This is a genomic window from Roseovarius sp. A-2 (assembly GCF_002072155.1).
GTDB lineage: Bacteria > Pseudomonadota > Alphaproteobacteria > Rhodobacterales > Rhodobacteraceae > Roseovarius.
In genome coordinates, this window is sequence record NZ_BDIY01000002.1 from 57,040 (window position 1) to 112,993 (window position 55,954).

The window sequence follows — 55,954 nt, forward strand, 5'->3', positions numbered from 1 at the left end:
CGCTGATCGATCCGCGCTTGAGATGGCAGTAGAGCGTCTGCCAGCCGTCGCCGTGATCGACGCGCACGGCGTTGCCGCATTCGCGGCCCCGGATTGCATCGCGTGTCGCGGCCGTGACGGGGGTATCTGCCATGCCGTCGCGGGTGGCGGCAACGGTGCCGGGGGCGGCGGCGATAACATTGACGCCGGTGTGCATTGCCTCGAAAGACGGGAGCATGAAATCAGTGCCGCGATGGTCGTCGCGGCTCTTGAGGCCGCACATGTAATCACGCTGACCGGGGCCGGGATCGGTATCGACGTAATCCTCGATATAGCAGTCCTCTCCCAGGGTGCAGTCGATCGGCAGGGCGAGGCGAGGCGCATCGGCGGCGGCCATTTGGGCCGCCGCCAGTGTCAGTATCGCGAAAAGGGCATAAGCCCGACGCATCATTCCGCCGTGAGTAACGGCGGCTTCTTCTTACCCGTCAGGCGACGCGCGGCAGGGCCTTCGATCTCGATATCGATCTTGCCGTCCTTGACGCCGACCTTGACGACGCCGCCCTTGGACAGGCGCCCGAAGAGCAATTCCTCTGCCAGCGGCTTCTTGATATGCTCTTGAATGACGCGACCCAACGGGCGCGCGCCCATCTTGTCGTCATAGCCCTTGTCGGCGAGCCATTCGGCAGCCGGTTCGGTCAGTTCAATCGTCACGTCACGATCCATCAGTTGCGCCTCAAGCTGTAGCACGAACTTCTCGACCACCTTGAGGATCACCGACTTTGGCAGCGGTCCGAAGGAGATCACCGCATCCAGACGGTTGCGGAACTCGGGCGTAAAGGTCCGCTCAATGGCGGCAGTATCCTCGCCCTCGCGCCGGTCGCGTCCAAAGCCGATGGCGGATTTCGCCAGTTCCGTGGCCCCCGCGTTCGACGTCATGATCAGCACCACGTTGCGGAAATCCACGCTGCGCCCATTATGGTCGGTCAGTGTGCCGTGATCCATCACCTGCAACAGGATGTTGAACACGTCCGGATGTGCTTTTTCGATCTCGTCGAGCAGCAGCACGCAATGCGGATGCTGATCCACGCCATCGGTCAAGAGCCCGCCCTGATCGAAACCGACATAGCCCGGAGGCGCGCCGATCAGGCGCGAGACCGCGTGTTTCTCCATGTATTCCGACATATCAAAGCGCAGCAATTCCACGCCAAGGGAGTCGGCCAACTGCTTGGCCACCTCGGTCTTGCCCACGCCCGTGGGCCCGGCGAAGAGGTAATTGCCGATCGGCTTTTCCGGCTCGCGCAGGCCAGCACGCGCCAACTTGATCGCGGAACTGAGTGCGACGATGGCGTCGTCCTGACCGAACACGGTCCGCTTGAGTGCGCCTTCGAGATCCTTGAGCACCTCGGCGTCGTTCTTGGAGACGTTCTTGGGCGGGATGCGGGCGATTTTTGCCACTACATCCTCAATCTCCTTGACACCGATCGACTTGCGCCTCTTGGAGGCTGCGACCAGATGCTGTGCGGCACCCGCCTCGTCGATCACGTCGATGGCCTTGTCGGGCAGCTTACGGTCGTTGATGTAGCGCGCCGAGAGGTCAACGGCGGTGCGGATCGCGTCATTGGTGTATTTAACGCTGTGGTGATCCTCGAAATAGGGCTTAAGACCCTTGAGGATCTTGACCGCATCCTCGACCGTCGGTTCCGCCACGTCGATTTTCTGGAACCTGCGTGACAGCGCGCGGTCCTTTTCGAAATGCTGGCGATATTCCTTGTAGGTGGTCGAGCCCATGCAACGCAGCTTGCCGCCCTGAAGCGCGGGTTTGAGCAGGTTAGAGGCATCCATTGCCCCGCCCGAGGTGGCCCCTGCGCCGATCACGGTGTGAATTTCATCGATGAAGAGGACTGCATCGGGGTGTTTCTCAAGCTCGGTCACCACCGCCTTGAGCCGCTCCTCGAAATCGCCGCGATAGCGGGTGCCCGCGAGCAGCGCGCCCATGTCGAGCGAATAGATCGTGGTGCCCGAGAGAACCTTGGGCGTCCAGCCGTTGACGATCTTGTGCGCGAGTCCCTCGGCGATAGCGGTCTTGCCGACGCCGGGATCGCCGACGAGGATCGGGTTGTTCTTGCGGCGGCGGCACAGCACCTGAATGCAACGCTCCACCTCTGAATCGCGCCCGATTAGCGGATCGACATCGCCGGTGCGCGCCTTCTCATTGAGATCGACGCAATATTTCGCAAGCGCTGAATCGCCCGCCTCGACCGCGTCGCTTTCGGCCTGTTTGGCGGTGCCGTCATCGTCGAGATCGGTCGCACCGGTCACCGGGCGCGATTCGCCGTAAGCAGGGTCCTTTGCCACGCCATGGGCGATGAAGTTCACCGCATCATAGCGCGTCATATCCTGTTCCTGCAGGAAATAAGCCGCGTTCGATTCGCGTTCGGCAAAGATCGCGACAAGCACGTTGGCCCCGGTCACCTCGGTCCGACCGGAGGATTGCACATGAATCGCGGCGCGTTGGATCACCCGCTGGAAGGCGGCGGTCGGCACCGCCTCGGATCCGTCGATATCGGTGACCAGATTGGCGAGATCATCGTCGATGAATTCCACCAGGGTGGTGCGGAGTTCTTCGGTATCGACGCTGCAGGCCTTCATCACGCGCGCGGCGTCGGGCTCGTCCACGAGGGCGAGCAGCAGATGTTCGAGCGTGGCGAATTCGTGTCGCCGCGCATTGGCCAGCGCCAAGGCCGCATGGATTGCCTGTTCGAGTGTGTTCGAGAATGAAGGCACGGTCGTGCTCCTTCTGATCTTGGCCGGGGCGGGACGCCCACAACCTTGGCCTCATAGTCTTAAAGTTTGGTCGTTACCGGCCATGCTTCAAGGATTTTTTCATAATACCGGGTCATTTTTCGTGATACCGGTCGCAATTTCGATCACATCCGCCTCAGAATCGGTCCTTTCTCGCGCGGATTTCTGCAAAGACCGCGCTCGGTTCGGCCCCCGTCATTCCCAGATGCGCCTGAATGCCCGGATCGGACGCACGCAGGAAGGGGTTGGTTGCCAGTTCTTCCTTCAGCGTCGAGGGAACCGTGGGTTTGCCCGCTGCGCGTGCCACGTCGATCTCCTTGATCCTTGATTTAAGTCTTGGATTGTCCGGATCAACGGTCATTGCGAATTTTGCGTTGGTCTGCGTGTATTCATGCCCTGAGTATATCATGGTTTCGGGCGGAAGTGCGGCAAGTTTCGCGAGACTCTCGTGCATTTGAGGCATTGTTCCCTCAAACACCCGGCCGCAGCCCAGGGCCATCAGGCTGTCGGCGGTAAAGGCCGCGCGGCTTGCGGGGAAGTGAAAGGCGATATGTCCCACGGTGTGGCCCGAGACGTCGATCACGCGGCCATCTTCCGCGCCAATGCGCACGGTATCGCCTTCGTTCAGCGCCAGATCGAGCGGTGGCAAGCGATGGGCGTCGGCTGCGGCACCGATCACGCGCGCGGGCGCGGCCTCAAGAAGCTCGCCCAAGCCTTGCACATGATCCGCATGATGATGCGTCAGCAGCACATCCGACAGCGTCCAGCCCTTTGCCTGCAACACGGCGATAATCGGCGCTGCTTCGGGCACGTCCACGGCCGCCGTGGCCCCCGTCTTGGGATCATGCGCGAGATAGGCGTAATTGTCCGACAGGCAGGGAATGGTAACGATTTGCAAAGTCATGGTATTTTCCCGGTAGCCAGTTGGTGCTACGCTTCAGCTTGACCGATAACGGGATGCTCTGCAATGCATCTGGACGTACAGGACCTGCGAAATTTCTATTACCGCAGCCCATTGGGGCGTGCGGTGCAAAAGACGTTGCGCGCGCAGATCGCCACGTTCTGGCCCGAGGCGCATGGGCAGACCGTGGCGGGCTTCGGCTTTGCTGTGCCGTTTCTGCGTCCGTATCTCGCGGATGCGCGGCGCGTGGTCGGCCTGATGCCTGCGCCGCAAGGGGTGATCGGCTGGCCGCAGGGCATGCCCAATATCTCGGTGCTGTGCGAAGAGACGATGTGGCCGATGGAAACCGGCCATGTCGACAAGCTCTTGGTCGTGCACGGGCTCGAAACTTCCGAACAGCCCGGCGCATTGCTTGAGGAATGCTGGCGTGTGCTGGGGCCGGGGGGATCGGCGCTTTTCCTGGTGCCGAACCGGGCCGGGCTCTGGTCGCGGTCGGATCGCACGCCGTTCGGCTTCGGGCGACCCTATAGCCAGACGCAGCTTGAAAACCAGTTGAAGCTGCACGAATTCCTGCCCGAGCGTCATGCCACGACGCTCTATCAGCCGCCCTCGGACAAGCCGTTCTGGCGCAAGACGGCGGGAATGTGGGAGAAGATGGGCATGCGGTTGTCGATGGTTGCGGCGGGCGGCGTGCTGATGGTGGAGGCGACCAAACGCGTTCAGGCCCCGAGCGGGCCGGGGCTGCGCGACAAGGTGCGCAAGCCGCTTGGCGTCTTGTCCCCGCAGCCTAAGGCCAAGCCGGTCTGACGGGGCTCAGCCCTTGCGGTGGATACCGATCTTGCGCCCGATGCCCTCGGGGCGGGGCAGGGCGGCATGCGCCTCTGCCATCGCCTTGACGCGGGCGTGGACATCCTCGGGCATCGGGGCCACGCGCGGCCCGTCAAGATCAATGTGCAGCGTCAGCCCCTCGCCGGTGGCCGCGAGCCAGCCATCCTCGTGATAGAGCTGCTGGAAGGAATGGAACCGTTTTTCGTCATGGTCGATCAGGTGAAAGCTGCTGCGCACACGGTCGCCCAGCTTGACCTCGCGCAGGTAGCGGATGTGGAATTCGGCGCTGAAAGTGGTGAGGTTGCGCGTCGCGACGTAGGTGGGCCCGAATCCCAACTTGGCAAAGGCCTCGTCGGCGCAGCGGTCGAAGAGCACCGTGTAATAGCCCATGTTCAGATGCCCGTTGAAGTCGATCCAGCCTTCTTCGATCGCGTGAAAGCTGGAGAGAAAGGGCCTGGCGTCGGGCATTGGAGAAACCTCTGAAAGCGATTACGCGGGCGTTTTTGCGGCATTCATGCCAGAATGGCAATGGCGGCGATGACGCGCACCACGCGGTTTCGTGATTTGGATTTTCGCCATCCGGCCCTAAATCAACCTGGAACACATGTCAGGAGTTGAGCATGGTTAACATTACACGGCGACGCGGTGTTATCGCGGTAGCTGTTCTCGGCCTGGGGGCGCTGGCCGCCCTCGGAGTGCCGCACCTTGACGGCGGTTTCGAGGAACTGGCCGCCGCCCCGGTCTATGCGCCTGAGGGCGTGGCGATCCGGGGCACCGATCCTGTGGCCTATTTCACCGACGGCCGCGCGGTGCCCGGCACGCAGGCGCACAGCTTTGAGTGGAACGGGGCCACATGGCAATTCGCAAACGCAGAGAATCGCGCGGCCTTTGCCGAAGATCCCGCACGCTTTGCCCCGCAATATGGCGGGTTCTGTGCCTGGGCCGTGGCCGAAAAGGGCAAGCTTTATTCCACCCAACCCGGCAACTGGAAAATCGTCGATGGCAAGCTCTACCTGAATTACAACGACGACATTCAGAGCCTTTGGCAAGAGGATATCCCCGGCTTCATCGCGCGCGGCGATGAACGCTGGCCGGAAATCCTGCGCGACGGTGCGTGACCAAAGCAATTTTAGAGAAAGCTGAGAGGCGTCCTCGACTCGAAATCGCGCAAGATCAATACACTCGATATTTTCGGTGCTCCAACGACCTTGCGCAAAATCTCTAAACCATCATTTCCTTGGTCGCGGTCAGGGTAATATCGGGGTAATCCCTCTCTACCCGGTCGATGTCCCATTGCATCCGCGTGAGGTAGACCACGTCACCGTCATTGTCATGCGCGATATGCTGCTTGTTGGCGGCGGTGAACTTTTCAACCGCCTGCTTGTCGCCCTGCACCCAGCGGGCAGAGGTGAACTGGCTACCCTCGAAGCGGACGGGCAACCCGTATTCCAGCTCGATCCGGCTGCCCAGAACCTCGAATTGCAGCGCGCCCACGACGCCCACGATAAAGCCCGACCCAAAAGCGGGCTTGAACACCTTGGCAGCACCCTCTTCCGCGAATTGCATAAGGGCTTTTTCAAGGTGCTTGGCCTTCATCGGGTCGCCCGCACGCGCCTGTTGCAGCAGTTCCGGCGCGAAGGACGGGATGCCCGTGACCTTCAGCGCTTCGCCCTCGGTCAGCGTATCACCGATGCGCAATTGCCCGTGGTTAGGGATGCCGATGATGTCACCGGCCCAGGCCTCTTCGGCAAGTTCGCGGTCGGAGGCGAGAAAGAGCACGGGGGCCGAGACCGTCATCGGTTTCTTGGAGCGCACATGGGTGAGCTTCATACCGCGCTTGAAATGGCCCGAGGCGAGGCGGACAAAGGCCACCCGGTCGCGGTGCTTGGGGTCCATGTTGGCCTGAACCTTAAAGACAAAGCCGGTGACCTGAGTCTCTTCCGGCGCGATTTCACGGGGGGTGGCCTTTTGCACCTGCGGTTCGGGGCCATAGGTGCCGATGCCGTCCATCAGTTCCTTGACCCCGAAGGAATTGATCGCGGAGCCGAACCAGATCGGTGTCATATGTCCTTCGAGCACCGATTGCGGGTTGAGTTCGGGCAGCAGTTCGCGCGCCATTTCGACCTCTTCACGCAGCTTGGCCACCAGATCGGCGGGCACGTGTTCGTCGAGTTTTGGGTCGTCCAAGCCGTTGATCTTGACGGATTCCGCCAGTTTGTTGCGGTCCGCGCGGTCCATCAGTTCGAGGCGGTTGTTGAGCATGTCATAGCAGCCGACGAAATCGCGGCCCTGGCCGATGGGCCAACTGGCAGGCGTCACGTCGATGGCAAGGTTTTCCTGAATTTCATCAATGATATCAAACGTATCCCGGCTCTCGCGGTCCATCTTGTTGCAGAAGGTCAGAATCGGCAGATCGCGCAGGCGGCAGACCTCGAAGAGCTTGCGGGTCTGGCTCTCGACGCCCTTGGCGCCGTCGATCACCATCACGGCGGCATCGACCGCCGTCAGCGTCCGGTACGTGTCCTCGGAGAAATCCGAGTGCCCGGGTGTATCCACCAGATTGAACCGGAAGGTCTGGAAATCAAAGGACATTGCCGAGGCTGAGACGGAAATGCCCCGGTCCTTTTCCATCTGCATGAAATCCGAGCGCGTGCGCCGCGCCTCGCCCTTGGCGCGGACCTGTCCGGCCATCTGGATCGCGCCGCCATAGAGCAGAAATTTCTCGGTCAGCGTGGTCTTGCCCGCGTCGGGGTGGGAGATGATGGCAAAGGTCCGCCGCCGGGCAATCTCGGCGGGCAGATCGGGGCGGTTTGTGCGGATATCCAACATGGCTCGCCGTATAGAGGGGGGAGGTGAAGGGCGCAAGCGAGGGCTGGATGAAGGCCGTCTGTATCGCGTCGGTATTCTGTCGGTATTGCGTCGGTGGCTTATCCGCGATCCCGAACAGGCCGATTGCGCCCGTCCGCCCCGCTCATTCGAGACGGCGCGCCTCGTCGATCAGCATCACCGGAATGCCGTTGCGGATCGGAAAGGCCAGACCGGCGGAGCGGCTGATCAGCTCCTGCCGCCCGCCATCATAGTCAAGCGTGCTATGCGTCTGCGGGCAGATCAGCCCGTCAAGCATGCGCCGGTCAAAAGCGGGTGCCGCCGGTTCGTCGGTCATTGCATGATCCCCTCGTCATCGCCGCCGCGCAGCGTGTATTCGATCAGCGTTACCAGCGTCTCACGCCGGGTGCTCAGTGACGGCGCCTCGAGCAGCGCCTGCTTGTCCTCGGGCTCGAACCCAAGCAGCATCGACAGCGAGTTGATCAGCAATTCGTCCTCCGCCTCCTTGAGCGACTCCCAATCTATCTGCAACTCCCGCGCCTGGAAATAGCGTGACAGCAGGTTCATGAACCCATCCCGGTCAAAGCCCACATCGCTGTCGGCCGGTCCCATGTCGCGTTCGAAGCCCGACCACGACACCTTGGCCCGCCGGTAGGGTGTGAAGCCCTCGACCTCCTCGATCACCCGGTAGCGCGAGAGCCCGGTGAGCGTGATCATGTAGCGCCCGTCTTCGGTCTCGGAAAATTGCGTCACGCGGCCCACGCAGCCGATGGTGTGCAGCCCGGTGCCGCCATCGCGGCCCGGCACCTTGTTGGGCTGGACCATCCCGATCAGCCGTCCGGGCGTCTTGAGCGTATCCTCGAACATCGCCAGATAGCGCGGCTCGAACAAATGCAACGGCAAGCGCGAGCGCGGCAGAAGCAGCGCGCCGGGCAGCGGGAAAACCGGAATGATCTCAGGCAGATCGATGTTATGTGTCATGCCGCTAACCTAGCCCGGCGCGGGGTTCAGGCAAATATCATCGAGCTCAACTTCCGCCGCCCGCTGAGCAGCACCGGATCGTTTGGCTTGAGTGCCTCGAAAATGGTGAAAAGCTGCGCCTTGGCGGCCCCGTCATTCCACTCGCGATCGCGGCGGAACAACTCCAGCAATTCGTCCACGGCCTCCTGCGCCTCGCCCTTGGCATAGAGCGCCTGCGCGAGGTCAAAGCGGGCCTGATGATTGTCCGGGTCGGCCTCTACGGCGACGCGTAGCTCACCGACCGGCCCGGCATTCTCCGCCTGCCGCGCGAGGGCAAGCTGGGCATGCGCGGCCTCGATCTCGGGCGATTTGCTGATCTCGGCGGGGGCCCCGTTCAGGATCGCCTCGGCCTGATCGAGATCGCCCGCCGCGATCTGCGCGCGCGCCATCCCGGCATAGGCGCGGGCGTTCTGTCCGTCCTCCTGCAGGATCGCGGCATAGGTCTGCGCAGCATCCGCAACGGCCCCTTGCTCCAGCATCTCGTCGGCGGCATCGAGTGCCTCATCAAGGCCGCCGCCCTCGGGTGTGCCGCCCGACGCCTCGATCACGCGGGCCACGAAGGCGTCGATCTCGGAGGGGGGAATCGCGCCCTGAAAGCCGTCGATCGGCTGGCCCTGCCAGAACGCATAGACCGTGGGCAACGACTGAATGCGCAATTGCCCCGCGATCATCTGGTTCTCGTCGGCATTGACCTTGGCCATCTTCACGGCCCCGCCCGCGCGCGTCACCGCCGCCTCGAGCGCGGGGCCAAGCGTCTTGCACGGGCCACACCACGGCGCCCAGAAATCGACGATCACCGGCACGCTCTGCGATGCCTCGACCACCTCGGCCATGAAATCGGCCTCGGTCACGTCCTTGATCAGGTCGCCTGCCGCGGGTTTCGACTGTGTTTGACCCAGTTCCAGCATGTCTCACCATCCTTCATCATTGTGTTGGCCCCTATATGAGGGGCCGGAGCGCGGAGTCAAAGGTCGAATTGCGCAAATACCGGCGCGTGATCCGACGGTTTTTCCCAGCCGCGCGCGTCGCGCAGGATGCGACTGCCGTGGGCGGCGGCGCGGATATCGCCGCTGGCCCAGACATGATCGAGCCTGCGGCCCTTGTCGGCGGCGTCCCAGTCGCGGGCGCGATACGACCACCAGCTGTACAGCTGGCCCTCGGGAATGTCGGCGCGGGTCACGTCATGCCAGCCGCCTGCCTCCATCGCGTTGTCCAGATGCTCCACCTCAACCGGCGTGTGGCTGACGATCTTCAAGAGTTGCTTGTGCGACCATACATCATCCTCGCGCGGGGCGATGTTGAGATCCCCCACCAGGATCGCCCGCTCGGGGCGGCTGTCGCGGAACCAGTCGCGCATCCCGGTCAGGTAATCGAGCTTCTGGCCGAATTTCTCGTTCTTCTCGCGGTCGGGAATGTCACCGCCTGCCGGCACATAGAAATTATGGATGGTGACCCCGTTCTCCAGCCGCCCCGCCACGTGGCGGGCATGACCTAAGGCGGCGAAATCCATGTCGCCCGCATCCTCGATCGGCAATTTCGACAGGATTGCCACGCCGTTATATCCCTTTTGCCCGCGTGCGACCATATGGGTGTAGCCAAGCGCCTGAAACCGTTCCAACGGGATCTTGTCCACGGGGCTTTTGCATTCTTGAAGACACAGGATGTCGGGGGCTTCGTCCTCCATCAGACGCGCCACCAGCCCCTCGCGCAGCCGGACCGAATTGATGTTCCATGTGGCGAGGGTCAAGCTCATGCGGGATCTCCTGTCTGCGTTCGCGCGGAGCCTAAAGCGATGCGCGCCGCGTTTCCAGACGCGATTATGCGGGTAGGGTTTCTTCTGGCCGCAAATATCCGGGGGAATCGCCGCGTGCAGCGATGGAGGCAGTGCCCCCAAGTAACCGCTCAAAAAGAAAAAAGCCCCGGCGAGAGTGCCGGGGCCAGTCCAACAGGGAGGTTCATGTATAACCATACATGAATACAATATTAGCAGATTAATCCTGATGTGCAGATAAGACTTTGATCGAAGTCAGGCGAGCGTGTCCTTTAAACCACAAGGCGATACCCGCCCGATTCCGTTACCAGAAGGCGAGCATTGCCGGGATCGGGCTCGATCTTCTGACGCAGACGGTAGATATGGGTTTCCAGCGTGTGGGTCGTCACCCCGGCATTGTAGCCCCAGACCTCGTGCAGCAGGATGTCGCGCGGCACCACGCCCTCGGTCGAGCGGTAGAGGAACTTGAGGATGTTGGTTTCCTTCTCGGTCAAGCGCACCTTGCGCTCATCCTCGGTGATCAGCATCTTCATCGCCGGTTTGAACGTGTAGGGCCCAAGCTGGAACACCGCGTCCTCGGATTGTTCGTGCTGGCGCAGTTGCGCGCGGATACGCGCCAGCAGCACCGGGAACTTGAACGGCTTGGTGATATAGTCATTCGCCCCGGCATCGAGCCCCAGAATGGTATCGGCATCGCCGTCATGCCCGGTGAGCATCAGGACCGGCGACTTGACCCCCTGCTTGCGCATCAGCCGGCAAAGCTCGCGTCCGTCGGTGTCGGGCAGGCCCACATCGAGAATGACCAGATCGTAGATCATATCCTTGATCTTGTGCATCGCATCCGCGCCGGTGTCAGCCTCGAACACGTCGAAATCCTCGGTCATGACAAGCTGTTCGCTCAGCGCCTCGCGCAGATCGTCGTCGTCATCCACGAGCAGAATTTTCTTGACCTGTGCCATGTCGTTATCCTCTTCCTTTGACGGAACATGCGTCACAAGCGGGCCTGCGACAAGATGTGCAACACGCGCCTCACGCCCACGTGTTACGCTGCGAGCGTTTTCTTTCATTTCGTCACGAAACACTCTACATGACGGATGGACGCAATCGGAGAGACCCGCATGAGCCTTTCGCCCGACATCACCGAGATCATCGCGCGTGCCCGTTCCGACCTGCGGATGGGTGTGCCGGTGGTGCTGTGCGCGGCAGATGGCAGCGCCGCGTTGGTGATGGCCGCCGAGACGCTCGACGCGCAGCGGCTGGCGGATCTGCGCGCGCTTGGACGGACCCCCGTGCTGGCAATTACAGCACGGCGCGCCGCCACGCTCAAGGCGCGCGCCTATGACGGCGATCTGGCGCGGGTGGTGCTGCCGCCCGATGCGCGGCTGCCCTGGGTGCTGGCGGTGGCCGATCCGGCGGACGATCTCAAGACCCCGATGAAGGGCCCGCTGGAGACCCAACGCGGCGGCGATGCCGGGCTGCACCGGTTGGCGCTCGGCCTCGTGAAATCCGCACGCCTGCTGCCGGCCGCCGTGGTTCTGACGCTGACGGACGGTGCGGGCTTTGCCGCGCGCCACGGGCTGACCCGCGTGACGCTCGATCAGGCCACGCCGCAACTGATGCGCACCAGCCCGCTGCACCCGGTGGTCAGCGCCCGCCTGCCGCTGGAGGTGTCCGAGGCGGGGCGGTTGCATATCTTTCGCCCCGAAGATGGCGGCGAAGAGCATTACGCCATCGAGATAGGCCAGCCCGACCGCGATGCCCCGGTTCTGGCCCGGCTGCACTCGGCCTGTTTCACCGGTGATTTGATGGGCAGTCTGAAATGCGATTGCGGCCCGCAGCTGCGCGGCGCGCTCACTCAGATGGGCACTGAAGGCGCGGGCGTGCTGCTCTATCTCAATCAAGAGGGGCGCGGCATCGGCCTTGCCAACAAGATGCGCGCCTACAGCTTGCAGGATCAGGGGTTCGACACTGTCGAGGCCAATCATCGGCTGGGCTTCGAGGATGACGAACGCGATTTCCGCATCGGCGCGCGCATCCTGACGATGATGGGGTTTTCGGCGGTGCGGCTGCTGACCAACAACCCGGCCAAGATCGCGATGATGGAACAGAACGACATCACGGTTGTCGAACGGGTGCCGCTGAAGCTGGGCGAGAACGCCCATAACCACGCCTATCTGGCGACCAAGGCCATGAAATCCGGGCATTTGCTGTAAGTGGATCGGGGTCACGCTAGCCCAGCATGATCCCCACGACCACCATCATCAACCCGAGCACCGACAGGAACAGCGCCCCGGTGTTGAGCGGCACGACCCGCTGGATCGTCGCACGCAACTCGGTGTCGGATTGCCCGGAGCGGCGCGCCTTCCAGACCGTCAGGATGCACCAGATGAGCCCTGCCAGACCGGCGAGCGACACGGCGGCTCCGAGCCAGATCACGATCTCCATGGCGGTCACTCTCCCTCGTAAGCGCAGGTTTGCCCTGCGCCTAAGCGAAACCGGCGCGTCCTGCAAGAGGGGCGTGAGATGCCGCTTGCAAGCATGCGCGCACGCCGCTAGTCATGCGCCCTGTCCAGAGCGGAGGCATCCCCATGAACGACATGACGTCCGAGGCGAATTATCGCGTCACCGCCGATGAGCTGCGCCAGTTCATCGAACGATTCGAGCGATTGGAAGCCGAGAAGAAGGACATCGCCGACCAGCAGAAAGAGGTGATGGCCGAGGCCAAGGCGCGCGGCTATGACACCAAGGTCATGCGCAAGGTGATCGCGCTGCGCAAGCGCGACAAGGATGACATCGCCGAGGAAGAGGCGGTGCTGGAGATGTATAAGGAAGCGCTGGGCATGGGGTGACGGCGCGCGTTTTGCGTGCCGATCATCACTCCGGCTACCCGGCCCGTCTGATACCCATCATCCGCGCCCGCGCCCTCGGGTCGCTGTCGAACAGCGCGGCCAGTTGTTCGGTCATGGCACCCGCCAGCTGATCGGCATCGGTGATTGTCACCGCGCGGTCGTAATAGCGCGTGACATCATGGCCGATGCCGATGGCCAGCAGTTCGACCTGTTTGCGCCGTTCGACCATGGCGATCACGTCGCGCAGGTGTTTTTCCAGGTAATTTGCGGGGTTCACCGAGAGCGTGCTGTCATCTACCGGCGCGCCGTCGGAAATCACCATCAGGATCTTGCGCGCCTCCTTGCGGGCGGTGATGCGTCGGTGCGCCCATTCGAGCGCCTCGCCGTCAATGTTTTCCTTGAGCAAGCCTTCTTTCATCATCAGGCCCAGATTGTCGCGCGTCCGGCGCATCGGTGCGTCGGCGGATTTGTAGACGATATGGCGCAGGTCGTTCAGGCGGCCCGGTAGCTGCGGACGGCCCTCCGCCAGCCATTTCTCGCGGCTTTGCCCGCCTTTCCACGCGCGGGTGGTAAAACCCAGCACCTCGACCTTGACCGAGCACCGCTCCAGCGTGCGCGCAAGCACATCGGCGCATATCGCGGCGATAGAGATCGGCCGCCCGCGCATCGAGCCGGAATTGTCCAAGAGCAGCGTCACGACCGTATCGCGGAACTCGGTATCCTTTTCCACCTTGAAGCTGAGCGGCGTGGTCGGGTTGGCGACCACGCGGGCCAGACGCCCGGCATCGAGAATGCCCTCCTCGCGGTCGAATTCCCAACTGCGGCTTTGCTGCGCCTGAAGACGGCGTTGCAACTTGTTGGCGAGCCGCGACACCGCGCCTTTCAGCGGCTCCAGCTGCTGATCGAGATAGGCGCGCAGGCGTTCCAGCTCGACCGGGTCGGCCAGATCCTCGGCGCGGATTTCCTCGTCATTGTCGGTGTTGTAGACGATGTAATTGGGATCGGCATCCGAGATCGGCTGCGGTGCGGGCGGCTCCAGCGGGGCCTCGCCCTCGGGCAGTTCGGTCTCCTCGTCCATCTCCTCGTCGGACATCTCGTCCATGCTGACCTGCGCCTGTTGCGCGTCCTGCTGCTCGTCCTGACTGCGCTCGGGGTCGGCCTCGGCCTCTTCCTCGTCGCTGTCATCCTGACCGCTGCTGTCGGGCTCTTCCTGCTCTTCGCCGGTGTCCTCGGCGTCGTCCTCGGCGTCGTCCTCGGCGCTGTCGGGGTCATCGCCCAGTTGATCGCCATAGCCCAGATCCTCGATGATCCGGCGGGCGAACTTGGCGAAGGCGGTCTGATCGGCGAGCGTATCTTGCAGGTTTTCCAGCGTGCCGCCGGCCTGCTCCTCGATAAAGCCGCGCCACAGATTCATCACGTTCTGCGCACCCTTGGGCATGTCGCGCCCGGTGGCAAGATGGCGGATCAGGTAGCCTGCGGCGGCGGGCAGGGGGGCGTCGGCGGAATTGGTGATCTGCTCGAATCCGAGGCGCGTGGCATCCTGCGCGATCTTGGCGTCGATATTGGTGGCGGTGCCGGGCATCTCGCGGGCACCCACGGCCTCGCAGCGGGCGGTTTCCATCGCCTCGTAGAGATCGCGGGCCATGTCGCCGGGCGGGGCATAGCGGCTGTGCAGCGCGGCATCGTGGAACTTGTGCCGTAGCGCCAGCGCATCCGCCGTGCCGCGCGCGAGCAGCACCTCCTCGCGGCTCATCCGGCGGCTGACCTGCGGCAGGCGCATCGCATCGCCCGAAACGCCGCTCGGGTCGACCGAATAGCTGACCGTCAGTTCGGTGTCATCCGCCATCACCTTGGTGGCATTGGCGAGCGCCTTCTTGAACGGATCGGCGGGGTTGTCGGAGGGTTTGTTCATGATGTCCCGGTCGCGTCTTTACTGCACGCTCACATTCGCCGCACTTTCCGGCAGTTCCTCGTCAAAACACCGCTGATAGAATTCCGCCACCGTCTGACGCTCTAACTCGTCGCATTTGTTGAGGAAGGTCAGCCGGAACGCATAGCCTACATTGCGGAAGATATTGGTGTTTTGCGCCCATGCGATCACGGTGCGCGGGCTCATCACCGTCGACAACTCGCCATTCATGAAGGCGGTGCGCGACAGATCGGCCACCGTCACCATGCGGCTGACGGTCTTGCGCCCCTCGGCGGTGTTGTAGAGCGGGTTCTTGGCCAGCACGATATTGGTCTCAGCGTCATGGCTCAGGTAGTTGAGCGTCGCGACAAGCGACCAGCGGTCCATCTGACCCTGGTTGATCTGCTGGGTGCCGTGATAGAGGCCAGTCGTATCACCGAGGCCCACCGTGTTGGCGGTGGCGAAGAGGCGGAAGAACGGGTTGGGTGTGATCACCTCGTTCTGATCGAGCAGCGTCAGCTTGCCGTCGGCCTCCAGCACGCGCTGAATGACGAACATCACATCGGCGCGGCCGGCGTCGTATTCGTCAAACACGATCGCGGTCGGGTTGCGCAGTGCCCAGGGCAAGATGCCCTCGTGAAACTCGGTCACCTGCACGCCGTCGCGCAGCTTGATCGCGTCTTTGCCAATGAGGTCGATGCGGCTGATATGGCTGTCGAGATTGACCCGCACGCAGGGCCAGTTCAGCCGCGCGGCGACCTGCTCGATATGGGTCGATTTGCCGGTGCCGTGATAGCCCTGGATCATCACCCGGCGGTTGTGGGAAAACCCGGCAAGGATGGCCAGCGTCGTGTCGGGATCGAATTTATAGGTCGAATCGAATTCCGGCACCCGCTCGCTGCGTTCTGAAAACCCCTTGGCGATCATGTCCGTGTCGATCCCGAAGGTTTCACGGACGGAGATTTCCTCGGTCGGTTTCGCATTGATGTCAATTGTGCCGTCAGCCATATCGCCGGTCCTTCAATCGGGTCATTTCCTCGGTTTCGTCGTGCAACATATCGCAGGTGAGGGCAAGGGGAAGGGGCAAGATTGGATTGGCCCTAAAAGGCAGGCAGGTCTGGTCATATGAGCAAGGCATGCCAGGATCGGACTGCGAACAGGGCTTCGGCGGTTGAGTGACGACGCGCGCGGACATCGAAAATCTGATAGCGCGCGTGGCTCAGGGGGGATCGGGTCGCGTTCAAGGCGCTGTATGCCTTCTGCGTCTTGATTCCGCGCATTTGTGCGAGAGGCGGAACGACCGCCCCAAGCCTCTTGCGATGCACTCAACATTGCTGGCACACGGTTGCGGATAAAATCTGAAACTCTTTTGGTCCCCATGTCGTGCCTCCTCGTGACCTTCGGCCCAACGGCCCGCAGGCCATTTGATCCAACCGAGGAGACACGACACCCGAGAAGATTTTAACAGCCACCGGCGCGCTTGCCCTGACCGCTACAATGGCGTTTGCCGGGATGGACAACCCGATGGTCGGCGAGGCCGAGATGTATCCCGAAAAGAACATCATCGAGAACGCCGTCAATTCTGCCGATCACGAAACGCTGGTCGGCGCCGTCAAGGCCGCGGCCTTGTCGAGCCGCTGCACGGCGAGGGTCCGTTTACCGTGTTCGCGACGGGCCACCACTTTCGGGCGTGCGGCTATCCCATCACCGCACCCTCGGGTATATGCAGTGGCGACAGGGGGGCCTTTCAAGCCTCGCAAGCGGTCTGGGGCCAGCATGATCATCTCTCGCGGACGCGGTTACATCTTTGTTCATATCCCCAAGACCGGCGGCACCGCGATGGCGCAGGCGCTCGAAAGTCGCGCCATGGCGGATGACATCCTGATCGGCGACACGCCCAAGGCGCGGCGCAGGCGGGGGCGGCTCAGGGGGCTTGAGGCGCGCGGGCGGCTTTGGAAACACGCGACGCTCGGTGATATCGACGGGTTGCTCACCCCGGCAGAGATCGCCGATGCGTTCTCCTTCACGCTGGTGCGCAACCCCTGGGACCGGATGGTCAGCTATTATCACTGGCTGCGCGGGCAAAGCTTTGATCACCCGGCGGTGCGGCTGGCCGCATCGCGTGATTTCGGCGGGTTTCTGGAGGCCCCCGAGACGCAGGCCGCCTGGGCCGCACACCCCGCGCGGCATTACATGACCGCTGCTGACGGGGTGGAGCGCTGTCGGCTTTATATCCGGCTGGAACATGTCGCCGAGGATGCCGGGCCGCTTTGGTCGCATCTGGGTTTTCGGCTCGATCTGCCACGTGTGAACATGTCGGAGCGCGGCGCGTATCGCGGCTATTACTCCGACGAACAGGCCGCCATCGTCGCGCGCGTCGCAGCCGAGGATATCGCGCGCTTCGGTTATGCGTTCTGATCGCCGCGTGGGATTTGATCAAATTTTGTTTCGCCTCTGGCCATTCACCCGCCTGCGGATCAATGTCAGCCCCGTTGACCTGTCACGCCGGAGGATACATGCCACACGCCCCCATCCGCATCGCCATGAACGGTTTTGGCCGGATCGGCCGCACCCTGCTGCGTATCTTGATGCGCGACGGCGGCGATTTCGAGCTGGTCTGCATCAACGACATCGAGCCGCTTGCCACTTGCGCCTATCTGTTTCAATACGATAGCGTTTTCGGGCCGTGGCCGGGGCAGGTGAGCACGCGGGACGGGGTGCTGATCGTGGATGGTCACGAGATTCCCTTTCACTCCGAACGCGATCTGCGGGCGCTCGACCTCTCGGGCGTGGATCTGGTGCTGGAATGCACCGGCATGGGGGGCAAACGGGCGATGGCCGAGCGCGGGATCGAGGCGGGCGCGCATGCGGTGCTGGTGTCCGGGCCTTCGGCTGAGGCGGATGTGACCCTTGTCATGGGGGCCAATGACGATGATCTCAGGGATCAGCGTATCATTTCCAACGCGTCCTGCACCACCAACGCGCTTGCCCCGCTCGCGCGGCTGCTGGATGAGGCTTATGGCATCGTCAGCGGCCAGATGACCACGGTGCATTGCTATACCGGCAGCCAGCCGACGGTAGACAAACCCCGCGACCTGCCCGAGCGCAGCCGCGCAGCCGCGCTCTCGATGGTGCCCACCACCACCAGCGCGCAGCATCAGACCGGGCTTGTCCTGCCGGCACTGAAAGACCGGATCGAGGCGCGCGCGATCCGGGTGCCGACGGCCAGTGTTTCTTGTATCGACCTGACGGTTCAGACGCGTGAGGTGGTGACGCTGGAGGCGGTGAACGCGATGCTGCACGGGGCCGCGCAGACGCGAAACTGGCTGGGCTGGACCGAAGATCCGGTGGTGTCCTGCGATCTGCGCGGCCGCCCCGAGAGCCTGGTGCTCAGCGGGCCGCAGACATCGGTCTCGCAGGGCGGATTGCTAAGGGTGTTTGGCTGGTATGACAATGAGTGGGGGTTTTCCTGCCGCATGCTCGACATGGCCCGGCGGATCGCACGGCGGGGTTGAGCCCGCCGCGCGGCTTTACTTGCGCAGCCTTACATCGGCAAAGCCAAGCCCGTGCAGCCGCGCGACGCCGCGCTCAAGCTGCGTCTGCGTGGCAAAGGGCCCGGCGAGTACCAGCGTCAGTTCGCGCCCGTCCCGGTTCAGGGTTCCGCGTCTTGCGGGCAGTCCGGCGCGTGCGATCTTCTGCGCGGCGGCCTTGCCCTGGCTCGCATCCGCGAAAATCCCTGCCTGCGCGTAACGATGGCTGGCGGATTGCGGTGCGTCGTCCGAGGTGGAGCGCGTCGAGACCGTCGCCGTCGGCTGTGTCGCGGCGGGGGGCTGCGCCGGGGTCGCGGCGCGCGCCATGCGGCGCACGGTCTGCGGTTCGGGCGTGATGCGGCCCCGCGTGGCGACATTGACGCCCGCCGCGCGTTGCTGCTCGAAGCTGGTATAGGGCGGTTGCAGGCCGGGATATCTGTGGATTGCATCCGCGCCGGTCTGGCGGTCGATCAGGCGGCGCGGCACCGTGTTGGTCCACATCACCTCCATCTGTGCCATGCCCTCGAAGGTCTGGTGCGCGCGCCTCGGGTTCAGGCGGTCATCCTCCCAGACCGGCTGCATCCCTTCGGGTACGCTGACGCTGACCAGGCTTTTCTGCTGCTCGGAATAGATCCGGGTCGGGACGACCCGTGTGCCTGCGGGGGCCTGACCGCGCGCAATCGGCGTGCCTGGTGGCAATGTCGTGGTCGTGCCGCTGCGCCCGGTACTGTTGCGCACATAGCTCACATACGAAGTGGGCTGCGGGCCGCAGCGCACCGGCGAGCCGTTACGTTGCACCATGTAGGCGGCTGAGACGCCAGTTGCACCGGTACAGGCGGTGCGGCCCGGGTCCGGCGGGGTGATGACGCGGGCCTGCCGGGTCTGCGCGGGTGCTGCGGCCTTGGGTGCGGGCGCGGGGGTGGCCTTGGGTTCCGGCTTTGGCGTGGGTGGGGCTGTGCGCACCACAACCTGTCGGGGTGCCGGGGCCGGGCTTGCGGTCGTCCGGGGCGCGGGCGGGGTGGCTGCGACCGGCGCGGCCGTGGCCGCCGCCCGCGGCGTAGGTGTGGGCGCAGGTGCGGCGGGTTGTGGCGCGGCCTGCGCCGTCAGGGTTGGCTTAAACCCGCAGAGCGGCTCGCGGCTGCGGGTCATGCGCGGCACCCATGTTACATTGCCCGCGACACCGGCGCGCACGAAAATGCAGCCCTGGCTGTCGACATATTGCCGCGCGTTATAGGAACTCGGCGGGAATTCCGCCGGCACCGGCGCGTCGCGCAGCGATTGCGCCGGTGCCGGGCCGACGATGAGCGCCACGCAGGCGCAGGCGGTCAGGGAAAACTTTTTCACGGACATGCACCCCCAAGGTTCAATTGGCCGGAGGGTGCCTTATTTTTGCCGTTTAGTAAACAGTTATTAGCTTATTTTGTGCCGAACATCCGGTCACCCGCATCCCCTAGTCCCGGCAGGATATATCCCCTGTCGTTCAGACGCTCGTCTAGGGCGGCGGTGGTGACCGGCACGTCGGGGTGGGCCTCGGCCATCCGTGCGACGCCTTCGGGGGCCGCGAGCAGGCACAGAAAGCGGATATCCCGCGCGCCTTTCGCCTTGAGCATCGACACCGCCGCGGCAGAGGAGTTGCCGGTGGCCAGCATCGGATCGACCACGATCGTGCGGCGGTTTTCCAGACCGGCCGGCAGCTTGGCGTAGTATTCGACCGGCTTGAGCGTCGCCTCGTCGCGGTACAGCCCGATGAAGCCCACCCGCGCCGAGGGGATCAGGTCGAGCATGCCGTCGAGCAGCCCGTTGCCCGCCCGCAGGATCGACACCAGCGCCAGTTTCGGGCCTGCAAGCACAGGTGCGTCCATCTCGACCAGCGGGGTCTCGATACGCTCGCTCGTCATCGCCAGATCGCGTGTCACCTCATAGGCCAGAAGCTGGCTGATCTCGCGCAGCAGCTGACGGAAATGCGCGGTCGGGGTGTGCGACTTGCGCATCAGCGTAAGCTTGTGCTGCACGAGCGGGTGGGTGACGATGGTCAGGTGATCGGTCATGCAGGGAACTCCGGGTTGCGAGGGCTTGGGTCTTGTTTTCCAGAAAACGGCGGGCAGGGCAACGCCGGGATTGCGGCACGCCGCTTGCCGTTGCAAGCTGCACTTGCAAGATTGACGCTGCGTGATATGGATGCACGGAAGGTAGTTTAGTGTTAAACTAATTCCACCGCAGGGAGGGTGGCCATGACCGAAAATCAGAAAGATGCTCCGCGTCAGGCGGCGCTCAACTATCACGAATTCCCCAAGCCCGGAAAGCTGGAGATCCGCGCGACCAAGCCGATGGCCAATGGCCGTGACCTGGCGCGCGCCTATTCCCCCGGCGTCGCCGAGGCCTGTCTGGAGATCAAGGCCGATCCGAAGACCGCGAGCCGCTACACGTCGCGCGGCAACCTGGTGGCGGTGGTCACCAATGGCACCGCCGTTCTGGGGCTTGGCGATATCGGCGCGCTCGCGTCCAAGCCAGTGATGGAGGGCAAGGCGGTGCTCTTCAAGAAATTCGCCAATATCGACTGTTTCGATATCGAACTGGACGAGACCGACCCCGAGAAACTGGCCGAGATCGTCTGTGCGCTTGGCCCCACCTTTGGCGCGATCAATCTGGAGGATATCAAGGCCCCGGATTGTTTCATCGTTGAACGAATTTGCCGCGAACGGATGGATATCCCGGTCTTTCACGACGATCAGCATGGTACGGCCATTGTGGTTGGCGCGGCGGCGGTGAATGCGCTGCATGTCGCGGGCAAGCGCTTCGAGGATATCAAGGTCGCCTCGGCGGGTGGCGGCGCGGCAGGCATTGCCTGCCTCAACATGCTGGTGAAACTGGGCGTCAAGCGCGAGAATATCTGGCTGTGCGACATTCACGGGCTGGTCCATGAGGGCCGTGCCGAGGACATGAACCCGGAAAAGGCGGCCTTCGCGCAGGCCAGCGACCTGCGCACGCTCGACGAGGTGATCGCGGGCGCCGATCTCTTTCTCGGGCTATCCGGCCCCAATATCGTCACGCCCGAAATGGTGCGCAGCATGGCCAAGCGGCCGATCGTCTTTGCCCTGGCCAATCCCAATCCCGAGATCATGCCCGATGCCGCCCGCGCGGCGGTGCCGGATGCGATCATTGCCACGGGACGGTCGGATTTTCCCAATCAGGTCAACAACGTGCTGTGCTTTCCGTTCATCTTTCGTGGGGCGCTCGACGTGGGCGCGACCGAGATCAACGACGCGATGCAGGTGGCCTGCGTGCAGGGCATCGCCGAACTGGCCCGCGCCTCGACCAGCGCCGAGGCGGCGGCGGCCTATCGCGGCGAGCAGATGACCTTCGGGGCTGATTACCTTATTCCCAAGCCGTTCGATCCGCGTCTCTCAGGCATCGTGTCCTCATCGGTCGCGCGCGCGGCGATGGAGACGGGCGTGGCCACCCGTCCGTTGGAGAATCTCGAGCAATACAAGGCCGATCTGGATGCAAGCGTGTTCAAGTCGGCCCTGCTCATGCGCCCGGTCTTCGAGGCCGCCCGCACCGCCGCGCGGCGCATCGTCTTTGCCGAAGGCGAGGATGAGCGCGTGCTGCGCGCCGCGCAGGCGATCCTGGAGGAAACCACCGAACAACCGATTCTGATCGGTCGTCCCGAGGTGATAGCACGGCGGTGCGAACGGGCGGGGCTGACGATCCGGCCCGAACGCGACTTCAACATCGTGAACCCGCAGGATGACCCGCGCTACCGCGACTATTGGGAGACCTATCACAGTATCATGGCGCGGCGCGGGGTGACCCCCGACCTGGCCCGCGCGATCATGCGCACCAACACCACCGCCATCGGCGCGGTCATGGTGCATCGCGATGAGGCCGATTGCCTGATCTGCGGCACTTTCGGCGAATTCCGCTGGCACATGAACTATGTCAACCAGGTTCTGGGCGATCCCGATCATCACCCGCATGGTGCGCTGAGCATGATGATCCTGGAGGACGGGCCGCTCTTTATCGCCGATACGCATGTACGGGTGCGCCCCGATCCCGCCGATCTGGCCGAAACCGCGATCGGCGCTGCGCGCCATGTGCGTCGCTTCGGGATCACGCCCAAGGTGGCGCTGTGTTCGCAATCGCAATTCGGCAGTCAGCAGGACGAGGGGGCCAAGCGTCTGCGCGCCGCACTCGCCCTGCTCGACGAGGTGCCGCGCGATTTCACCTATGAGGGCGAGATGAATATCGACGCGGCCCTCGACCCGGAACTGCGCGCGCGCCTCTTGCCGGGCAACCGGATGGAGGGGGCGGCAAATGTGCTGGTCTTCGCCTATGCCGATGCGGCCTCGGGGGTGCGCAACATTCTCAAGGTGAAATCCGGCGGGCTGGAAGTGGGGCCGATTCTGATGGGGATGGGCAACCGCGCGCATATCGTGACGCCGTCGATCACCCCGCGCGGGCTGCTGAACATGGCGGCCATCGCGGGCACGCCGGTGGCGCATTACGGGTAGAATCGCGGATTTGCAGGAATTTGTTTGCAGTTTTGCAAAACAATGTAACCTTTTCCAGAAGTCGCGCATAAACGTGAGGTTTGCAAAAATTTGCAAGCCACGTTCTGCGATTTCTGCAAAATTTCTGCGGCCTTGTGTCCCGCCGCGATCCATGACGCTTGCCCGAGGGCAGGGTGATCCGTAACACATATGCAACGGATCGGAGGAGGATACGATGGGATACAATGAGGTTTACACCCGCTCTCTGGCGGACCCCGAAGGCTTCTGGATGGAAGAGGCCGACAAGATCGACTGGGTGAAGAAACCCTCCAAGGCGCTGTTTGACGATACCGCCCCGATCTACGAATGGTTCAGCGACGGGCTGGTCAATACCTGCTGGAACGCGGTGGACCGGCATGTCGAGGCCGGGCGCGGCGCGCAGGCGGCGATCATCCATGACAGCCCGGTGACCGGCATCAAGCAGAAGATCAGCTATGCGCAGCTGCGCAGCCGCGTCGCGCGTCTCGCGGGGGCGCTGCGTGACAAGGGCGTGGGAAAGGGCGATCGCGTCATCATCTACATGCCGATGGTGCCCGAGGCATTGGAGGCGATGCTGGCCTGTGCCCGTCTCGGGGCGGTGCATTCGGTGGTCTTTGGTGGCTTTGCCGCGCATGAACTGGCGGTGCGGATCGACGATTGCACGCCCAAGGCGATCATCGCCGCCTCCTGCGGGATCGAGCCCGGGCGAGTGGTGCATTACAAGCCGCTTCTGGACGGGGCCATCGAGCAGGCCGCGCACAAGCCCGACTTTTGCGTGATTTTCCAGCGCGAGGAAGAGGTCGCGCATCTGGAGGAAGGGCGCGATCACGACTGGCACGCCTTCCAATACGGGGTCGAGCCCGCCGAGTGTGTGCCGGTCGAGGGCAATCATCCTGCCTATATCCTCTACACCTCCGGGACCACCGGCGCGCCGAAGGGCGTGGTGCGACCCACCGGTGGGCATCTGGTGGCGCTCAACTGGACGATGAAGAACATCTATAATGTCGATCCGGGCGATGTCTTCTGGGCCGCGTCCGATGTGGGTTGGGTCGTGGGCCACAGCTATATCTGCTACGCGCCGCTGATCCATGGCAACACCACCATCGTGTTCGAAGGCAAGCCGGTGGGCACGCCCGACGCGGGCACGTTCTGGCGGGTGATCTCCGAACATAAGGTCAGGAGTTTCTTTACCGCGCCCACCGCGTTCCGCGCGATCAAGCGGGTCGATCCGGAGGCCAGGGAACTGGCAAACTATGACATTTCCTGCCTGCGTGCCCTTTATCTAGCGGGCGAACGCGCCGATTCCGACACGATCAACTGGGCCGCCGACAAGATGGGTGTACCGGTCTATGACCACTGGTGGCAGACCGAGACCGGCTGGACGATCGCCGGCAACCCCGTCGGGACCGAGGCGTTGCCCGTCAAGGTCGGCTCGCCCACCGTGGCGATGCCGGGCTATGATGTGCAAATCCTCGATGAGGGCGGGCACGAGGTGCCGCCCGGAACACTCGGTGCTATCGCCGTCAGGCTGCCGCTGCCGCCGGGCACGCTGCCGACGCTGTGGAACGCCGAGGATCGCTATCGCAAGTCCTATCTCACTACGTTTCCCGGTTATTACGAGACCGGCGATGCGGGCATGAAGGACGAGGACGGCTATCTGTGGATTATGGCGCGCACCGATGACGTGATCAACGTCGCCGGTCATCGCCTCAGCACCGGCGCGATGGAGGAGGTGCTGGCCAGCCACCCGGATGTGGCCGAATGCGCGGTGATCGGAGTGAGCGACACGCTCAAGGGGCAGGCCCCGGTCGGGTTCGTCTGTCTGACCAGTGGTGTGAACCGCCCGCATGAAGAGGTCACCGCCGAATGCGTCAAGTTGATCCGCGACCAGATCGGTCCGGTGGCGGCGTTCAAGATGGCGGTGGTGGTGGACCGTCTGCCCAAGACGCGCTCGGGCAAGATCCTGCGCGCGATCATGGTCAAGATCGCCGACAATCAAGATTACAAGATGCCCGCGACCATCGACGATCCGGCCATTCTGGACGAGATCAGGGCGGCGCTGCAGGGCATCGGGCTGGCGAAATAACTGAAGCGCGCGCCGGAATTGACCCGGCGCGCGCAGGGGGATCAGGCCGCCGCGCGGTCCGTATCGCGCAAGGCGGCCAGCATGTACTCGGCCACCCCGGCAGAGGAATCGGGGTTTTGCCCGGTCACGATCCGGTCGTCACGCAGGGCGAAGCCGCAGAAATCCTCGACCCCGCATTCGAACTCGGCACCTTGCTTGCGCAGGGCGTCTTCGAGCAGGTAAGGCACGACATCGGAGAGGCCTGCCGCGCGCTCCTCGGAATTGGTGAATCCGTTGATGCGCCGCCCTTTGATCAGCGGGGTGCCGTCGCTCAGCGTCGCCTCGATGAGCCCGGCGGGACCGTGGCACACGGCGCCGACGACGCCACCGTTTTCATAAATGGTCGAGACCGCCTTGGCGACGGCGGGCGTCTGGCGCAGATCCCACATGGTGCCATGCCCGCCGGGCAGGAACACCGCGTCATAGCGCGAGGCGTCAACCTTGCTGACGGCGGCGGTGTCGCTCAGGGCCTGCATGGCATGCGTGTCCTCAACGAACCGCGTCACGGCGTCTGAGCGTGCGGCCGGATCATCGTCCGAGGACGGGTCCGCCGGGGACTGGCCGCCAAGCGGGCTGGCGAGATCGACCTCATAGCCTGCATCGCGGAAGGTCCAGTAGGGTATCGCCATTTCTTCCCAGTAAAAGCCGGTCGGCGCGCCGTCCTGTCCCATCTTGTCACAGGAGGTGAGGATCATCAGTATGCGTGTCATTGTGAACGCTCCTTTTCATTTCGATTCAGGTGGGTGCGGGATGCCCGGTCGCAGGCGTTGGCGCGGCCGGTGTTACGCGGACCGTCACGTCAGGCTTTCTGCGATGCGATCACGAGACAGACGTTGCGTGCCCTCAGATGCCGGATCGCGATGGCGCGGCCAGGCAGCATCAGCGCGGCCCAGGCCACCAAACCCCGGGCCATGCAGGATTGTGCCGAATGCTGTGTAACTCTGTGCCATAGCCTTAGACCTAAGCAGGCGCGCGGGTCTTTTAACCCCCGGAGGCTGCGACGCGGCGGACATCCGCCGGATTGGCCTTTCCAGGTGCCTCACGCACGGCGGCTCTGCCATGTCGAGACGAGAAGACCCCCGCGCGGCTTGTGCGCGCGGGGGCCGGAAACCCGGCAGGCCGGGCAGGGGAAGAGCCGTGCGGTCTAGGACCGCTGCCCGCTCAGAACCATGACTTCGACGGGACTGGGAAGCAGACTTGTCAACGCGCCTGGATCGCCTTGTCTCAGCGTCTCGCGATCCTCGTACACAACGAGTCCCATGACGATCGAAGCTCCGAGAAGGAGTAACCTGAGGCAGTTTGCCAGCCGCATGACTGCTTTCCCTTTCGAATTGCTTGTCAGGAACCTGCGCTTGGCAGGTGAGACGAGTTTGCGTCCGGGGGCCACGGTCAGGCAATATCGCGCGGTTGATATCCGATAACACTGCCTCTTTTCGCCGGGTGCGATCGGCTTATCTGTCCCTCAGGAGGTCGTGATACGCCTTGTTTTCATAGCTCTTTCTGACTGTCTGGTCTGTGTCATGCCCGATCCGTCGCGTGCCGAGCCTGCTATTGCCGAATTTGCCGCGCCGCAGTTCGACAGCTATCGCGGCATCAGCGATCAGGTGATGGGCGGCGTCTCCCAGGGCGAGGCGCGGATCGAGTGATCAGACGAGAGCCGCTATCTGCGCCGGACCGGCACGGTCAGCACCGGCAATCGCGGTGTTTTCCTTTAGGCGCACGTGCCGCGCGACGCGGGCCTGCGTGAGCGTGCGCAGGGCATTGTCGTGCGGGACAAGAGACCGGGGGACGGTATGTCGTGCATCTGCGGACGCGGGGTACGGTGCTGCCCTGGCAATATTACCAGGTCAGATTCGAGACCGGTGATGACTGGCGGGAGGTGCGCATTCTCCTTTCTGCGTTCGCCCCGTCCGGCGCGCTTTTGCGCGCCACACCGGATACTGCATCCGTGACCAGCCTCGCGGCGGTGACCTGTGGGCGTGATCATCAGGCGGATCTGTCGTTCCGGTGGATCTGGTGTTATTGATCAGGTTTGTGAAAGTTATACGGTCAAAGCTGTAGGTATTCCGGCATTCAAGGTGGCTTTATGTAAACTGTTCGCGCAGCAGTCGCTCTTCAAGACCGTGACCGGGATCGAACAGGATGCGATGCGCGATGCTGGTCTCCGAGCGGATTTCCACCCAGAGCACGCTTTCCACCCAACGGCTGTCGGCATCGGCCATGACCGGGCGTTTGTCTGGGTCGACCACGTCGAAACGGACCTTGGCGGTCTTGGGGATCAGCGCCCCGCGCCAGCGGCGCGGGCGAAAGGCGGCAACGGCAGTCAGCGCCAGAACATCCGAGCCGATCGGCAGGATCGGGCCGTGCGCGCTATAGTTATAGGCGGTCGATCCGGCGGGCGTGGCCACAAGCGCGCCGTCGCAGACCAGCTGTTCCAGCCGCAATCGCCCGTCTATGGTGATCCGCAGCTTGGCCGCCTGCGGGCCTGCGCGCAGCAGCGAGACCTCGTTGATCGCCAGCGCCTCGTGCATCGTTCCGTCACGTGATTGTGCCTTCATGCTCAACGGGTTGATGACCTCTTCCTCGGCGGCGTGCAGGCGGTCGATCAGATCGGTTTCGCTGTATTCGTTCATCAGAAAGCCGACGGTGCCCCGGTTCATGCCATAGACCGGCGCATCAAGCGCCTGCGTGCGATGCAAGGTATGGAGCATGAACCCGTCGCCACCGAGCGCCACGATCACATCCGCCTCTGCCTCGGGGACATCGCCGAACCGATGGATGAGCGCGGCACGGGCGGTTTGCGCGACGGGCATGTCGCTGGCGACAAAGGCGATCTTGCGGCTCATGCCAGGGTCCTGTTTCCAAAAGGCGATGCACTGGCGCGGATCGAACCACAATTCCCGCGCCAAGACCAGACGTGCCGGTCCTGCAAGCGGATTCGTCGCTTTACATTCTTCCAAAGCGAACGAGTTTCCTTTAGGAAATCGAAAATTCACCCTCTGCCGGAGTTGTTCACATGCCTCATGACGGAAATCAGCCAGTCGCTGACCAAGGCTTTTTCACGGAAACCCTCGCCTCGCGCGATCCCGATCTCTTTGGCGCGATCCGTCAGGAGCTGGGTCGTCAGCGCGACGAGATCGAGCTCATTGCCAGCGAGAACATCGTCTCTGCTGCCGTGATGGAGGCACAGGGCAGCGTGATGACCAATAAATACGCCGAGGGTTATCCCGGTCGGCGTTATTACGGTGGTTGCCAATATGTTGATATCGCGGAAAATCTCGCCATCGAGCGAGCCTGCGAACTGTTTGGCTGCGGCTTTGTCAACGTGCAGCCCAATTCGGGCAGTCAGGCCAATCAGGGTGTGTTCAACGCGCTGTTGCAGCCCGGCGATACCATTCTGGGCATGAGCCTTGATGCCGGTGGGCACCTCACGCATGGCGCGGCGCCCAACCAGTCGGGCAAGTGGTTTAACGCGGTGCAGTACGGGGTGCGCAAAGAGGACAACCTGATCGACTACGACCAGATCCAGGCGCTGGCGAGTGAGCATCAGCCCAAGCTGATCATCGCCGGTGGTTCGGCCATCCCGCGCCAGATCGACTTTGCCAAGATGCGGGAAATCGCCGATTCCGTCGGGGCTTATCTGCATGTGGACATGGCGCATTTTGCCGGTCTGGTGGCGGCGGGCGAGCATCCCAGCCCGTTCCCACACGCGCATGTGGCGACCACCACGACGCACAAGACGCTGCGCGGCCCGCGTGGCGGCATGATCCTGACGAATGACGAGGCACTGGCCAAGAAATTCAACTCGGCGATCTTTCCGGGCATCCAGGGCGGGCCGCTGATGCATGTGATTGCGGCCAAGGCAGTGGCCTTTGGCGAGGCCCTGCGCCCGGAATTCAAGACCTACATTCAACAGGTTATCAAGAACGCGCAGGCGCTGTCGGACCAGTTGATTAAGGGTGGGCTGGATACGATCACCCATGGCACGGACACCCATGTCGTTCTGGTTGATCTGCGCCCCAAGGGTGTCACCGGCAATATCGTCGACAAGGCATTGGGCCGGGCGCATATCACTTGCAACAAGAACGGCGTGCCGTTTGACCCGGAAAAACCCACTGTTACCAGTGGTATACGTCTTGGGTCACCCGCGGGAACGACGCGTGGATTCGGCGAGGCGGAGTTTCGGCAGATCGCGGATTGGATCATCGAGGTGGTCGATGGGCTGGCCGCGAATGGCGAAGAGGGCAATGCGGCGGTCGAGGCCAAGGTGAAGGCCGAGGTTGCGGCGATGTGTGCGCGCTTCCCGCTCTATCCGAATCTCTGAGCCGGAGGGCAGAAAGAAAACCCCGCGCAGTTTGATTTCTGCGCGGGGCTTTTTGTTTGATAACAATGGTGTGCAGGTTGAAGTTAACCCGCACCCTGCCAGCGGATCAAGGCGTATATCAGCCCGCCCAACAGTATCAGATTGAGCACGATACCCCCCAGTAGGCGCAGGATCGCGGTCTTGCGCGCCTCGTCCGGGTCAAGCGTGTCGAGATAGTGACGCATATCCGTGAAAGCGTTGTTTACGCTCGACAAATCCAGTATCCGGGCGAGCTTGGGATGGGCCATCCAATCCTGCGCGCCGAGGATGATCTGACCGGCCCGGCGCTGACGGCGGGGTAGCCGCCGCCCGGCCCGGCGCAATTGCCGCTCAAGTGTCGCGCCGCGCAGGCGCATCCTGTCCGAGAGCGCGGTTTGCAGCTGCACCACCATTGTCTGAAACGCTTCGGTATCAATCACTTGGTCGCCCCTTTGACGGCAGTGTAGCGGGCTGTTGCTGGCTGCTCAAGGGGGCTGGTCATTGATCCGGCGGGGCGATATTCAAGGACCATGTTGAACCGGATCGAACATGGTGCGCCGACCGACAGGCCCGGATTGGTGATTGTTCACGGGCTTTATGGCTCGGGGCGGAACTGGGGGGTGATTGCGAAACGCCTTTCGGACAATCGACACGTGGTCGCGGTCGATCAACGCAATCATGGGTCAAGCCCTTGGTTTGAAACGCAGTCTTACGAAGACATGGCCGCCGATCTGGCCGAGGTCATCGAGGATATCGGCACCCCCTGCGACGTTCTGGGGCATTCGATGGGGGGCAAGGCGGCGATGGTGCTGGCGCTGACGCGGCCTGATCTGGTCAACAGCCTGATCGTGGCAGATATTGCGCCCGTCGCCTATGAGCACACCCAGATACAGTATATCGAGGCGATGAAAGCCGTGGACCTGTCGCGGGTCGAGCGGCGCTCTGACGCTGCTGAGCAACTGCGCGAGACGGTGGACAACCCCGCGCTTGTGCCATTTTTCTTGCAGGCGATCGACGTGACCGGGAAACGCTGGTTGCTGAATCTCGACACGCTGGCGCGCGAGATGCCGAAGATCCTGAGCTTTCCCGAGATGTCAGGCTCTTACCGTGGGCGCACCCTGTTCCTGAGCGGGGCGGAGTCGGATTATGTCGGGCACGCGCATCGCGACCGGATCAAGGCGCTGTTCCCGGCGGCTCAGTTCGCCAAGATCCCCGGCGCAGGCCATTGGCTGCATGCCGAGAAGCCGCGCGAGTTCGAGGCGGCGGTGCGCGTGTGGCTGGGGGACTGAATGCGGTGATCAATCGTCCTCGTAAAGCATTTTGGTCACGACGTAAGTCACCGGAAAGGCCGCAACAAAGCCGAGAGCGGCGGCGATCAGGATCGGGATAAGCGTGTCCTGCCCGATCACAAGGGCAGCGATGACGGCAGAACCCGCGAGGGTGGAGCCGATGAAAAGATGCAGGATGAAGCCAAGGCGCAGCATGGGGTCTCCGGGTCTGAGGGGTGTTGCGGCTAGTCTTAGGCGCGGTTTGGCGCGGGCACATTGATCTGAGTCACAATAGTCTGGATTTACAGGCGCGGGCCGCGCGGGGTATCCTTGTCTGATCATGACATGCGGGGGACGTGCCATCACCGATAAACGTAGCCATGTGAACAAGGTCCTCGAACAGTCGCAATCCGCCTCTGCCCCGGCGCGGTCGCGGGTGGTGGCGTCGTGGCGGCGGTCGATGGTACAGCACGGGCTGGACCCCGCCGAGCGGCGCGCGCCCGAGCGGGTAGAGGAGACCGACTTGCGGCAGCGGCAGGCGGGGTTGGAGCAATTCCTGCAAGTGGCGGCGCCGAAGCTGGATCACCTCTTCGGTTTGCTGGGCCATTCAGGCTGCGCCGTGCTGCTGACCGATGCCGAGGGCGTGGTGCTGGATCAACGCTGTGCCGAGGGCGATGCGTCGATCTTCGAGGATTGGGGGCTGTGGAAGGGGGCGGACTGGTCCGAGGCCGCCGAGGGCACCAACGGGATCGGCACCTGTATCGCCGAGGATCGCCGTGTCATCATCCACCGCGACGAGCATTTTCTGGCGCGCAACACCGCGATGAGCTGCATGGATGCGCCGATCTACGGGGCTGACGGGCGGATCATGGCGGCGCTCGACGTGTCCTCGGCGCGGTCGGATCAGACCGAGGCGTTCAACCGGCTGATTGGCGCAATGGTGGCGCAGACCGCGCGGCAGATCGAGGCCGATAATTTCCGCGCCGCCTATCCGCGCGCCCGCATTCTCTACGCCGATCACGATGACAGCGATGCAGCGATGCTGCTGGCCGTCGATGGCGATGATATCGTCGTGGGGGCCACGCGCGCCGCGCGCAAGGCGTTCGGGCTGGGGCAGGCGGCTGCGATCCGCCCGGTGCCCGCGAGCGACATTTTCGGCCGCGAGGACGGGCCGCGCGGCTTCGAGAAGGCCGAGCGTGCGGCGGTGATTCGGGCGCTGGCGCGGGCCGGGGGCAACGTCTCCGAGGCCGCGCGCGCGCTGGGCATAGGGCGCGCAACGCTCTATCGACGGATGAAGCGGCTTGGTCTCAACGAAAGCACCGGTGACCTGTCTCAGGACTGAGACAGGTGGGCTTGCCCGTCGCCCGGCGACGGGGTGACGCGGGGTGCCGCGGCGCGCAGGTTTGCCCCATTCCCCGGCGGAGGACCGGGGGCAACCGGAGGAAACCCAATGAACGAGATGTCACAGGTGGCGGGCTGCCAAGGCGCGCCCTTCAAATCCCATTACGACAATTTCATCGGCGGCGCGTTCGTGCCGCCCGTGAACGGGCGCTATTTCGAGAATATCACCCCGATCACCGGCGCGATCGTGTGCGAGGTGGCCCGCTCGGACGCGGCGGATGTCGAACTGGCACTCGATGCCGCCCATGCCGCGAAAGAGGCTTGGGGGCGCACTTCGGCCGCCGAGCGGTCGAACATCCTGCTGAAAATCGCCGATGTGATCGAGGCCAATCTCGAAATCATCGCGCAGGCCGAGACATGGGACAACGGCAAGCCCATCCGCGAGACGATGGCCGCCGACATTCCGCTGGCGGTCGATCATTTCCGCTACTTCGCGGGCGTTCTGCGCGGACAGGAAGGCAGCATGTCCGAGATCGACCATGACACGGTCGCCTATCACTTCCACGAGCCGCTTGGCGTTGTGGGGCAGATCATCCCGTGGAATTTCTCGATCCTGATGGCGGCGTGGAAGGTTGCGCCGGCGTTGGCGGCGGGAAATTGCATCGTGTTGAAACCGGCGGAACAGACGCCGGCCGCGATCATGGTGCTGGCCGAACTGATCGACGATCTGCTGCCTGCGGGCGTGCTCAACATCGTCAACGGTTTCGGGGCCGAGGTGGGCGCGCCGCTGGCAAAATCGCCGCGCATCGCCAAGATCGCCTTTACCGGCTCGACCGAGACCGGGCGCAAGATCATGCAAGCCGCGACCGAGAACCTCATTCCCGTCACGCTGGAACTGGGGGGCAAGTCGCCCAACATCTTCTTTTCCGACGTGATGGCGCAGGACGATGCGTTCCTTGACAAGGCGGTCGAGGGGTTCGTGCTTTTTGCCTTCAACCAGGGTGAGGTCTGCACCTGCCCGAGCCGGGCGCTCATTCAGGAGGATATCTACGAGGAGTTCATCACCCGCTGCATCGCCCGCGTGAAGGCGATCAAGCAGGGTGATCCGCGTGATCCCGAGACGATGGTGGGCGCACAAGCGAGTGCCGAGCAGCAAGACAAGATCATGTCCTACCTGACCATCGGTGTCGAAGAGGGGGCCGAAGTGCTGGTCGGCGGCGCGGCGGCGCGCTTCGACGGCGACCTCTCGGGCGGCTATTACGTGCAGCCGACGATCCTCAAGGGGCACAACAAGATGCGGGTGTTTCAGGAGGAAATCTTTGGCCCCGTCGTCAGCGTCACCACCTTCAAGGACGAGGCCGAGGCATTGGCCATCGCCAATGACACAATGTACGGCCTCGGTGCCGGTGTCTGGACACGTGACGGCAGCCGCGCCTACCGCTTTGGCCGCGCGATCGAGGCGGGGCGTGTCTGGGTCAACAATTACCACGCCTACCCGGCGCATGCGGCCTTTGGCGGCTACAAGCAGTCGGGCGTCGGGCGCGAGAACCACAAGATGATGCTCGACCACTATCAGCAGACCAAAAACATGCTGGTCAGCTACAACCCCGAAAAGCTCGGCTTTTTCTGAAGGCTGGATGTGTATCGAGGATCGGCCGTCGGGGTGACCCGGCGGCCATTTCTATTTCGGAGATGGCGTTTGCGGCCCGCCGCGCGGCGCGCTGTGGATGGGCGTTGAATCAGGAGAACGCGCCACGAAATGGGTGATAATCGGGCTTATGGCTTGCACGGGATTGGCGGCTTGCGAGACGGTGCAGGGCGCTGGCCGCGATCTACAGAATGCCGGGCAGGCGATGGAACAGGCCGTAGAGTAAGCCGGTTTCGGCCTCACACCTCGGGTTTCGACGGGTCGGGGATCAGGCCGCCCTTACGGGTGTGATCGAAATTTGGGTCCTTGCGCTTGACCCGGCGTGAGATCAGGTAGGCCAACGGCCAGGCGGCGAGCGCGCCCAGGGCGGCAGCCCCGCCTATGGCAGGCCAGGTGTAGTAGCCCATCGCGAGCACGGCGATGACAAGCCCGCCGACGGTGACGGGGCCGGTGGCGAGGATGAGATACAGGCTCAGACGGTCCATGATGGTCCTCCTTTCACTGTTTCCGTAGACGTGTGAAGGAGGAAGGGGCGTGTCAAGGGGTGCGCTAGCCGCGCTTCTTGACGAACTCCGTCAGGATCACGATGCGCTGGCCTTCGACGCGGCCTTCGATATGGGCCGGATTGTCGGAGACAAGCGATATGCCGCGCACCGCCGTGCCGCGCTTGGCGGTGAAACTGGCGCCCTTTACGGGCAGGTCCTTGATCAGAACCACGGTATCGCCCTGCATCAGCGGCACGCCGTTGCTGTCGCGGTGGCCGCTCTCGCGGGGGATGTTCTCGGCCCAGGCGCGGGTATCGTCATCGAGCCAGAGTTGAGCGGAAAGATCGCGCGCCCAATCGTGCTCCGAAAGGCGCGCGAGCATGCGCGCGGCGAGGACCTGCGTCGCAGGGTCTTCGGACCACATCGCGGCGGCAAGACAGCGCCAGTGGTCGGGGTCGGGCGTACCCGTGATCTGGTCCGTACAGGTGCCGCAGAGCGCGGCGCTCGCCCCGTCCGGGCCACCGGTCACGGGGGTGTCGGTCAGAGGGGCATCGGCAGAGCAAAGCGCACAGGTCATGGGAGAGGGGTCCGGGATAAGGGAGTGATTGGCCTAGCTATAGGCGCAATGCGGCGGCGGGGGAAGGGGGGTCGCGTGGAGGGGGCGGGTTGATAGCCGACATTGGTGCAATGGGTGGGATGGCATCCCACCCTACCGCGATCACCAAGCGAGCTGCGAAAGGGCGATGCAGGTATCTGGCCACGTCGGTTCTGGGAGCATCATCTGCGCGAAGAGGCGGATTTCCGGGCGCATCTGCGCTATTGCTGGCTGGACCCGGTGAAGCACGGGCTGGTCGCGGCACCGCAGGATTGGCCCCATTCGCCGGTCCATCGCGATGCGGGGTATTGGGACGGCACGGATTTCGTGATGTCGCCCGAAAGGTATGGGGGTGTTTGACCTTACGCGACCCGGCGCTCAATCATCCATCTTCAGCGCAGAAATAAACGCCTCCTGCGGGATTTCCACCCGGCCAAACTGGCGCATCTTCTTCTTGCCGGCCTTCTGCTTTTCCAGCAGCTTTTTCTTGCGCGTGGCGTCCCCGCCGTAGCATTTCGCCGTCACGTCCTTGCGCAGCGCCGAGAGGGTCTCGCGGGCGATGACCTTGCCGCCGATGGCCGCCTGGATCGGAATCTTGAACATGTGGCGCGGGATCAGGTCCTTTAGCTTCTCGCACATCGCCCGCCCGCGCTGTTCGGCGCGGTCGCGGTGGACCATCATCGACAGCGCATCGACCGGCTCGTCATTGACGAGGATGGACATCTTCACGAGATTGTCGGCGCGGTAGCCTTCGAGCTGGTAATCGAAGGAGGCATAACCCTTGGTCACCGATTTCAGCCGGTCGTAGAAATCGAACACCACCTCGTTGAGGGGCAAGTCATACATCACCATCGCGCGCGAACCCGCATAGGTGAGATCAAGCTGAATGCCGCGCCGGTCCTGGCAGAGCTTGAGCACATCGCCGAGATACTCGTCGGGCACCAGGATCGTCGCCTTGATGCGCGGCTCCTCGATATGGTCGATATGGCTGGGGTCAGGCATGTCGGCGGGGTTGTGCAGGTCGCGCCGCTCGCCGTCCTTCATGTAGAGGTGATAGATCACCGAGGGCGCGGTGGTGATCAGTTCGATATCGTATTCCCGCTCGACCCGGTCGCGGATCACCTCGAGATGCAAGAGCCCCAGAAAGCCGCAGCGGAAGCCGAAGCCGAGGGCGGCGGAGCTTTCCATCTCGTAACTGAAGGAGGCGTCGTTCAGCGCCAGTTTCTCGATCGCGTCACGCAGGTCTTCAAATTGCGCGGAATCGACCGGGAAAAGGCCGCAGAACACCACCGGCACCGAGGGTTTGAAGCCGGGCAATGCGGTGTCGCAGGGGCGCTTGATATGGGTAATCGTGTCGCCGACGCGGGTGTCGCGGACCTGTTTGATCGACGCGGTGATAAATCCGATCTCGCCCGGGCCCAATTCCTCGACCACGGTCATGGCCGGGCGAAAGACGCCGATGCGTTCGACATTGTAGGTCGCCCCGGTCTGGAGCATGCGAATCCGGTCGCCCTTTTTCATCACCCCGTCCATGATCCGCACCAGCACCACAACCCCGAGATAGAGGTCGTATTTGCTGTCCACCAGCATCGCCTTCAAGGGCGCATCGCGGTCGCCTGCGGGCGGTGGCAGGTGGGCGATGATCGCCTCCAGCATCTCGCGGATGCCTTGGCCCGTTTTGGCCGAAACCGGGATCGCGCTGCTCGCGTCGATGCCGATCACCTCTTCGATCTGTTCCGCCACCCGGTCGAGATCCGAGGCGGGCAGGTCGATCTTGTTGAGCACCGGCACAAGCTCGTGACCCGCGTCGATCGCCTGATAGACATTGGCCAGCGTCTGCGCCTCGACGCCTTGCGTGCTGTCGACCACCAGAAGCGAGCCCTCGACCGCGCGCATGCTGCGCGATACCTCGTAGGAGAAATCCACATGGCCGGGCGTGTCGATCAGGTTCAGCACATATTGCTGGCCATCGTCGGAGGTATAGTCGATGCGGACGGTGTTGGCCTTGATGGTGATGCCGCGCTCGCGCTCGATATCCATGGAGTCGAGCAACTGCTCTTTCATGTCCCGTTCGGCGACCGTGTCCGTCATCTGGATCAGCCGGTCGGCAAGGGTGGATTTACCGTGGTCGATATGCGCCACGATGGAGAAATTGCGGATGTGCGAGAGCGGTGTCATGGCTCTCGCATATGTATGGGAATGGGGGGTTGGTCAAGGTGGATTGCGGCCCCGAAGCACATGCCGGTGGATTGGCGGCACCTGGGCAGGCTGGCCGGGGCGGGCTGACCGCACCGGCCCGGCCCCCCGATCAACAGGGTACTGTGCGGTAGGTGCCGTCGCCGTTTGAATAGGCGCATTGGTCGGTGCGGGTGTTGCGCGCGATCAGAGTGCCGGCGGCGGCACCTGCCAGGGTCGAGAGCACGGTCCAGCCGGCATTGGCGTCGAACGCCGCCGCGCCGAGCAGCCCGGCACCCGCGCCGAGCGCGGCACCGGTCAGTTCGCGGTTGTCCGTGGTGTCGATGCATCCCGCAAGGGTCAGGCTGGCGAGACTGGCAAGGATCAGGTTGCGTGTCATGATGGTGTCCTCTCTGGGTTGGTTTTACAGAAGCTAACGCAGGATAGAGCGGTTCATTCCAAAGGAAAAACGCGCCTCGGCAAGGGATTGCCGACAGGCGGGATCAGACCATCGGCGGCGGCGGTCTGCGCCGCGCACCCGAGAGCGCGTTGCCCGCGATGGCCGTCAGCAGCACCGCGCCGCCGATCAGCGTGTTGGGTGTCGCGGTCTCGCCCAGCACCAGCCAGACCCAGACCGGGCCCAGCACCACCTCGGCCAGCGACAGCAGGGTCAGCTCTGCGGCGGGCACGGTTTTCGACCCGATGGTGTAGAGGATAAGCCCCGCCCCGACCTGAAACACCCCCATGCCGAGTGATATCCCGGTATCATTGGGCGAGAGCGCGAAGCCGAGCCCGAGCGCCGCGCAGGTCGCGCCCATGATGACAATCGCGAAGAGGCCCGAGAGAAAGACAGCCGGCATCATCTCGGTGGCCTTGCCCCAGCGGAGCGTGATGGTGAAGCAGGCAAAGCCAAGGGCCGAGCCGATTGCGGCGAGATTGCCCTTGAGCGCCGCACCAGAGGATTTGTCCCAGACCATGATCGCGATGCCGATGCCGGCCACGGCGATAGCGACCCATGTGGCGGGCCGGACGCTCTCGCGCAGGATCAGGCGGCCGAGAATGGCCGCCATCAGCGGGGCCGACGCGAAAAGCATCATCGCGTTGGCGACCGAGGTGGTCTGTACCGAATAGATGCCCCCCGTATAGGCTGCGACCAGCGACAGCCCGCCGATCACTCCCGGCCAGCCCATGCGCAGCGCAAGGGTGATCGGGTTTCGGCCCGTGCGCAGGCGGATCACGACGAAGAGCAGCAGGCTCATCGAGATCGAGCGGTAGAACAGGATCTGCCAGACCTGTGCCTCGTCGATCAGGCGGATGCCTAGGCCCACCGTGGACCACAGCACACCCGCGAAGAATACAGGCATATAGCCGCGCAGGTCGCGCTCGGGCAGGGTGGCGGCGAGGGTCATTTGAGCGCCTCGTCCTCGGACATCTGTGCTGGCAGGGGGCTGCCGGGGGCAAAGATCGCCTCGGCGGTGTAGGGTGTGTCGTCGCTGCGCTGCGCCGCGCGCAATTCGCGCCAGCCAAGGTACAGCCCCGCGCCGATGATCAGCGTCATGCCCGCCAGCGTGCTCAGCGCCGGGCGTTCATCCCAGAGCAGATAGGCCAGCACGGCGGCGAAGGGCAGGTAGGTATAGTCGAAGGGCGCGATCAACGAGGCATTGGCGATCTGATAAGCGCGCGACAGCAGCATGTAGCCCGCCATGCCGACAAGGCCCAGGAGCGCCAGTTGCGGCAGCGCGTCCGCGCTGGCCACAGACATGTCCCACCGCAGGTGGTGGGTGGCAGGTGTCAGCGGCAGGACATGCGACACGGCCCAGCCCATCGGCAGTATCATCAGCCCAGCAAAGCTGAGCGTGTAGAGCCCCACGGTGAGCGTGCTTTCGCGCTCGCCGATGCGCCGCGCGATGATCTGCGACAGCGCGTAGGTGACGGCGCAGAAAAACGGCAGGATCGCGACCCATGAGAAATTCTCGCCCGCCGGGTTCATCGCGATGAGCACGCCGACAAAGCCGACCACCAGCGCCGCCGTCCGGTGCACACCGATGGTCTCACCCAGAAAGAGCGCGGCGAAAAGCGCGGTGATCAGCGGGGCGGAGAAGAAGATGGTCGAGACCTCCGCCAGCCCCATGAACGGGAACGCCGCATAAAACATGGAGAAGCCGGAGGCGAAGAGGAAAGCGCGCGCCATGTGCAGCGGCCAGAGCGGGGTCAGTAACCGGTGCGGCCCACCGAGCCAGAGGATCAGCGGCGTCAGCACCAGCACCGTCACCACGGAGCGGACAAAGATCAGCATCCAGACCGGGTAGATGGCGAGCAGAGATTTCATCATTGCATCCTGCCCGACAAAGAGCAGCATGCCGATTTCGACACAGAGAATGCCCTGAAGCGCACGGGACGGCACCGGGGCGGGATGCGCGGACAACATCGCCATAAGCGGTCTTTCATTGGTCTGTCGGAGGTGGGCGCGGTGGCCACTATGGTCGGGTTACAGAAGCCGATTGCGACTTTCATGTCCGATAGCGACAAAACCAAGAAAAACCCCGCAGGCTAGGGCCTGCGGGGCGGTACTCGGCACCGAAAACTGTGTCAGCCGCGATTCATCCGGTTCTCGATCAACTCGTCCACGACGCCCGGATCGGCCAGGGTCGAGGTGTCGCCGAGCGCGCCGTAATCATCCTCGGCAATCTTGCGCAGGATGCGGCGCATGATCTTGCCGGAGCGGGTTTTCGGCAGGCCGGGGGCCCATTGGATGAGGTCGGGCTTGGCAATCGGGCCGATTTCCGTGCGGACCCAGGTTTCCAGTTCCTTGCGCAACTCCTCGGTCGGCTCCACGTCGTTCATCAGGGTGACATAGGCGTAGATGCCTTGCCCCTTGATGTCGTGCGGATAACCCACCACCGCCGCCTCGGCGACCTTGGCATGCGCCACGAGGGCGGATTCGACCTCCGCCGTGCCCATCCGGTGGCCCGAGACGTTGATCACGTCATCGACGCGCCCGGTGATCCAGTAATAGCCGTCGGCGTCGCGCTTGCAGCCGTCGCCGGAGAAGTAATAGCCCTTGTATTGCTGGAAATATGTCGCCTCGAACCGTTCGTGATCGCCCCAGACGGTGCGCATCTGACCGGGCCAGCTGTCCTTGAGGGCGAGCACACCCGACGCTTCGGTGTCGGTGATTTCCTTGCCCGATTCGGGCTCCAGCACCACCGGCTCGATGCCGAAGAAAGGCAGCGTCGCGCTGCCGGGCTTGGTGGCGATGGCACCCGGCAGGGGGGTCAGCAGGTGACCGCCGGTTTCAGTCTGCCACCAGGTGTCGACGATGGGACAGCGGCCTTGGCCGACATTGTCGTTGTACCAGTTCCACGCCTCGGGGTTGATCGGCTCGCCCACGGTGCCCAGCAGCTTGAGCGACGACAGATCGCTTTTGCTGACATACTCGGTGCCCTGACCCATCAGCGCGCGGATCGCGGTGGGGGCGGTGTAGAATTGGTTGACCTTGTGCTTTTCGCAGACCTGCCAGAAGCGGCTTGCGTCGGGGTAGGTCGGCACGCCCTCGAACATCAGCGTGGTCGCGCCATTGGCCAGCGGGCCGTAGACGATATAGCTGTGACCGGTGACCCAACCGACATCGGCGGTGCACCAGAACACGTCGCCCTCGTGGTAGTCGAACACCAGTTCCTGCGTCATCGCCGCATAGACGAGATAACCGCCGGAGGTGTGCACCACGCCCTTGGGCTGGCCAGTGGAGCCGGATGTGTAGAGGATGAAGAGCGGATCCTCGGCGTTCATTTCCTCGGGCGGGCAATCGGCTGCGGCCTCGCCGGCCAGCGCGTTGTAGTCGTGGTCGCGCCCCTCGATCCATGTGGTCTGACCGCCGGTATGCTTGACGACGAGGCATTTCACCTTGTCCGAGCAATGCAAGAGGGCCGCGTCGGTGTTGGATTTGAGCGCCGTCTTGCGCCCGCCGCGCGGGGCCTCGTCGGCGGTGATGACGACCTTGGCCTGACAGCCGTTGATCCGCGCCGAGAGCGCGTCGGGCGAGAAGCCCGCGAAAACGATGGAATGAATGGCCCCGATCCGGGCACAGGCGAGCATCGCATAGGCCGCCTCGGGGATCATCGGCAGGTAGAGCACCACGCGGTCGCCGCGCCCCACACCCATATCCTTGAGGACATTGGCCATGCGGCAGGTGTTCTCGTACAAATCGCGATAGGTGATGTGCTGCGCCGCATCCTCGGGGTTGTCCGGCTCCCAGATGATGGCGGTGCGGTCGCCGCGCGCCTCGAGATGGCGGTCGATGCAGTTGGCGGCGACATTGAGCGTGCCGTCATCGAACCACTTGATCGAGACATTGCCGAAGTCGTAATTCACGTCCTTGACGCGGGTGTAGGGCTTGATCCAGTCGATCCGCTTGCCATGCTCGCCCCAGAATGTCACCGGATCAGTGACCGAGGCGGCATACATTTCCTTGTATTTCGCGGCGTCCACATGGGCGTTCGCCGCGAACTCTGCGGAGGGGGGATAGGTGGTGTCGGACATTTGAACAAACCCTTACTGTCTGCGGTCGATAGAAATTCGGGCCCGCCCCGTTCGTTCCGGGGAGAAACAGCCAAGGGCGGGCGATTCGGCCTCAGATGGCCAGATATTCGGCGCGGAGGTCCTCGTTATCGAGGACTTCCGCTGCCGTACCGTCAAACACGATCCCGCCGGTGTCAAGGATCACCGCACGGTCGGCAAGCTCCAGTGCGCGCACGGCGTTCTGTTCGACGAGGATGGTAGTGATGCCCTGCTCCTTGATGATGCGCAGGGTTTTCTCGATCTCGTCGACGATCACCGGGGCGAGACCCTCATAGGGCTCGTCCAGCAGCAGCACCTTGATGTCGCGGGCCAGCGCGCGGGCCACGGCGAGCATCTGCTGTTCGCCGCCTGAAAGCGTCGTACCCTCTTGCTTGCGGCGCTCGGCCAACCGCGGGAACAACTCGTAGAGGCGGTCGAGCGACCAGCCGATGGGCGGCGCGATCTGTGCCAGTTGCAGGTTTTCCTCGACCGTGAGGCCGGAGATAATGCAGCGATCTTCGGGCACAAGGCCGATGCCCGCCGCCGCCGCCTCGTGGCTTTTCATGTTGTGCAGCGGCTGATGGTCGAGCCAGATTTCGCCATGCGTGACCTGCGGGCTGTCCATCCGGGCAATCGAGCGCAGGGTCGTGGTCTTGCCGGCTCCGTTGCGGCCCAGAAGTGCCAGGATCTCGCCCTCGTGGACGTTGAACGAGATGTTCTGGACGATGTAGCTCTCGCCGTAATAGCTCTCCATGTTCCACACCGAGAGGAAAGCGGGGGCGGTTTCGGCGTAGTTCCTGCCTTTGGAAAAGTCGGGTTTGACGTTCATGATCCGCGCTCCTGTCAGGCCGCCGTTTCGCCAAGATACGCTTCGCGCACCTTGGGATGGCCCTTGATGTTTTCGGGGGTGTCCTCGACCAGCGGGCTGCCCTGCGCCAGCACGGTGATCCGTTCGGCGAGGGAGAACACGACATGCATGTCATGCTCGATGATCGCGATGGTGATGTCGCGCTCGTCCTTGATCTGTTTCAAGAGGTCGATGGTATTGTTGGTATCGGCCCGCGCCATGCCCGCTGTCGGCTCGTCGAGCAGCAGCAGTTTCGGGGTTTGCGCGAGGCACATGCCGATTTCCAGACGCCGCTTGTTGCCGCGCGACATCGAGGCGGACTGCATGTGGCGCTGATCCTGGAGGTTGAGGTCTTCAAGCATCGCCTCGGCCTGATCAATGATCTCTTTCTCGTTCAGCGAGCTTTCAAGCGCATGCATCCGGAACACGCCGTCGCGCTTGGCGAAGATCGGGATCATCATGTTTTCCTGCACCGTCAGATCACCGAAGATTTCCGGCGTCTGGAACACCCGGGAAATGCCCATCTGGTTGATCTCGTAGGGTTTGCGCCCCAGCACCGACTGGCCCTGGAACATGACCGAGCCGGTATCCGGGATGAGCTTGCCGATCAGACAGTTGAGCAGCGTGGATTTGCCCGCCCCGTTCGGCCCGATGATCGCATGCACGCTGTTTTCCGCGACGCTGAGGTTCACGTCCCCCAACGCCTGCAACCCGCCGAAGCGCTTGTTGACGTTCTTGACTTCGAGAATGCCCATGTCCTGCGCTCCTTATTCGGCTGGGGTGGATTGAGTGGATTTCTTGGCGTCATCCGGTTTCTTGCGGCGGAAAAGCCGTGCGATGCGCTGACCACCCTCGACAAGGCCACCGGGCAGGAAGATCACGACGAGCATGAACAGCAGCCCGAGCGTGAGGTGCCAGCCCTTGCCGACGAAGGGGTGCACGAGTGTTACCATCAGGTTTTCGATCCCGTCGGGCATGAAGCTGAACCAGCTATGCAGCACGCCGTCGTTGATCTTTGAGAAGATGTTCTCGAAATACTTGATGAACCCCGCGCCCAGAACCGGGCCGATCAACGTACCAGCGCCGCCGAGGATGGTCATCAGCACGACCTCGCCTGATGCCGTCCATTGCATGCGCTCGGCGCCTGCCAGTGGATCCATCGAGGCCAGAAGCCCGCCTGCAAGCCCGGCATACATGCCCGAGATCACGAAGGCCGCGAGCGCATAGGGCCGCGCGTTCAGGCCGGTATAGGTCATCCGCGTGTTGTTCGACTTGATCGCGCGAAGCATCATGCCAAACGGCGAACGGAAGATGCGGATCGCGATGTAGAAGCTGAGCAGCATCAGGACCGCGCAGAGATAGTAGCCTGCCGAGATGTCGAACGACCAGTTGCCGAAGTTGAGCGTCGTGAATTCGCGCATCTCGATGCCGAACAGGTTGGTGACCGGGATGGAGCCGTCCTCGGTGCGGCTGACGCCGAGGATGCGCGGATCGTCAAGGGTCAGTTGCAGGCCGGTCTCGCCATTGGTGATCGGGGTCAGGACCGAATAGGCAAGGTTGAAGCTCATCTGCGCAAAGGCCAGTGTCAGGATCGAGAAGTAGATGCCCGAGCGGCGCAGCGAGATGAAACCGATCAGCAGCGAAAAGAGCCCCGCCACGACCACGCTGAGCAGGATCGCGGGGATGACATTCATGCTGAGCAGCTTGAACATCCAAACCGCAGAGTAGCTGCCCACCCCGAGGAATGCGGCGTGACCGAAGCTGAGATAGCCGGTCAGGCCGAACAGGATGTTGAAGCCGATCGCGAAGATCCCGTAGATCGCGAAACGCTGCATCAGGTCCGGGTAGCCCGCGTTGAACTGTGCCATGGCGCTGTCGGCCGGGAATGGGTTGAGGATGAAGGGCGCGCAGAGTGCCAGGACGGCGACGATGAGCAGCAGCGAGAAGTCTCTTTTGTTCAGTCCGAGCATTGTCTTATTCCTCCATCACGCCTTTGCGGCCCATCAGGCCCCGCGGACGGGTCAGCAGAATGATGATGGCCACGAGGTAGATGATGATCTGGTCGATTCCGGGAAGGATCGACTTGATTTCGTTCATCGAGGCAAAGCTTTCGAGCACGCCCAATAGGAAGCCCGCAAGCACCGCACCCGGCAGCGAGCCCATGCCGCCGACGACGACGACCACAAAGCTCAGCACCAGGAAATCCATGCCCATGTGATAATTCGGAGAGTTGATCGGCGCGTACATTACCCCGGCGAGTCCGGCCACGGCGGCGGCGATGCCGAACATGATGGTGAAACGCTTGTCGATATTGATACCCAGAAGCTGCACCGTCTCGCGGTCGGCCATGCCGGCGCGGACCACCATTCCGAAAGTGGTGAATTGCAGGAAGGCGAAGACGCCCCCGATGATCACGGCGGCAAAGGCGAAATAGACCAGGCGCCAGTAGGGGTAGATGATCGCATTGGGATCGAAGCCCAGCATCACCCCGAAATCGAAAGAGCCGCGGAAGACTTCGGGCGCGCCGGTGGGGATCGGGTTGGCCCCGTAGAAATATTTGATGATTTCCTGAAGCACGATGGCAAGGCCGAAGGTCACGAGGATTTGATCGGCATGCGGGCGCTTGTAGAAATGCTTGATCAGCCCGCGTTCCATTATGAAACCGATAGCGATCATGACCGGGATCGAGAACAGGATCGCGAGCGGCACCGCCCAGTCGATGATTGCACCGCCCATCTCGGGGCCAAGCCAGTCCTCGACATAGGTGGTCTTGACCTTGGCGGGGTTGCCGAGAAAGTCGGTCTTGTTCGGGTCGATGGTCTCGTAGCTGAGATTGAGGATACGTGACAGTGTGACGGCGCAGAACGCGCCGATCATGAACAGTGCGCCATGGGCGAAATTGACGACTCCGAGCGTGCCGAAAATCAGCGTCAGGCCAAGCGCGATCAGCGCATAGGCCGAGCCCTTGTCGAGCCCGTTGAGAATTTGAAGAATGATTGCGTCCATTGTTCCCACCCATGGGTTAGAGGCGATGGTGGCCTTTTGCGAAAGCGAACCGCCAAGGGAGTCGGCCGCGCGCAGCGGGCGCGCGGCCGGTCAGTCACGTCAGATCACGCGCCCGGGTTGCAGGCCCCAAGCTCGCCACCGGCGAACATCGGGTGATCGGGTTCGTAGGTGACCTGTGCGGCGGGTGTGACTTCGACCACTTCGAGAAGGTCGAATTCGCTGGTCGGGTTCTCTTTCCCGCGCACAACGAGCACGTCCTTGAAGCACTGGTGATCCTCGGCACGATAGAGCGTCTTGCCGTTACCCATGCCGTCGAACTCGAAGCCTTCGAGGGCCTCTGCCACCGCGCAGGGGTTGAAGCTGCCGGCACGGGTGACGGCATCCGCATAGAGCAGGGTTTGCACGTAGCAGGTGTGCGCCGCCTGGCTGGGCGGGAAGCCGTATTTCTCGCCGAAGGATTTGACGAAGGCCTTTGACGCGTCATCCTGCAGCGACCAGTGCCAGTTCGTCGAGCCGTGAATGCCCTTCACGTTCTCGCCGGCACCACGTGCCATCAGGCGCGAGTAGAGCGGCACGACGATCTCGAAGTTCTTGCCGTTCACCTGCTTGTCGCGCAGGCCGAACTGCACCGCATTGGTCAGCGAGTTGACCATGTTTCCGCCGTAGTGGTTCAGGACCAGAACATCGGCGCCCGAGTTCAGCACCGGCGCGATGTAGGACGAGAAGTCGGTCGCGGCGAGCGGGGTCTTGACCGTGTTGACGGTCTCCCAGCCCAGCGACTCGGTGGAGGCGACGATCGACTCTTCCTGTGTCCAGCCCCAGGTGTAGTCGGCGGTCAGGTGATAGGCTTTGCGGTCCGAGCCGTAGAGGCTCTGGAGCACCGGTGCCAGAGCGGCACCCGACATGTAGGCGTTGAAGAAGTGGCGGAAGCCGTTGGCCTTCTTGTCCTTGCCGGTGGTGTCGTTGGAGTGCGTGAGACCCGCCATGAAGATCACGCCAGCCTCTTGGCAGAGGCCCTGAACGGCCACGGCCACGCCCGAGGACGAACCGCCGGTGATCATGATCGCGCTGTCTTTTTCGATCATCGATTTGGCCGATGCGCGCGCGGCGTCGGATTTGGTCTGGGTGTCGCCGGTCACATACTCGACCTTCTTGCCCATGATGCCGTTGCCTTGCAGCGCCTTGGAGCTGAAGGTGTTCATCATGCCGCCGTCGCCGCCACCGTTGAGGTGCTCGACCGCAAGCTCATAGGCGCGCAGCTCGTCCGCGCCCTCATCGGCGTAGGGACCGGTCTGCGGCACGTTGAAGCCGAGCGTCACCGAGCCGCCGGTGGGCTCGTTGGTGAAGGCTGCGGCGCTCGACGCGGTAAAGATCGTGGGCAGCGCGACGCCGGCCCCGGCGATGGCGCTGGTCTTGATCAGACCCCGACGCGTCAGGTTCGATTTGGACATGGATTCCTCCCATTATTTAAATCGCGGGAAGGGCCTCCTCTTGCGCCTCCCCTGAGCACAAGTGTGCGGTTCAAGTATGCGGGGCGCTTAGAAAATTACGCAACAACTGGTTTTCGCAGAACAATTTTTTTGTAAATTTGTAGACAGGTTTGGTGTTAATGTTGTAAAAAAATTCTCGCGCAGTTGCGGCAAGTCCAGTTCATGGCAAGGAAAAATCAGATGCCGGAACGGCTCATGATCGGCACACGAATCCGCGAGCGGCGGGTGCTCATTGGTATACGGCAGTCGGAGCTTGCTAAACAGGCGGGAATTTCGCCCTCCTACCTCAACCTGATCGAGCATAACCGCCGCAGAATCGGCGGCAAGACGCTGCTGAAGCTGGCGCAGGCGCTGGAGGTGGAGCCGTCTGTTCTGTCCGAAGGGGCCGAGGCGACATTGATTTCGGCGCTGCGCGAGGCGGCCGGAGAGCCGGGCACCGATAGCCCTGAACTGAGCCGGATAGAGGCGTTTGTCGGGCGCTTTCCGGGCTGGGCAGGCTTGCTCACCGACCTGTATCGACGCACGCAAGGCCTGGAGCGCACGGTCGAGACGCTGACTGACCGTCTGGCGCATGATCCGTTTCTTGCGGATTCGCTGCATGAGGTGATTTCGTCGGTCACGGCCATTCGCTCGACCTCGTCCATTTTGGTGGAAACCGAAGCGCTGGAGCCCGAGTGGCAGGCGCGGTTTCATCGTAATATAAACGAGGACAGCGCGCGGCTGACCGAGGGCGCACAGGCGCTGGTCAAGTATCTGGAAGGCGCGCCCAACCGCGATGCCGAGGTGCAATCGCCGCAGGACGAGATGCACGCCTATCTCGCCGCGCGCGGCTATCATTTCGAGGAACTGGAGCGCGACATTGCCGGGCCGCGCGAGGTGACGCGCCTGTTGGCGGGCGAGGCCGGGCAGGCGATGTCCAGCCCGGCGCAGAGCCTCACCCGCGAGGTGTTGTTGCGCTATCTGGAGGATGCGCAGGCCTTGCCATTCGGGCAGTTTCTGGCCCGGGTCCGCACCATCGGGTTGCAGCCAGACCGGCTGGCCGAGGCGACCGGTGCAGAGATGGTGCAGGTGTTTCGCAGGCTTGCCACATTGCCCGAAGCCGAGGTGGGGCCGGTCGGGCTGGTGATCTGCGACGCCTCGGGGACGCTGGTGTTTCGCAAGCCGATTGACGGGTTCGACATGCCGCGTCTGGCCGGGGCCTGCGCGCTCTGGCCGCTTTATCAGGTGATGGCGCAGCCGCAGGTGCCGCTGCGCGCCCGGGTGCGTCAGGTGGGGCGCGGCGGCGAGGTCGTGGGCGCGCTGGCGGTCGCCGGTCTGGCGGCCCCTGCGGCCTTTGATCGGCCCGCATTAATGCAGGCGCATATGCTGCTATTGCCCGATCCGGGCGGAGCGGCGGAAGAGGTGCGCCCTCTGGGCGTGAGTTGCCGGATTTGCCCGGTCAAGAACTGCGTGGCGCGGCGCGAGCCGTCGATCATCGCAGAGGGCTTTTGACTTGCGGCCCGAGATTGGGAATAGTTGCGCGGTGCGTCCGCCCACGCACGCATCGGAGGGGAGGCCGGTTGCATGAAAAAAAAGGTTCTGCTGATCGAGGATGAGCCGAATATAATTGAGGCCGTAAGCTTTATCCTGTCGCGGGATGGATGGGAGGTGAAGACCCATTCCAACGGGCATGACGCGATGGAGACGGTGCGCCTGCGCACGCCGGACCTGATCATTCTCGACGTGATGCTGCCGGGCAAGAGCGGTTTTGACATATTGGCCGAGATCCGTGGTGACGCGGAATTCGCGGAGACACCGGTTCTGATGCTGACGGCACGCGGTCAGATGAAGGATCGCGAGATGGCCGAGAAGGCGGGGGCCAGCCAATACATGACCAAGCCGTTTTCCAATGCCGATGTGCTGGCCGCGGTGCGCGATCTGGTGGGGGCATGAGCCCCGAGCACGGCCCGGTCTTTCTGGCGCGGCGCACGTATCGCCGCCGCCGCCTCGCCGATGGCGCGCGGCTCTTGCCGGTGCTGGGCGGCGTTCTGTTTTGCTTGCCTCTGTTGTGGAAGGGGGGCGCGACCCTGCCAGGCACGGCCGAGACGATGTTCTATATCTTCGGGCTGTGGGCCGTTCTGGTGGTGATCTCGGGCGTGATCTCGCGCCATTTGCGCGCCGGTGACGCAGACGAGGGTGCCGCGGGCGGCGAGGAGGGCTGAATGGCGATCCTCAACGTTCTCGTCCTTGTCTGCGTATTCTATGTTGTGCTGCTCTTTGCGGTGGCCTTTGGCGCGGATCGGGCGGCGTTGCAGGGCCGGGGCAGTTGGCTACGCTCGCCCATCGTTTACACGCTGTCGCTGTCGATCTACTGTACCGCTTGGACTTTCTACGGCGCGGTCGGGTTCGCCGCGCGGTCGGGGCTCGAATTCGTGACAATCTATTTGGGCCCGACGCTGGTGATGATCGGCTGGTGGTGGACATTGCGGCGTCTGGTCCGGATCGGACGCAGTCAGCGCATCACCTCGATCGCCGATCTGATTTCGTCGCGCTATGGCAAGTCGAACCTGCTGGCGGTTCTGGTGACGGTGCTGGCGGTGGTGGCGACCACGCCCTATATCGCGCTGCAACTGCAATCGGTGACGCTGTCCTTTGCCGCCTTCGCCGAGACCGATCTTGCCGCCACCACCTTGCCCGACATGCAGTCCACCGCGCTATGGGTGGCGATGGGGCTGGCGCTGTTCACGATTCTGTTCGGCACCCGCAATCTCGATGCCAACGAGCGTCATCACGGGGTGGTCATGGCCATCGCGATGGAGGCGGTGGTCAAGCTGTGTGCGCTGCTGGCGGTGGGCATCTTCGTGGTCTGGGGGCTGGCGGGCGGAATCGCGGGCACGCTGGATCGGATCGAGGCGTCGTCCATCGCACAATTCGAGGTGTCGGGCGCGCGCTGGATTGGGCTGACCATGGTTTCGGCGGCGGCCTGCCTTTGCCTGCCGCGGATGTTTCAGGTCATGGTGGTCGAGAACGAGGATGAGGACCACCTGCGCACCGCGGCCTGGGCCTTTCCGGCCTATCTGATGCTGATGAGTCTCTTCGTGGTGCCGATTGCCGCGGTCGGGCTCGACATGATGCCCGAGGGGGCCAATCCGGATCTCTTCGTTTTGACCCTGCCGCTGATGGACGGGCGCGACGGCCTGGCGATCCTGTCCTTTCTGGGCGGGTTCTCAAGCGCCACCTCTATGGTGATCGTGGCGGCCATCGCGCTGTCGACCATGGTGTCGAACCATGTGGTGATGCCTCTTTGGCTGCATTTCTCGGGCGGCGCGGCGATGGTGTCGGGCGATGTGCGCAACGTGGCGCTTCTGGCAAGGCGGCTGAGCATCGCGGGGGCGGTGTTTCTCGGCTATCTCTATTTCCGGCTGTCGGGGGGCGGCACGGCGCTGGCGGCCATCGGCCTTATCGCCTTTGTCGGGGTGGCGCAGTTCCTGCCCGCGCTGATGGGCGGGCTGTTTTGGCGCGGGGCCACGCGGACGGGTGCGCTTCTGGGGCTGAGCGTGGGGGCGACGCTTTGGCTTTATTGTCTCTTCCTGCCCAGCTTTGGCCCGTCGCTCATCCTGCCGCAGAGGTTGTTCGATCATGGGCTATGGGGACTGGCCTGGCTGCGGCCCTACGCGCTCTTCGGGGCCGAGGGGATGGACCCGGTGCTGCATGCGGTGATGTGGTCGATGCTGCTCAATACCGGCGTCTTCGTGGCAGGTTCGCTCCTGAGCTTTCCGCAACCTCTGGAGCGGTTACAGGGCGCGCAATTCGTCAATGTGTTCGACCATTCCGGCACGCCCGGCGGCTGGACCGGGGGCATGGCGCAGAGCGAGGACCTGCTGATCATGTCACAGCGCATCATGGGCGCGAGTGAGGCGCAGGCGCTCTTTGCCGCCGCCGCCGGGCGACAGGGCGTGGCGGGCTACCTGCCCGAACCCAGCCCCGATTTCCTGCAAGAGCTGGAGCGCGCGCTCTCGGGATCGGTGGGGGCTGCGGCGGCGCATGCGATGATCAGCCAGATTGTCGGCGGGGCTGCCGTTTCCGTCGAGGATCTGATGGCGGTGGCCGACGAGACCGCGCAGATCATGGAATATTCCAGCCAGTTGGAGGCCAAGAGCCAGGAACTGGCGCGCACCGCGCGGCAGTTGCGGCAGGCCAACGAGAAACTGACCCAATTGTCGGTGCAGAAGGACGGGTTTCTCAGCCAGATCAGCCATGAGCTGCGCACGCCGATGACCTCGATCCGCGCGTTTTCGGAGATCCTGCGCGATACCGGCGACCTGACGGCGGATGAGCAAAGCAAATATGCCTCGATCATTCATGACGAGGCGGTGCGGCTGACCCGGCTGCTGGATGATCTGCTGGATCTGAGCGTGCTGGAGAACGGGCAGGTGGTGCTGAACACGCAGACCGGCCTGTTGTCGGATCTGCTCGACCGCGCCGAACGGGCGGCGGGGGTGAATGACAGCGGCCTCACGGTCGAGCGCGACCGCGCATCCGAGGCGGTGGAACTGACGTCGGACCTTGACCGGCTGGCGCAGGTCTTCATCAACCTGATCGCCAACGCGCGCAAATATTGTGACGGCGCACCGCCGGTGCTGACCATCCGGGCGCGCGTGGCCGACGGGCACGTGGTTGTCGATTTCACCGATAACGGGTCTGGCATTCCGCCCGAGAAACAGGCGGTGATCTTCGAGAAATTCTCGCGTATCGGCGAGACAAAGGCCGGTGGAGCGGGGCTGGGTCTTGCGATCTGCCGCGAGATCATGGCGCGGCTGGGCGGGTCGGTGAGCTATCTGCCCGGGCAGACCGGCGCGGCGTTCCGCGTGAGCCTGCCGCAGGCGCGGCGCATGGCGGCGCAGTAAGTGGTCGCGCACCGGTTGTGCGGTAAGGGAATCGTAACCACGCGGGGCCTAGGATGGCGCGACGGAGGGACAGCGCGCGCCATGACAGCCCAACACACAGCTTCGATCATCCACCGCAAGGCCCGCGCGGCGCGCGACGGCTCAGACGCGCGGGCGATGTCGCCGGCCAAGGCGCTGCGCCTGTCGCTGGCGCGGGCCGCCGATACGCTGTTCGATCTGGCGCTGACCGTGGCCACGGTCGAACAGCGCCGCCTGAGTCTCGGGCTGTTGGTCGAGACCGTGTCGGACGAGGGGCTGATCCTGCTGCTCGATGGCGCGGGTGGCGCGCGCGGGGCGGTGGTGCTCGATTCGCAGATGATGGCCGCGCTGATCGAGGTGCAGACCACCGGCACGGTGCGGCCCGGTGTGGCCCCGGCGCGGCGCGCAACGCGCACCGATGCGGCGATGGTGGCGCCGCTGGTCGATGCCCTGCTTGACGGGATCGACGCGGAGATGACCGCCGGGGTCGAAGGCTATGTGCCGCGCGGCTTTCGCTTTGGCGACCGGATGGAGGATCTGCGCGCGCTGGGCCTCGCGCTCGATGCGCCGGAGTTCGATCTCTACCGGGTGACCGCTGATCTGGGGCCGGGGGTGCGGACCGGGCGGCTCGATCTGCTGATGCCCGCGCGGCGCGCCGTACCGCCGAACGCACCCGACGAAAAAGGGCCGGGCACGCGCGCCGCGCACGCCCGGATGAGCGATGTGGCGCTGGGCGCTCCGGTGGTGCTCGACGCGGTGATGGCGCGGATCAGCCTGCCGCTGCGCGAGGCCTGCGCGCTGAGCGTCGGGCAGGTGCTGCCGCTCACCCCCGAAAGCCTGGGCGCGATCCAATTGACCGGGGCGGGCGCGCATCTGGTGGCCGAGGCGCGGCTGGGGCAACTCAATGGCTGGCGCGCGCTGCGCCTGGTGTCCTCCGCCGCCGCGCCCTTGCCCGAGATGGCCGTTGCGCCGGAGCCTCCTGAACAAAGCCTTGCCAAACCGCCCTCCGCGAAGGCCGCCGACAAGGCCCTCGGCACAGCCCCCGCGACACAGGACCGGCAGGACGCATGACCCTGCCTTCCGGTCGGGATTGATATGGGTCAAGGCCCGCCGCCTGCGCATCCGCTAAGATGGCCCAAAGTGCGGAGGATCAATCATGCTGGATAAATCGACATATCGCGAAGCGCTGATGCAGCGACTCAAGATGCTCGACGGGCGGTTGCACGCCATTGAGACCGAGCTTGACGCCCCGAAATCGCGCGACTGGGAAGAGCGTGCCGTCGAGCGTGAGGGCGACGAGGTGCTTGAACGGCTGGGCCGGACCGGCGAGGAGGAGGTCGCGCGAATCCGCGCGGCGCTGGGTCGCCTACGCGCGGGCACCTTCGGGATCTGCACCTCCTGCGGTGAGCAGATTTCGGCCGACCGGCTCGACGTGCTGCCAGAAACGCCGCTTTGTCGGGCATGCGCCGCGCAGACGTCGTGACAGCATTCACAATTCTGTCGCGCGGTGGAGCTATCACTGGGCGGCACGGGAAAAACCCGCTATGGTTGTTTTCCATCAGGGAGGAATGTCATGATCAACGTCACCGCCGAACTTGACCGGATCCAGACCCTCGTCGGTCAGGATGAGCCCGAGACCCGCTACCGGCATGAGCCGCAGTTGCGCCGGGCGATCGCGCATCTGCGTGCCGAGGGGCAGGCCGTCCCGCCGCGCGTCAAGCAATTGCATCAGACCCTGCTGAGCGAGGCGATCGAGGCCGAATTCGACAATATGCCGGTCTGAACGCCCGCTGCACCCTGCCCGCGCTTGCGTATGGGGCGATTCTTCGTAGTAATTGCCCCAATGGTCATTCAGCATGGGCGGATTGGGTGTGAGCGGCACGATTCAGACAGAGCAGAGCGAGGGCATCGCCGTTCTGCGGCTTGATCGCCCGGTGGCCAACGCGCTCTCGCCCGACCTGCGCGCGGCGCTGCTGGCCGCGCTTGATGCGGTGGCGGCTGATGAAAGCTGCCGCGCGGTGGTGCTGGCCGGGGCCGGGGTCGGCTTTTCCTCGGGCGTCGATCTGACCGAATACGATGCGCCGGGCGTGCCGCCCTCGATGGCGGAACTCTGCGACCGGATCGAAGGCTTTGCCAAACCGGTCGTGGCGGCGCTGCACGGCTCGGTGCTGGGCGCGGCGCTGGCGCTGGCGCTGGCGGCGCATGGCCGGGTGGCACAGGCCGCGACCCGGCTCGCCCTGCCAGAGATCGGGCTTGGCATGATGCCGGGGGCGGGGGTGACGCAACGCTTGCCGCGCCTCGTCGGCGCGCAGGCGGCGTTGGAATTCATGCTTTCGGGTCAGTCGGCGCGGGCCGACGATCCGCGCTTGCGGCGCCTTTTCGACCAGATCACCGAGGATCCTCCCGAGGGCGCCGCGCGCGCGCTGGCTGCACGGCTGGCGGAGGCGGGCCGCTGGCCACGCGCGTCTGAGGCGACGCGCGGTTTTTCGGACCCGGTAGGCTATCAGCGGGCGATTGCGGCGGTGCGCGCCAGGATGTCGGGGCAGACGGGTGCGGCGGCGGATATCCTGCGCGCGGTCGAGGCGGCGCAACTTTTGCCTGCGGCGCAGGGCTGCGCGTTCGAGGCTGTGCTCTTCGAGGAGCGTTTGCGCAGTCCCGAAGCACGCGCGCAGCGCCATGTCTATGCCGCCGAGCGCCGGGCGGCGGGGCTGCCGGAATTGCGCCGGGGTCAGGTGCGCGAGATTGCGCGCGTGGCGCTGTCGGGGCGCGGCTTGGGCGAGGTTGCGTTGATGCTTCTGGCGGGCGGGCGCACGGTCTGGTCGGACGATCCCAACCTGCCCGCCGCGCTGCGCCGGACGCTCGATGCGCGGGTTGCGCGCGGTCAGATGCGGGCCGAGGCGCGCGACGACTGGCTGGCCCGGCTGAGCGGCGCGGATGCCGAGCGCCGCGCCGACCTGTGGCTGGCGACCGAGGGAGCGGCGGCCGGGCCGGGGCTTTTCGCGCGGCTCGACATGGGCGCGGGCTTTGCCGGGCCGGGTGTTGGTCTGCGGCTCTTTCCGCCGGTGGCGACATCGCGCTGCGCCGAGATCGGCGTGCTAGAGGATCAGTCTGGCGAGGCCGATACCGTGGCCAGCCTCGCGCGGCTGATGGCGGCGCTGCGGGTGACGGTGGTGCGCGCCGCGCGCCCCGAGGCTGGGCCAGGGCTGGGTCATGTCATGGACGGCGCGCTGCGCCTTGCGGCGCTGCAATTGATGCGCGCGGGTCTTGCGCCGCCACGCATCGACGCGGCGGCACAGCGTCTCGGGCTGCGCACGGGGCCGTTCCTGGCGATGGACGAGGACGGGCTGGCGGAGGTCGCGCCACGGCTGCACCGGGTGGCCGATATCCTGGGCCTGCCCGGCGATGTTCTGGCCCCGCTGGCCGACCGGATCGACAAGGGCGCGGCGGGGCGTGCAGTCGGGCGCGGCTTTTACGATCACCCGCCCGACGGGCCGCGCGCGCCGCGCGAATTCGCCGGGGCAGAAGAGGTGGCGTTGCCTGGCGGGGTGACGCCGCGCCATGCGCTACATGCCGCGCTGGTCAATGCCGCCGAGCGCCTGCTTGCGGCGGGGGCGGTGCAGCGGGCCTCGGATCTCGATGTGATCATGGTCTGCGGCTTGGGCTATGCGCGCAGACGCGGTGGGCCGCTCTGCCATGCCGATCAGCGCGGGCTGATGGCGGTGCTCAAGGACATGAAGGCACTCTCGCCGATGGCCCCGCCGCTCTGGTCACCGCGTCCGGGCATCGTGGAGCGGGTCAAGCTGGGCGAGGGCTATTTCAGCCGGGCCGGGGCCGCGCGCGAGACCGTGCGCGCCGGGTGAGGCGCGGAGTTATCGCCAGAGATGGGCGTGGGTCGCAAGCGCGCCCTGTAGCTTGGCCAGAAGGCGGTTGCCGCGTCCGGCGCGCGGCAGCGGGCCATGCGCCAGCCGGTCCACCACCACCTCGACCGGGCAGGCGGTGCCGGTGACGGGGTCGAAATAGCGCGGATAGTCGATCAGGGCGGCATGCACCAGCCCGGCCAGCGTGGGCCGCGCCCGGCGGCGCGGCGGCACCGCGCCGAGATCGCGGGTCAGGCCCCAGCCCGCATAAAAGGGCGCGCCTGTGGTGGTCACGGCGACCCCGCGCAAGAGCGCCTCGAAACCCAGAAGCGAGGTCATGGTCCAGACCTCCTGCACCTCATCCAGCAGG

At 64.0% G+C, this 55,954-nt stretch carries 55 protein-coding genes and 1 pseudogene (2 of these 56 running past the window's edge); 24 read left to right on the top strand and 32 right to left on the bottom strand.

All coding sequences use genetic code 11. From position 1 onward, the window contains the following. The 3 genes from BHD06_RS03585 to gloB form a co-directional block, all read right to left on the bottom strand. Positions 1 to 376, bottom strand: partial view of a M23 family metallopeptidase gene (locus tag BHD06_RS03585; protein WP_254892302.1) — the start only. Its footprint begins 548 nt before the window's first position; only the first 376 of its 924 coding nucleotides appear in the window; its start codon is at positions 374 to 376; the stop codon falls past the left edge of the window. A 50-nt stretch (positions 377 to 426) separates the two neighbouring features. Beyond that, positions 427 to 2,763 carry an ATP-dependent Clp protease ATP-binding subunit ClpA gene (gene clpA, locus BHD06_RS03590; RefSeq protein WP_080455629.1) on the bottom strand — a complete coding sequence of 779 codons (2,337 nt, stop codon included), beginning with the start codon at positions 2,761 to 2,763 and terminating at the stop codon, positions 427 to 429. A gap of 154 nt (positions 2,764 to 2,917) precedes the next feature. Continuing rightward, complete coding sequence (gene gloB, locus BHD06_RS03595) at positions 2,918 to 3,685, bottom strand: hydroxyacylglutathione hydrolase (RefSeq protein WP_080455630.1); 768 nt, start codon at positions 3,683 to 3,685, stop codon at positions 2,918 to 2,920. 63 nt (positions 3,686 to 3,748) lie between these two features. Here gloB and BHD06_RS03600 point away from each other — a divergent pair, with 63 nt between their 5' ends. Further along, a complete protein-coding gene (locus BHD06_RS03600; protein WP_080455631.1) occupies positions 3,749 to 4,489 on the top strand; it encodes a methyltransferase domain-containing protein in 741 nt (246 codons plus the stop codon). 6 nt (positions 4,490 to 4,495) lie between these two features. Here BHD06_RS03600 and BHD06_RS03605 read toward each other — a convergent pair whose 3' ends face one another. Beyond that, positions 4,496 to 4,978, bottom strand: coding sequence for a thioesterase family protein (locus tag BHD06_RS03605; RefSeq protein WP_080455632.1), 483 nt, complete (start codon positions 4,976 to 4,978; stop codon positions 4,496 to 4,498). Positions 4,979 to 5,130: 152 nt separating this feature from the next. Between BHD06_RS03605 and BHD06_RS03610 the strand changes: the two genes are divergently transcribed. Beyond that, a complete protein-coding gene (locus tag BHD06_RS03610) occupies positions 5,131 to 5,628 on the top strand; it encodes a YHS domain-containing (seleno)protein (protein WP_080455633.1) in 498 nt (165 codons plus the stop codon). 103 nt (positions 5,629 to 5,731) lie between these two features. Here BHD06_RS03610 and BHD06_RS03615 read toward each other — a convergent pair whose 3' ends face one another. From BHD06_RS03615 to BHD06_RS03640, 6 genes are all read right to left on the bottom strand, one after another. After that, positions 5,732 to 7,339, bottom strand: a complete 1,608-nt coding sequence (locus tag BHD06_RS03615; RefSeq protein ID WP_080455634.1) for a peptide chain release factor 3 — start codon at positions 7,337 to 7,339, stop codon at positions 5,732 to 5,734. 142 nt (positions 7,340 to 7,481) lie between these two features. Next, on the bottom strand, positions 7,482 to 7,673 hold the full coding sequence (locus tag BHD06_RS03620; protein WP_080455635.1) for a Trm112 family protein: 192 nt from the start codon (positions 7,671 to 7,673) through the stop codon (positions 7,482 to 7,484). Then, complete coding sequence (locus tag BHD06_RS03625) at positions 7,670 to 8,317, bottom strand: LON peptidase substrate-binding domain-containing protein (RefSeq protein WP_080455636.1); 648 nt, start codon at positions 8,315 to 8,317, stop codon at positions 7,670 to 7,672. Before BHD06_RS03625 ends, BHD06_RS03620 begins: the two co-directional genes overlap by 4 nt. Positions 8,318 to 8,343: 26 nt before the next feature. Further along, positions 8,344 to 9,264: a co-chaperone YbbN gene (locus BHD06_RS03630; protein WP_080455637.1), complete on the bottom strand. Its 921-nt coding sequence runs from the start codon at positions 9,262 to 9,264 to the stop codon at positions 8,344 to 8,346. A 56-nt stretch (positions 9,265 to 9,320) separates the two neighbouring features. Next, entirely contained in the window at positions 9,321 to 10,109 is a 789-nt protein-coding gene (locus BHD06_RS03635) for an exodeoxyribonuclease III (protein WP_080455638.1), read from the bottom strand. A gap of 290 nt (positions 10,110 to 10,399) precedes the next feature. After that, a complete protein-coding gene (locus BHD06_RS03640) occupies positions 10,400 to 11,086 on the bottom strand; it encodes a response regulator transcription factor (protein WP_080455639.1) in 687 nt (228 codons plus the stop codon). A 159-nt stretch (positions 11,087 to 11,245) separates the two neighbouring features. On the opposite strand from BHD06_RS03640, the gene ribA reads away from it, so the two are divergent. Next, on the top strand, positions 11,246 to 12,340 hold the full coding sequence (gene ribA / locus BHD06_RS03645; protein ID WP_080455948.1) for a GTP cyclohydrolase II: 1,095 nt from the start codon (positions 11,246 to 11,248) through the stop codon (positions 12,338 to 12,340). A 16-nt stretch (positions 12,341 to 12,356) separates the two neighbouring features. On the opposite strand, the gene BHD06_RS03650 is transcribed toward ribA, so the two are convergent. Beyond that, a complete protein-coding gene (locus BHD06_RS03650) occupies positions 12,357 to 12,572 on the bottom strand; it encodes a hypothetical protein (RefSeq protein WP_080455640.1) in 216 nt (71 codons plus the stop codon). 143 nt (positions 12,573 to 12,715) lie between these two features. Here BHD06_RS03650 and BHD06_RS03655 point away from each other — a divergent pair, with 143 nt between their 5' ends. Continuing rightward, entirely contained in the window at positions 12,716 to 12,976 is a 261-nt protein-coding gene (locus tag BHD06_RS03655) for a DUF2312 domain-containing protein (RefSeq protein WP_080455641.1), read from the top strand. A gap of 34 nt (positions 12,977 to 13,010) precedes the next feature. Here the strand turns inward: BHD06_RS03655 and cobT are convergent, their stop codons facing one another. Both cobT and cobS read right to left on the bottom strand, forming a co-directional pair. Continuing rightward, complete coding sequence (gene cobT / locus BHD06_RS03660; RefSeq protein ID WP_080455642.1) at positions 13,011 to 14,888, bottom strand: cobaltochelatase subunit CobT; 1,878 nt, start codon at positions 14,886 to 14,888, stop codon at positions 13,011 to 13,013. 18 nt (positions 14,889 to 14,906) lie between these two features. After that, positions 14,907 to 15,893: a cobaltochelatase subunit CobS gene (gene cobS / locus BHD06_RS03665; protein WP_080455643.1), complete on the bottom strand. Its 987-nt coding sequence runs from the start codon at positions 15,891 to 15,893 to the stop codon at positions 14,907 to 14,909. Positions 15,894 to 16,382: 489 nt separating this feature from the next. Here cobS and BHD06_RS24185 point away from each other — a divergent pair. The 3 genes and pseudogenes from BHD06_RS24185 to BHD06_RS03680 all read left to right on the top strand — a co-directional run. Further along, positions 16,383 to 16,555: pseudogene (locus tag BHD06_RS24185) on the top strand (fasciclin domain-containing protein); the annotation flags it as partial. Positions 16,556 to 16,661: 106 nt separating this feature from the next. Next, positions 16,662 to 17,303 carry a sulfotransferase family 2 domain-containing protein gene (locus BHD06_RS03675; RefSeq protein WP_080455644.1) on the top strand — a complete coding sequence of 214 codons (642 nt, stop codon included), beginning with the start codon at positions 16,662 to 16,664 and terminating at the stop codon, positions 17,301 to 17,303. Between the two features lie 98 nt (positions 17,304 to 17,401). Further along, positions 17,402 to 18,400, top strand: a complete 999-nt coding sequence (locus BHD06_RS03680; RefSeq protein ID WP_080455645.1) for a type I glyceraldehyde-3-phosphate dehydrogenase — start codon at positions 17,402 to 17,404, stop codon at positions 18,398 to 18,400. A gap of 15 nt (positions 18,401 to 18,415) precedes the next feature. Here BHD06_RS03680 and BHD06_RS03685 read toward each other — a convergent pair whose 3' ends face one another. Together BHD06_RS03685 and upp are read right to left on the bottom strand one after the other, a co-directional pair. Continuing rightward, positions 18,416 to 19,759 (bottom strand): SPOR domain-containing protein, encoded by a 1,344-nt coding sequence (locus BHD06_RS03685; protein WP_254892303.1) that lies wholly within the window; start codon positions 19,757 to 19,759, stop codon positions 18,416 to 18,418. 71 nt (positions 19,760 to 19,830) lie between these two features. Next, complete coding sequence (gene upp / locus BHD06_RS03690) at positions 19,831 to 20,463, bottom strand: uracil phosphoribosyltransferase (RefSeq protein WP_080455647.1); 633 nt, start codon at positions 20,461 to 20,463, stop codon at positions 19,831 to 19,833. 183 nt (positions 20,464 to 20,646) lie between these two features. Between upp and BHD06_RS03695 the strand changes: the two genes are divergently transcribed. Then, positions 20,647 to 22,926, top strand: coding sequence for an NADP-dependent malic enzyme (locus BHD06_RS03695; RefSeq protein WP_080455648.1), 2,280 nt, complete (start codon positions 20,647 to 20,649; stop codon positions 22,924 to 22,926). Between the two features lie 214 nt (positions 22,927 to 23,140). Further along, entirely contained in the window at positions 23,141 to 25,030 is a 1,890-nt protein-coding gene (gene prpE / locus BHD06_RS03700) for a propionate-CoA ligase PrpE (protein WP_080455649.1), read from the top strand. 41 nt (positions 25,031 to 25,071) lie between these two features. Here the strand turns inward: prpE and BHD06_RS03705 are convergent, their stop codons facing one another. After that, positions 25,072 to 25,779: a type 1 glutamine amidotransferase domain-containing protein gene (locus tag BHD06_RS03705; RefSeq protein ID WP_080455650.1), complete on the bottom strand. Its 708-nt coding sequence runs from the start codon at positions 25,777 to 25,779 to the stop codon at positions 25,072 to 25,074. Positions 25,780 to 26,589: 810 nt separating this feature from the next. On the opposite strand from BHD06_RS03705, the gene BHD06_RS24000 reads away from it, so the two are divergent. Further along, on the top strand, positions 26,590 to 26,715 hold the full coding sequence (locus BHD06_RS24000; RefSeq protein ID WP_217805643.1) for a CIA30 family protein: 126 nt from the start codon (positions 26,590 to 26,592) through the stop codon (positions 26,713 to 26,715). A 438-nt stretch (positions 26,716 to 27,153) separates the two neighbouring features. Here the strand turns inward: BHD06_RS24000 and BHD06_RS03715 are convergent, their stop codons facing one another. Further along, positions 27,154 to 27,915: an NAD kinase gene (locus tag BHD06_RS03715; protein ID WP_080455652.1), complete on the bottom strand. Its 762-nt coding sequence runs from the start codon at positions 27,913 to 27,915 to the stop codon at positions 27,154 to 27,156. A 170-nt stretch (positions 27,916 to 28,085) separates the two neighbouring features. Here BHD06_RS03715 and glyA point away from each other — a divergent pair, with 170 nt between their 5' ends. Further along, positions 28,086 to 29,393, top strand: coding sequence for a serine hydroxymethyltransferase (gene glyA, locus BHD06_RS03720; RefSeq protein WP_080455653.1), 1,308 nt, complete (start codon positions 28,086 to 28,088; stop codon positions 29,391 to 29,393). 83 nt (positions 29,394 to 29,476) lie between these two features. Here glyA and BHD06_RS03725 read toward each other — a convergent pair whose 3' ends face one another. Further along, on the bottom strand, positions 29,477 to 29,851 hold the full coding sequence (locus BHD06_RS03725; protein ID WP_080455654.1) for a hypothetical protein: 375 nt from the start codon (positions 29,849 to 29,851) through the stop codon (positions 29,477 to 29,479). A gap of 90 nt (positions 29,852 to 29,941) precedes the next feature. On the opposite strand from BHD06_RS03725, the gene BHD06_RS03730 reads away from it, so the two are divergent. Beyond that, positions 29,942 to 30,700 (top strand): alpha/beta fold hydrolase, encoded by a 759-nt coding sequence (locus tag BHD06_RS03730; RefSeq protein WP_080455655.1) that lies wholly within the window; start codon positions 29,942 to 29,944, stop codon positions 30,698 to 30,700. A 9-nt stretch (positions 30,701 to 30,709) separates the two neighbouring features. Here BHD06_RS03730 and BHD06_RS03735 read toward each other — a convergent pair whose 3' ends face one another. Beyond that, positions 30,710 to 30,895: a CTP synthetase gene (locus BHD06_RS03735; protein ID WP_080455656.1), complete on the bottom strand. Its 186-nt coding sequence runs from the start codon at positions 30,893 to 30,895 to the stop codon at positions 30,710 to 30,712. Between the two features lie 244 nt (positions 30,896 to 31,139). Here BHD06_RS03735 and BHD06_RS03740 point away from each other — a divergent pair, with 244 nt between their 5' ends. The 3 genes from BHD06_RS03740 (at position 31,140) to BHD06_RS03750 (ending at position 33,894) form a co-directional block, all read left to right on the top strand. Next, positions 31,140 to 32,021 (top strand): helix-turn-helix domain-containing protein, encoded by an 882-nt coding sequence (locus tag BHD06_RS03740; RefSeq protein WP_080455949.1) that lies wholly within the window; start codon positions 31,140 to 31,142, stop codon positions 32,019 to 32,021. A 108-nt stretch (positions 32,022 to 32,129) separates the two neighbouring features. Then, on the top strand, positions 32,130 to 33,650 hold the full coding sequence (gene adh, locus BHD06_RS03745; RefSeq protein ID WP_080455657.1) for an aldehyde dehydrogenase: 1,521 nt from the start codon (positions 32,130 to 32,132) through the stop codon (positions 33,648 to 33,650). A gap of 97 nt (positions 33,651 to 33,747) precedes the next feature. Continuing rightward, positions 33,748 to 33,894, top strand: coding sequence for an entericidin A/B family lipoprotein (locus BHD06_RS03750; protein WP_080455658.1), 147 nt, complete (start codon positions 33,748 to 33,750; stop codon positions 33,892 to 33,894). Between the two features lie 13 nt (positions 33,895 to 33,907). On the opposite strand, the gene BHD06_RS03755 is transcribed toward BHD06_RS03750, so the two are convergent. Together BHD06_RS03755 and BHD06_RS03760 are read right to left on the bottom strand one after the other, a co-directional pair. After that, on the bottom strand, positions 33,908 to 34,153 hold the full coding sequence (locus BHD06_RS03755; protein ID WP_080455659.1) for a hypothetical protein: 246 nt from the start codon (positions 34,151 to 34,153) through the stop codon (positions 33,908 to 33,910). 64 nt (positions 34,154 to 34,217) lie between these two features. Continuing rightward, positions 34,218 to 34,730: an alkylphosphonate utilization protein gene (locus BHD06_RS03760; protein ID WP_080455660.1), complete on the bottom strand. Its 513-nt coding sequence runs from the start codon at positions 34,728 to 34,730 to the stop codon at positions 34,218 to 34,220. 114 nt (positions 34,731 to 34,844) lie between these two features. Between BHD06_RS03760 and BHD06_RS03765 the strand changes: the two genes are divergently transcribed. Continuing rightward, positions 34,845 to 35,108 carry a hypothetical protein gene (locus BHD06_RS03765; RefSeq protein WP_139784625.1) on the top strand — a complete coding sequence of 88 codons (264 nt, stop codon included), beginning with the start codon at positions 34,845 to 34,847 and terminating at the stop codon, positions 35,106 to 35,108. Between the two features lie 18 nt (positions 35,109 to 35,126). Here the strand turns inward: BHD06_RS03765 and lepA are convergent, their stop codons facing one another. The 10 genes from lepA to BHD06_RS03815 all read right to left on the bottom strand — a co-directional run bounded on the left by lepA (position 35,127) and on the right by BHD06_RS03815 (position 46,784). After that, positions 35,127 to 36,926, bottom strand: coding sequence for a translation elongation factor 4 (gene lepA, locus BHD06_RS03770; RefSeq protein WP_080455662.1), 1,800 nt, complete (start codon positions 36,924 to 36,926; stop codon positions 35,127 to 35,129). A gap of 130 nt (positions 36,927 to 37,056) precedes the next feature. Beyond that, entirely contained in the window at positions 37,057 to 37,323 is a 267-nt protein-coding gene (locus BHD06_RS03775) for a glucose-6-phosphate isomerase (RefSeq protein WP_080455663.1), read from the bottom strand. A 103-nt stretch (positions 37,324 to 37,426) separates the two neighbouring features. Continuing rightward, positions 37,427 to 38,332 (bottom strand): DMT family transporter, encoded by a 906-nt coding sequence (locus tag BHD06_RS03780; RefSeq protein WP_080455664.1) that lies wholly within the window; start codon positions 38,330 to 38,332, stop codon positions 37,427 to 37,429. Then, positions 38,329 to 39,357, bottom strand: a complete 1,029-nt coding sequence (locus BHD06_RS03785; protein ID WP_080455665.1) for a DMT family transporter — start codon at positions 39,355 to 39,357, stop codon at positions 38,329 to 38,331. The genes BHD06_RS03780 and BHD06_RS03785 overlap by 4 nt, the downstream gene beginning before the upstream one ends. Positions 39,358 to 39,512: 155 nt before the next feature. Next, entirely contained in the window at positions 39,513 to 41,462 is a 1,950-nt protein-coding gene (gene acs / locus BHD06_RS03790; RefSeq protein ID WP_080455666.1) for an acetate--CoA ligase, read from the bottom strand. A gap of 91 nt (positions 41,463 to 41,553) precedes the next feature. Continuing rightward, on the bottom strand, positions 41,554 to 42,309 hold the full coding sequence (locus BHD06_RS03795; RefSeq protein ID WP_080455667.1) for an ABC transporter ATP-binding protein: 756 nt from the start codon (positions 42,307 to 42,309) through the stop codon (positions 41,554 to 41,556). A 14-nt stretch (positions 42,310 to 42,323) separates the two neighbouring features. Further along, positions 42,324 to 43,082: an ABC transporter ATP-binding protein gene (locus BHD06_RS03800; protein ID WP_080455668.1), complete on the bottom strand. Its 759-nt coding sequence runs from the start codon at positions 43,080 to 43,082 to the stop codon at positions 42,324 to 42,326. A gap of 12 nt (positions 43,083 to 43,094) precedes the next feature. Continuing rightward, positions 43,095 to 44,297: a branched-chain amino acid ABC transporter permease gene (locus tag BHD06_RS03805; protein WP_080455669.1), complete on the bottom strand. Its 1,203-nt coding sequence runs from the start codon at positions 44,295 to 44,297 to the stop codon at positions 43,095 to 43,097. A gap of 4 nt (positions 44,298 to 44,301) precedes the next feature. Beyond that, positions 44,302 to 45,333 (bottom strand): branched-chain amino acid ABC transporter permease, encoded by a 1,032-nt coding sequence (locus BHD06_RS03810; protein WP_080455670.1) that lies wholly within the window; start codon positions 45,331 to 45,333, stop codon positions 44,302 to 44,304. 104 nt (positions 45,334 to 45,437) lie between these two features. Then, on the bottom strand, positions 45,438 to 46,784 hold the full coding sequence (locus BHD06_RS03815; protein ID WP_080455671.1) for a substrate-binding protein: 1,347 nt from the start codon (positions 46,782 to 46,784) through the stop codon (positions 45,438 to 45,440). A gap of 219 nt (positions 46,785 to 47,003) precedes the next feature. Here BHD06_RS03815 and BHD06_RS03820 point away from each other — a divergent pair, with 219 nt between their 5' ends. From BHD06_RS03820 to BHD06_RS03855, 8 genes are all read left to right on the top strand, one after another. Beyond that, positions 47,004 to 48,314, top strand: a complete 1,311-nt coding sequence (locus BHD06_RS03820) for a helix-turn-helix domain-containing protein (protein ID WP_080455672.1) — start codon at positions 47,004 to 47,006, stop codon at positions 48,312 to 48,314. Between the two features lie 72 nt (positions 48,315 to 48,386). Beyond that, complete coding sequence (locus BHD06_RS03825; protein ID WP_080455673.1) at positions 48,387 to 48,755, top strand: response regulator transcription factor; 369 nt, start codon at positions 48,387 to 48,389, stop codon at positions 48,753 to 48,755. Continuing rightward, on the top strand, positions 48,752 to 49,024 hold the full coding sequence (locus BHD06_RS03830; protein ID WP_080455674.1) for a hypothetical protein: 273 nt from the start codon (positions 48,752 to 48,754) through the stop codon (positions 49,022 to 49,024). Before BHD06_RS03825 ends, BHD06_RS03830 begins: the two co-directional genes overlap by 4 nt. Continuing rightward, positions 49,025 to 51,709 (top strand): ATP-binding protein, encoded by a 2,685-nt coding sequence (locus tag BHD06_RS03835; protein ID WP_080455675.1) that lies wholly within the window; start codon positions 49,025 to 49,027, stop codon positions 51,707 to 51,709. A gap of 81 nt (positions 51,710 to 51,790) precedes the next feature. Next, on the top strand, positions 51,791 to 52,798 hold the full coding sequence (locus tag BHD06_RS03840) for a FliM/FliN family flagellar motor C-terminal domain-containing protein (RefSeq protein WP_080455676.1): 1,008 nt from the start codon (positions 51,791 to 51,793) through the stop codon (positions 52,796 to 52,798). 85 nt (positions 52,799 to 52,883) lie between these two features. Beyond that, the gene (locus BHD06_RS03845) at positions 52,884 to 53,210 is read left to right on the top strand and encodes a TraR/DksA C4-type zinc finger protein (RefSeq protein WP_080455677.1); all 327 of its coding nucleotides are present in this window, start codon (positions 52,884 to 52,886) and stop codon (positions 53,208 to 53,210) included. 90 nt (positions 53,211 to 53,300) lie between these two features. Beyond that, the gene (locus BHD06_RS03850) at positions 53,301 to 53,510 is read left to right on the top strand and encodes a hypothetical protein (RefSeq protein WP_080455678.1); all 210 of its coding nucleotides are present in this window, start codon (positions 53,301 to 53,303) and stop codon (positions 53,508 to 53,510) included. Between the two features lie 73 nt (positions 53,511 to 53,583). Then, a complete protein-coding gene (locus BHD06_RS03855; protein WP_080455679.1) occupies positions 53,584 to 55,587 on the top strand; it encodes an enoyl-CoA hydratase-related protein in 2,004 nt (667 codons plus the stop codon). Between the two features lie 9 nt (positions 55,588 to 55,596). Here BHD06_RS03855 and BHD06_RS03860 read toward each other — a convergent pair whose 3' ends face one another. After that, positions 55,597 to 55,954, bottom strand: partial view of a capsular polysaccharide biosynthesis protein gene (locus tag BHD06_RS03860; RefSeq protein ID WP_080455680.1) — the 3' end only. It continues 1,649 nt past the right edge of the window; 358 of the gene's 2,007 nt are visible here — the last part of the coding sequence; its start codon lies beyond the right edge, outside the window; the stop codon is at positions 55,597 to 55,599.

Coding starts and splice junctions, on each gene's coding strand:
- gloB (WP_080455630.1), bottom strand. CDS start 3,685: ATGACTTTGCAAATCGTTACCATTCCCTGCCTGTCGGACAATTACGCC.
- BHD06_RS03640 (WP_080455639.1), bottom strand. CDS start 11,086: ATGGCACAGGTCAAGAAAATTCTGCTCGTGGATGACGACGACGATCTG.
- lepA (WP_080455662.1), bottom strand. CDS start 36,926: ATGACACCGCTCTCGCACATCCGCAATTTCTCCATCGTGGCGCATATC.
- BHD06_RS03650 (WP_080455640.1), bottom strand. CDS start 12,572: ATGGAGATCGTGATCTGGCTCGGAGCCGCCGTGTCGCTCGCCGGTCTG.
- glyA (WP_080455653.1), top strand. CDS start 28,086: ATGCCTCATGACGGAAATCAGCCAGTCGCTGACCAAGGCTTTTTCACG.
- BHD06_RS03705 (WP_080455650.1), bottom strand. CDS start 25,779: ATGACACGCATACTGATGATCCTCACCTCCTGTGACAAGATGGGACAG.
- BHD06_RS03620 (WP_080455635.1), bottom strand. CDS start 7,673: ATGACCGACGAACCGGCGGCACCCGCTTTTGACCGGCGCATGCTTGAC.
- BHD06_RS03655 (WP_080455641.1), top strand. CDS start 12,716: ATGAACGACATGACGTCCGAGGCGAATTATCGCGTCACCGCCGATGAG.
- BHD06_RS03735 (WP_080455656.1), bottom strand. CDS start 30,895: ATGCTGCGCCTTGGCTTCATCCTGCATCTTTTCATCGGCTCCACCCTC.
- BHD06_RS03605 (WP_080455632.1), bottom strand. CDS start 4,978: ATGCCCGACGCCAGGCCCTTTCTCTCCAGCTTTCACGCGATCGAAGAA.
- BHD06_RS03855 (WP_080455679.1), top strand. CDS start 53,584: ATGGGCGGATTGGGTGTGAGCGGCACGATTCAGACAGAGCAGAGCGAG.
- BHD06_RS03675 (WP_080455644.1), top strand. CDS start 16,662: ATGATCATCTCTCGCGGACGCGGTTACATCTTTGTTCATATCCCCAAG.
- BHD06_RS03610 (WP_080455633.1), top strand. CDS start 5,131: ATGGTTAACATTACACGGCGACGCGGTGTTATCGCGGTAGCTGTTCTC.
- ribA (WP_080455948.1), top strand. CDS start 11,246: ATGAGCCTTTCGCCCGACATCACCGAGATCATCGCGCGTGCCCGTTCC.
- BHD06_RS03600 (WP_080455631.1), top strand. CDS start 3,749: ATGCATCTGGACGTACAGGACCTGCGAAATTTCTATTACCGCAGCCCA.
- BHD06_RS03780 (WP_080455664.1), bottom strand. CDS start 38,332: ATGACCCTCGCCGCCACCCTGCCCGAGCGCGACCTGCGCGGCTATATG.
- BHD06_RS03825 (WP_080455673.1), top strand. CDS start 48,387: ATGAAAAAAAAGGTTCTGCTGATCGAGGATGAGCCGAATATAATTGAG.
- BHD06_RS03615 (WP_080455634.1), bottom strand. CDS start 7,339: ATGTTGGATATCCGCACAAACCGCCCCGATCTGCCCGCCGAGATTGCC.
- BHD06_RS03730 (WP_080455655.1), top strand. CDS start 29,942: ATGTTGAACCGGATCGAACATGGTGCGCCGACCGACAGGCCCGGATTG.
- BHD06_RS03830 (WP_080455674.1), top strand. CDS start 48,752: ATGAGCCCCGAGCACGGCCCGGTCTTTCTGGCGCGGCGCACGTATCGC.
- BHD06_RS03800 (WP_080455668.1), bottom strand. CDS start 43,082: ATGGGCATTCTCGAAGTCAAGAACGTCAACAAGCGCTTCGGCGGGTTG.
- cobS (WP_080455643.1), bottom strand. CDS start 15,893: ATGGCTGACGGCACAATTGACATCAATGCGAAACCGACCGAGGAAATC.
- BHD06_RS03635 (WP_080455638.1), bottom strand. CDS start 10,109: ATGAGCTTGACCCTCGCCACATGGAACATCAATTCGGTCCGGCTGCGC.
- BHD06_RS03630 (WP_080455637.1), bottom strand. CDS start 9,264: ATGCTGGAACTGGGTCAAACACAGTCGAAACCCGCGGCAGGCGACCTG.
- BHD06_RS03815 (WP_080455671.1), bottom strand. CDS start 46,784: ATGTCCAAATCGAACCTGACGCGTCGGGGTCTGATCAAGACCAGCGCC.
- BHD06_RS03715 (WP_080455652.1), bottom strand. CDS start 27,915: ATGAGCCGCAAGATCGCCTTTGTCGCCAGCGACATGCCCGTCGCGCAA.
- BHD06_RS03845 (WP_080455677.1), top strand. CDS start 52,884: ATGCTGGATAAATCGACATATCGCGAAGCGCTGATGCAGCGACTCAAG.
- BHD06_RS24000 (WP_217805643.1), top strand. CDS start 26,590: ATGCCCGATCCGTCGCGTGCCGAGCCTGCTATTGCCGAATTTGCCGCG.
- acs (WP_080455666.1), bottom strand. CDS start 41,462: ATGTCCGACACCACCTATCCCCCCTCCGCAGAGTTCGCGGCGAACGCC.
- prpE (WP_080455649.1), top strand. CDS start 23,141: ATGGGATACAATGAGGTTTACACCCGCTCTCTGGCGGACCCCGAAGGC.
- BHD06_RS03850 (WP_080455678.1), top strand. CDS start 53,301: ATGATCAACGTCACCGCCGAACTTGACCGGATCCAGACCCTCGTCGGT.
- BHD06_RS03680 (WP_080455645.1), top strand. CDS start 17,402: ATGCCACACGCCCCCATCCGCATCGCCATGAACGGTTTTGGCCGGATC.
- upp (WP_080455647.1), bottom strand. CDS start 20,463: ATGACCGATCACCTGACCATCGTCACCCACCCGCTCGTGCAGCACAAG.
- BHD06_RS03755 (WP_080455659.1), bottom strand. CDS start 34,153: ATGGACCGTCTGAGCCTGTATCTCATCCTCGCCACCGGCCCCGTCACC.
- BHD06_RS03740 (WP_080455949.1), top strand. CDS start 31,140: ATGGTACAGCACGGGCTGGACCCCGCCGAGCGGCGCGCGCCCGAGCGG.
- BHD06_RS03775 (WP_080455663.1), bottom strand. CDS start 37,323: ATGACACGCAACCTGATCCTTGCCAGTCTCGCCAGCCTGACCCTTGCG.
- adh (WP_080455657.1), top strand. CDS start 32,130: ATGAACGAGATGTCACAGGTGGCGGGCTGCCAAGGCGCGCCCTTCAAA.
- BHD06_RS03840 (WP_080455676.1), top strand. CDS start 51,791: ATGACAGCCCAACACACAGCTTCGATCATCCACCGCAAGGCCCGCGCG.
- BHD06_RS03625 (WP_080455636.1), bottom strand. CDS start 8,317: ATGACACATAACATCGATCTGCCTGAGATCATTCCGGTTTTCCCGCTG.
- BHD06_RS03820 (WP_080455672.1), top strand. CDS start 47,004: ATGCCGGAACGGCTCATGATCGGCACACGAATCCGCGAGCGGCGGGTG.
- BHD06_RS03750 (WP_080455658.1), top strand. CDS start 33,748: ATGGGCGTTGAATCAGGAGAACGCGCCACGAAATGGGTGATAATCGGG.
- BHD06_RS03795 (WP_080455667.1), bottom strand. CDS start 42,309: ATGAACGTCAAACCCGACTTTTCCAAAGGCAGGAACTACGCCGAAACC.
- BHD06_RS03810 (WP_080455670.1), bottom strand. CDS start 45,333: ATGGACGCAATCATTCTTCAAATTCTCAACGGGCTCGACAAGGGCTCG.
- BHD06_RS03760 (WP_080455660.1), bottom strand. CDS start 34,730: ATGACCTGTGCGCTTTGCTCTGCCGATGCCCCTCTGACCGACACCCCC.
- BHD06_RS03695 (WP_080455648.1), top strand. CDS start 20,647: ATGACCGAAAATCAGAAAGATGCTCCGCGTCAGGCGGCGCTCAACTAT.
- BHD06_RS03785 (WP_080455665.1), bottom strand. CDS start 39,357: ATGGCGATGTTGTCCGCGCATCCCGCCCCGGTGCCGTCCCGTGCGCTT.
- cobT (WP_080455642.1), bottom strand. CDS start 14,888: ATGAACAAACCCTCCGACAACCCCGCCGATCCGTTCAAGAAGGCGCTC.
- BHD06_RS03835 (WP_080455675.1), top strand. CDS start 49,025: ATGGCGATCCTCAACGTTCTCGTCCTTGTCTGCGTATTCTATGTTGTG.
- BHD06_RS03805 (WP_080455669.1), bottom strand. CDS start 44,297: ATGCTCGGACTGAACAAAAGAGACTTCTCGCTGCTGCTCATCGTCGCC.